The following is a 56,003-nucleotide window of genomic DNA, read 5'->3' on the forward strand; positions in this document are numbered from 1 at the left end:
CCCGCGAAGGCCGACACCACCATGGCGCTCCAGGTTCCCGCCACGGGCAAACGCGGCAAGCCGCTGACCCTGAACGGTACGCTCAGCTCGCCCATCGCCATTCCGGACGGAACTGATGTCAGCGTGACCCGCACGGACTCGGCCTCGCCCGGCGGCGTCACGGTGGGCACGGCCAGCGTCAGCAGCCTGAACACCTTCACGATCACCGACACCCCGCCGGTGGCAGGGGTGGTCACCTACACCGTCACCTACACGGGTGACTACGCCCACAACGGAACAACCGCTACAGCTACGGTCCAGGTATCCAAGTAAGCGCGTACAGCACTCGCTAACTGATCAGGGGCGCGCATCTGGTCGGCGGACCGTCGCCGGCGGGACACTGTGCTCATGGACGGAGCGGGCCAGTCGGGTGGGGCGGACCGGGCAGAGTGGGAGTTGCCGCCTGGCGTGGCGCTGTCGCTGCCCGCGACGCGCGGGGCGTTGCGTCGTTACGCGGTCCGGTCCGCGGGGATGGCTCTCACCGGGCTTGTGCCTGTCGTGGCGGGTGTGCTGGCCATGGCCTTGTCCGGACGAGCGGCGCAGTCGGGTCTGGTCGGCAACGTGCTGATCCTCCTCGTCGGCCTGGGCTTCTTACCGGCTGTCGGCGGACTGGCGGGCCTGGTCAACATCCCGCGCATGCGTCGCCTGGCGGCTCGGCATCCCTGGCGCGTGTGGGACGGTACGTATCAGGTACTGCCGCTGAGTGTCGGTCAGCCGGCTCTCCTGCCCGCCTGGGAAGGCGGGCGGGTGATGTCGGTGGTCGCCTGGCGCTGGAACTGGAGCGTGCTGGGTCCGGAGCGGGGGCCGGTCTGGTACGCCGGCGATCCCCTCCGCGGTCCTGCCCTGGCCGCGCCGCCGGGCGGGGCCGTTCTCCTGTGGGCGCGGCCCGTGCGGATGTTGCGGCGCCGGATGCAGCGCCTGGCCGACGGGCAGCCGCCCTCGGCGCCCTGACCGCACTCTCCACCTCAGAGCGTGTCCAAGATCTTCGGGTCGGCTCAGCCGGGCTCAGGAGCCTTCCGAGGCAGGGGCGTGAGCCGCTGCCGCCTGGACGGCGGGGATCAGCTCCGCCACCCGTTCGAGCTGGTCGCGCTGGGAGCGCAGGTCCAGGGCGCCGAGGCGTACGACCATGTGCCGGACGCCTGCGGCGACGTACCGTCCCAGCTGCTCGGCCACCTCGTCGGCGGAGCCGCCGACGACGGCCTGGATCTTCTCCAACTCCTCCAGCGGCATGCCGTAGTTGGCCCGCGCGTAGTCGTCCAGTGGCCGGCGGCTGCTGTCGGTGCCCTCGTCGATCCGTACCGAGACGAACAGCGCGGGCGTGATGTCCTCGGCCGCGCGTCCGGCGTCGGCCGCCGCTTTGCGGACTTCGCGGAGGCCGGACGCGTAGTCCGCGGGGTCGGGCGGGTAGGGGAGCCATCCATCGTACATCCGGCCGGTGCGGGCCAGCGCCGCGGGGGTCGCGCCGCCGAGCCAGATCGGCGGGCCGCCGGCTCGGTACGGCCTGGTCATGGGCGGGATGCCGGTGAACCGGAGGATCTCGCCGTGGAAGGAGTCGGCGCCGTCCCACAGGGCCCGCCACAGCGCGACCGTCTCGTCCAGGCGGGCGAAGCGCCGTTCCCACGGCAGCTCGGACAGCGTGTAGAGGGGCTTCCCGAAGCGGCCGGGGAAGCCCGCGCCGGCGGTCACGGTGAGCCGGCCGCCGGACAGCAGGTCGATCGACGCGAGCGACTGGGCGGTCTGGATCGGCCGCCGCAGGAACGGCAGCAGCGCTGCCGTACCCAGCGTCACGGTCTCGGTCGCCGGGGCGAGCGCGGCCAGCATCGTGAGCGCCTCGATGCGCGGGCTGAGCAGGGAGTCGTTGACGAACAGCGAGGAGAAACCCGAGCGTTCGGCGTGGCGGCCGAAGGCGACCAGCTCGCGAGGGTCGTCTGCCGGGCCCCACTGGGCGGTTCCGGTCGGAAGCAGTACACCGATGTCCATGTCGCCGATGTTCACGGACAGTTGCGGGGAGCGACAATTCCCTGCGAGGAATGGCCCGCAACCCTCCGCGGCCGTTACAACAGGCCCGTGGACTTCCCTCGTGCGCTCCGTGAACGCCGTAACCGCCGTCATCTCAGCCAGCTCGACCTGGCGCTGCGGGCGGGCACCACCCAGCGGCACCTCAGCTTCATCGAGTCCGGCCGGTCCGTCCCCGGCCGGAACATGGTCGTGCGCCTGGCCGAGTCGCTGGAACTGCCGCTGCGGGAGCGCAACGAGCTGCTGCTGGCCGCCGGGTACGCGCCCGCCTACCCCGAGAGCTCACTCGACGATCCGGCGCTGGCCCCCGTGCGCACGGCGATCGACCACATCCTCCGCGGGCACCTGCCGTATCCGGCGCTGGTGGTGGACCGGGGCGGTGACCTGGTCGCCGCGAACTCCGCGTTCGATCTGATCACCGAGGGTGCGGCGCCCGAGCTGACCGGCCCGGGCACGAACGTCTACCGTCTCGCGCTGCACCCCGACGGCCTGGCTCCCCGCATCGTCAACCTCGCGGAATGGGCGCGCCACATCCTGGTCCGCCTCGGCCCCCTGGAGGAGCTGCGCGCCGAACTCACCGGGTACGTGCCCGAGTTGGAGCCGTCCGCAGGGCTCCTCGGTTTCGCGGTTCCGCTCCGCCTGCGGTCCTCGTACGGCGAGCTGCGCCTGATGACGACGGTGACGACCTTCGCCACCGCCGTCGACGTGACCCTCGCCGAGCTGAAGCTGGAGGCGTTCCTGCCCGCCGACCCGGCGACAGCCGAGGCCCTCTCGGCCGCCGCCAGGCCAATGGCCTGTGCTGCTACGGGTCAGGCCCCCGGGAACATGTAGTCGGCCTTGATCCGGCCGTCGTCGTCAAGCACCAGCATTTCCAAGCCCCCACCCACAACGTCGCCGGTTTCGGTGGACACCGCCTCCCAGCCGAACTTGACCACGCCATGGAGGCGTACCGCGTCGGTGCGTGCCCGGAAGGTGAGTCCCATTTTCTCGACGAACCGCTCATGGCTTCGCGCCACTCGGGTCTCGATGGCGTCGTACCCCTGAGCCTCCAGGGTCGTGTGGCCGAAGCCGAGTTCCGCAGCGATCTCCCGAATCTCCGCGGGCGGCTGCAGGATGTGGGTGGCGTCCTCGGCCCACAGCCGCTCGATGGCCGCGCGGCGTCCGGCGGCGTCCGGCACTGTCCACTGAGCCATGTAGCGGTCGGCCAGGTGCTGCGGGTCGATCTCGATCATGTACATCTCCTTGCCGGGCAGGTCGCTTCGGACCAGATCCTGCGGCGCGCAGCCGAGACCGACAATTCCCTGTAGGGAATGGGCTTTTATTGAGGTTCAGCGTGCCGCCATCTCCCAGATCAGCAGTTCCGCCTCCGTCGTCGCCCCCACCGCCTCCAGCCCCTCGGCGTCGGTGATCCTCGCGGAGTCGCCCGCCCCCAGGGTCTCCCCCGCCAGCCGGACCTCCCCCCGCACCACGTGCACGTATACGTACGCCGCGTCCGGCACCGCCGTCCGCTCCCCCACCCCCAGGCGCCGTACGTGCAGCATCGCCCCCGCCGCCGGCAGGGCGTACGGCGTGGCGTCGGCGATGCCCGGGACGACGGCGTACGACGGGTCGCCGCCCGGCTCCAGTGGTGCCAGCCACATCTGGACGAAGGTCAGGGGGGCCTCACCGTCGTTGCGTTCCACGTGGCGGACGCCCGCCGCCGCGCTCAGGTGCTGGACGTCTCCCGGGCGGACCGTCGACTCGTGGCCCGTGGAGTCGCGGTGGGTCAGTTCGCCCTGGACCACCCACGTGACGATCTCGGTGTGGCTGTGCGGGTGCTCGTCGAAGCCGGCACCGGGGGCGAGGCGCTCCTCGTTGCAGGCGAGCAGCGCGCCGAAGCGCAGGTTGTCGGGGTCGTAGTGCGGGCCGAAGGAGAAGGCGTGGAGGGAGTCGATCCCGGCCTCCGGGTCGCCTCCGCGGTAGCGCTCAGCGGCGCGCCGTACGTCGATCACGGGCACCACCGTAGACCTCACGGGACCTCAGCCGTAGACCTCGCCGGACCTCAGCCGTAGACCTCGCCGGACCTCACCCGTGACCCGGCGACGCACGCTCCCGTCCCGATAAGGCAGTCTTGTCCCGTGCCCGAACCCGAATCCCACCCGACCGGACCCGCAGGCCACCACGTCGTCCATCCGCACTCCGCGACCCTGAAGCGGCTGGAGAAGTCCTCCGGGCGCCTCGCCGCGCAGGCGATCGCGCGCATGGACGAGACGCTGACCTGGTACCGGGCCATGCCCCCGGAGAACCGTTCCTGGATCGGGCTCGTGGCCCAGGCGGGTATCGCTGCCTTCACCGAGTGGTTCCGGCACCCGGACGCGCCGCAGGCGATCTCCACCGATGTCTTCGGGACCGCGCCGCGTGAACTGACCCGGGCCATCACGCTGCGGCAGACCGTGGAGATGGTGCGCACCACCATCGAGGTCATGGAGTCCGCCATCGACGAGGTGGCCGCTCCGGGGGACGAGAACGTGCTGCGCGAGGCGCTGCTCGTGTACGCCCGCGAGATCGCCTTCGCCACCGCCCAGGTGTACGCCCAGGCCGCCGAGGCACGGGGTGCCTGGGACGCGCGGCTGGAGTCGCTGGTCGTCAACGCGGTGCTGAGCGGGGAGGCCGACGAGGGGGCCGTCAGCCGGGCCGCCGCGCTGGGGTGGAACTCGCCCGACAATGTGTGTGTCGTGCTCGGGACCGCGCCCGACGGGGACAGCGAGCTGACCGTCGAGGCCATCCGGCGGGCCGCACGGCATGCCAAGCTCCAGGTGCTCACCGGCGTCCTCGGGGACCGGCTGGTCGTGATCGCCGGCGGGAACCCCAATCCGCTCGCCGTCGCCAAGTCGCTGATCGGGCCCTACGCCGCCGGGCCGGTCGTCGCCGGGCCCGTCGTGCCCGATCTGCTCGCCGCCACGCGGTCCGCGCAGGCCGCCGCCGCGGGGCTGAAGGCGTGCACCGCCTGGCAGGACGCGCCGCGGCCGGTGCTTGCGGACGATCTGCTGCCGGAGCGCGCCATCGCAGGCGATCCGAGCGCCCGCGAGCAGTTGGTGGAGGAGATCTACAGACCGCTGGAGGAAGCCGGCTCGGCGCTGCTGGAGACGCTCAGCGTCTACCTGGAGCAGGCGAGCAGCCTCGAAGGCGCGGCCCGGATGCTCTTCGTTCACCCGAACACCGTGCGCTACCGGCTCCGTCGTGTGACTGACGTCACTGGCTGGTCGCCCTCGGATGTAAGATCCGCGTTCACGCTGCGGATCGCGCTGATCCTGGGGCGTCTGGCCGATGGAGACCCTCAAGCCTAGGTTTTTGTCGGGGGCCCACAAAAGCCCCTCGTGTTCTTCGTCCCTGTCCCCACGGGCGGCCGTGCCCGTCCACAAGAGAGAGTGTGAGAGTGCTCGTACTCGTCGCTCCCGGCCAGGGCGCCCAAACGCCCGGCTTTCTGACTCCCTGGCTCGAACTGCCCGGTGCCCGCGACCGCGTCGCCGCGTGGTCGGACGCCGTCGGCCTGGACCTGGTCCACTACGGCACCGAGGCCGACGCCGACGCCATCCGTGACACCGCCGTGGCCCAGCCGCTGCTGGTCGCCGCCGGGATCCTGTCCGCCGCGGCACTCGGTGACATGTCCGAGCTCGCCCCGGGCGCCGTCGCCGGCCACAGCGTCGGTGAGATCACCGCCGCCACCCTCGCGGGTGTCCTCGACGACACCGCCGCGCTGGGTCTGGTCCGCAAGCGGGGTCTGGCCATGGCCGACGCCGCCGCCATCACCGAGACCGGTATGGCGGCGCTGCTCGGCGGCGACCCCGAGGTCTCCGTCGCGCACCTGGAGAAGCTGGGCCTGACCCCGGCGAACATCAACGGCGCGGGCCAGGTCGTCGCCGCCGGCACGCTGGAGCAGCTCGCCGCGCTGAACGAGGACAAGCCCGAGGGCGTCCGCAAGGTCGTCCCGCTGAAGGTCGCCGGTGCCTTCCACACCCGCCACATGGCGCCCGCCGTCGAGGCGCTGGCCGTGGCCGCGGCGGAGCTGGCGCCCGGCGACCCGAAGGTCGCCTACGTCTCCAACAAGGACGGCCAGACCGTCGCCACCGGCACCGAGGTGCTGGAGCGGCTGGTCGGCCAGGTCGCCAACCCCGTGCGCTGGGACCTGTGCATGGAGACGTTCAAGGCGCTGGGCGTCACCGCGCTCGTCGAGCTGTGCCCGGGCGGCACGCTGACCGGCCTTGCCAAGCGCGCCCTGCCCGGTGTGACGACGCTCGCCCTGAAGACCCCCGACGACCTCGACGCGGCCCGCGAGCTCATCTCCGAGCACGCAGGTGCCTAAGGAGCCGTAGATGGCGAATATCAAGGCCAGCAAGGGTGCCCCGTACGCGCGCATCCTCGGCGTCGGCGGGTACCGGCCGACCCGGGTCGTGCCCAACGAGGTGATCCTGGAGAAGATCGACTCGTCCGACGAGTGGATCCGTTCGCGCTCCGGCATCGAGACCCGGCACTGGGCGGGCCCGGAGGAGACGGTCGCCGCGATGGCGATCGAGGCCTCCGGCAAGGCGATCGCCGATGCGGGCGTCGCCGCCGAGCAGATCGGCGCGGTGGTCGTCTCGACCGTCTCGCACTTCAGCCAGACCCCGGCCGTCGCCACCGAGATCGCCGACAAGCTGGGCACGAACAAGGCCGCCGCCTTCGACATCTCGGCGGGCTGCGCGGGCTTCGGCTACGGCCTCACGCTCGCCAAGGGCATGGTGCTGGAAGGTTCCGCCGAGTACGTGCTCGTCATCGGCGTGGAGCGGCTGAGCGACCTGACCGACCTGGAGGACCGGGCCACGGCCTTCCTGTTCGGTGACGGCGCCGGTGCGGTCGTGGTCGGCCCCTCCAAGGAGCCGGCGATCGGTCCGACCGTGTGGGGCTCGGAGGGCGACAAGTCCGAGACCATCAAGCAGACCGTCCCGTGGGACCGCTTCCACGTTGGCGACGTCTCCACCCTGCCCCTGGACAGCGAGGGCAACGTCAAGTTCCCTGCGATCACGCAGGAGGGCCAGGCGGTCTTCCGCTGGGCCGTGTTCGAGATGGCGAAGGTCGCCCAGCAGGCGCTGGACGCGGCCGGAATCACCGCGGACGATCTGGACGTCTTCATCCCGCACCAGGCCAATGTGCGGATCATCGACTCGATGGTGAAGACGCTGAAACTGCCGGAGCATGTCACGGTCGCCCGTGACATCCGCACCACCGGCAACACCTCGGCCGCCTCGATCCCGCTCGCGATGGAGCGGCTCCTGGCGACCGGGGAGGCGAAGAGCGGTGACACCGCGCTCGTCATCGGATTCGGGGCGGGTCTCGTCTACGCCGCCACGGTCGTTACCCTCCCCTAGGCACTCCGTGCCGGATCTCGTGTCCGGTATGGGTCAAACTGCCATAAACCGTCTGGAATATTAAAGAAGGAGCGCCTGACATGGCCGCCACTCAGGAAGAGATCGTCGCCGGTCTCGCCGAAATCGTGAACGAGATCGCCGGCATCCCGGTTGAGGACGTCCAGCTGGACAAGTCCTTCACCGACGACCTGGACGTCGACTCGCTGTCCATGGTCGAGGTCGTCGTCGCCGCTGAAGAGCGCTTCGACGTGAAGATCCCGGACGAGGACGTCAAGAACCTCAAGACCGTTGGTGACGCCACCAACTACATCCTCACGCACCAGGGCTGAGCCACCCCTTAGGCCGGCTGCAAGGCCCCGCCACCCGGCGGTGGCGCCGTAGATTCCCGCATCCGTTGGAGAAAGAATTCCCGTGAGCCCGACCAATCGCACCGTGGTCGTCACCGGTATCGGCGCAACCACACCGCTGGGTGGCGACGCAGCTTCGTTCTGGGAGGCCCTGGTCGCCGGCAAGTCCGGTGTCAGCCTGCTGGAGCAGGAGTGGGCGGCGGAGATGCCGGTCCGCATCGCCGCGCAGATCGCCGTCGAGCCGGGCGAGATCATCCCCCGGCCGCAGGCCCGCAAGCTGGACCGGTCCGCGCAGTTCGCGCTGATCGCCGCTCAGGAGGCCTGGAAGGACGCCGGTTTCACCGCCAAGGCCGGTGAGGACGCGTCCATCAACCCCGACCGTCTCGGTTCGGTCATCGCCTCCGGCATCGGCGGCGTGACGACGCTCCTGGACCAGTACGACGTGATGAAGGAGAAGGGCGTCCGCCGCGTCTCCCCGCACACCGTGCCGATGCTGATGCCCAACTCCCCGGCGGCCAACGTCGGTATCGAGCTGGGTGCCCGCGCCGGTGTGCACACCCCGGTCTCGGCCTGCGCCTCGGGCGCGGAGGCCATCGGGTACGCCATCGAGATGATCCGCACGGGCCGCGCCGACGTCGTCGTCGCCGGTGGCACCGAGGCGGCCGTCCACCCGCTGCCGATCGCCGCGTTCGGCAACATGATGGCGATGTCCAAGAACAACGACGACCCGCAGGGCGCCTCGCGTCCCTACGACGCCGGCCGTGACGGCTTCGTACTCGGCGAGGGCGCCGGTGTGATCGTCCTGGAGTCCGAGGAGCACGCCAAGGCCCGCGGCGCCCGGATCTATGTGGAGGCGGTCGGCCAGGGCATCTCCGCCGACGCCCACCACATCACGCAGCCCGAGCCCTCCGGCAACGGCATCGCGCACGCGCTGCAGAACCTGCTGGACAACACGGACCTGAAGCCGGCCGAGATCATGCACGTCAACGCGCACGCCACCTCCACCCCGCAGGGTGACGTGGCCGAGATCAAGGCGCTGCGGAAGGTCTTCGGCGACGACGTCGACCACATGGCGATCTCCGCGACCAAGTCGATGACGGGTCATCTGCTCGGTGGTGCCGGTGGCATCGAGACCGTCGCGTCGATTCTCGCGCTCGTGCACCGGACGGCTCCGCCGACCATCAACATCGACAACCTCGACCCCGACGTCAACGCGGACATCGTGTGCGGTGAGGCGCGGGAGCTGCCCGAGGGCCGGATCGCCGTGCTGAACGACTCGTTCGGGTTCGGCGGGCACAACGTGGTGCTGGCGTTCCGCACCGTCTGAGAACGTGAATGAAGGGCCTCCACCAGCCGGTGGGGGCCCTTCTTCGTGCAGCTTCCTACAGGTCCGTACAGGCTCTGCTCAGACCACCTGGTGCAGCCAGCGCACCGGGGCGCCCTCTCCTGCGTAGCGGAAGGGCTCCAGTTCGTCGTCCCACGGCTTGCCCAGGAGCTTGGCGAGTTCCGCTTCCAGGTCCGTCTCGCCCCGCTGAGACCGCGTCAGCGCCGCGCGGAGGCGGTCCTCGGGGATGAGGATGTCGCCGTGGATGCCGGTGACGGCGTGGAAGATGCCCAGGTCGGGGGTGCAGCTGTAGCGTTCGCCCTCGGCGGTGGCGCGGGGCTCCGCGGTGACCTCGAAGCGGAGCAGGTGCCAGCCGCGCAGCGCGGAGGCGAGCTTGGAGGCCGTACCGGCCTCGGCCTGCCAGGAGAACTCCGAGCGCCAGGTGCCGGGGGCCGCGGGCTGCCGGATCCAGTCGAGGCTGACGCGCGTGCCGAGCACCCCGGCGACGGCCCACTCGACGTGCGGGCACAGCGCGCGCGGCGCGGAGTGCACGTACAGAACTCCACGTGTCGTCACCGGAACCTCCGGACAGAGCGGGACATCTTGCGGACTGGCTGGGCGGCAGTGGGGCGACGGCCGCGTTGATGGCGAGGCTACCTTGCGACAGTGCAAGGAGTGTGACGTACCGTCGGTCCCACGGCCAGGAAACCGCTGCCATTCACCCAGGGGGACGCTTGTACGGGGGTGTGCCGTTCCAGTGCGCCCCGCCGGGAACCCTCACGCGTTGTTATGGGAGGGAGCACTCAACCGTCGGGCGAGAGGAACAGCAGGGATGCGGAAGCGAAGCCACAGTGCGCGGGCCGTCCTCGCGGTCGTGACGGCCGCCCTGCTGGGCGCCGCCGGCTGCGATGTCGTGGGCGGCAGTGCCGCGCCCGAGGGGACCAGGGCGGACGCGGCCAGACCGGCCCCCGTGTGGAACCGCAGCCCGCGCTCGATCGCCGCGGTCGGCGACTCCATCACGCGCGGCTTCGACGCGTGCATGGTGCTCTCCGACTGCCCCCAGGTCTCCTGGGCGACGGGCAGCGACGCCAAGGTCGACAGCCTGGCCGTACGGCTGCTGGGCGTGGCGGGGGCGGCGGAGCGCAGCTGGAACTACGCGGTGACCGGCTCCCGGATGTCCGACCTGCCCGAGCAGATGGCCCAGGCGGCGTCCCGCAGCCCGGAGCTGGTGACGGTGATGGCCGGCGCGAACGACGCCTGCCGGTCCTCGGCGCGGGTGATGACCTCGGTGGCCGACTTCCGCACGGACTTCGAGGAGGCTCTCCGCACGCTGCGCGAGGCGCTGCCGAAGACGCAGGTGTACGTGGCGAGCGTGCCGAACCTGAAGCGGCTGTGGTCCGAGGGCCGGTCGAATCCGCTGGGCAAGCAGGTGTGGAAGCTCGGCATCTGCCCGTCGATGCTTCAGGACGCGGACAACCTGACGAGCGCGGCCACCCTGCGCCGGGACCAGGTGCAGCAGCGGGTGGTGGCGTACAACAAGGCGCTCAAGGAGGTCTGCGCCAAGGACCGCCGCTGCCGCTTCGACGGCGGCGCGGTCTACGACTACCGCTTCGGCACCGGCCAGCTCAGCCACTGGGACTGGTTCCACCCCAGCAAGGACGGCCAGGCCCGGCTGGCGGCGATCGCCTACCGGACGATCACCGCGCCCTAGCCCCTGCGGCTAACCGGCCTCGCCGCGCATGCGCTTGGCCGCCTTGCCCAGCAGGGCCATCGCGCCGCCGCAGATCAGCAGGGCCGCGCCGCCGGCCGCGATCGGGCCGAGGGCGCCGCCCTTGATGCCCTCGCCGGTGACCGTGGTCGCCAGCGCGAAGAGGATCGAGTACAGGCTCCGGCCGACCTTCGCGCCGGCCGGGATCACCTGGAGCAGCTGCGGGATGGTGGTCGCGGCGGCCAGGGCCATGCCGAAGGGCAGGGCCGCGCCGAGCATCAGCGCGCCGAAGCCGAGGGAGTTGCCGTACGCGCCCCAGCCTGCGCCCTTGTAGAGCAGGTAGCCGGTCGCGGCGAGGGACAGCAGGACGAGCAGGCCGTTGAGGTAGGCGGCCTGCGTGGCCGCCTTGCGGGCGCCGGGCAGATGGGCAGCGGGCGAGCGCCAGGCGTCCTGGGTGATGAGCCGGAGCTGCCGCTTGAGGGCCTGCATCTGCATCAGCGAGTACACGCCGAAGGCCACCAGGGCCAGTCCGGCGACGGCTGCCGCGAAGCCGAGGGGTGCGCGGGTGATGCCGTAGTGGACGCCGCCGAAGGTGAGCGGGATGCCGAGCACGAGGCCGTAGGCCATGGGCTTGGCCTTCGCCTGGATCTTCAGCACCAACTCGCGCTGGGCGGGCGTGAGATTGGGGTCCAGCCGCATCTCGTGCTCGCCGAGGTGCTGGGCGGGCGCGGGGGGCTGGGGCGCCGCGGGCTGGTACGGCTGGTACGGCTGCTGGTGGCCGCCCGTCTGGTACGGCTGCTGGGGCGGGTAGGGCTGGTGCGGCTGCTGGGGCGGATACGGCTGTTGCTGCGGAGGGTACGGCTGCTGCGGGTACGGCTGTTGGCCGTAGGGGCCGTACGGTCCCGCCGGTGGCTGCTGGCCGTAAGGCCCCGGCTGCTGATGCTGCTGTCCTGGATACATGCTGTCTCTCCCCCGTGCCGTGCCCGGCGTGTCCGGTGTTCGCGGGGCGGGAGTCTGCCACATCCGGACGCCATGATGAGCCCCGGTCCGGAGTCAGGGTACGGACCGGGGCTGATCATGGGGGACTTGTCCCGGATCAGACGTTAATCGGGGCCGTCGGCCGGTGGTTGCCGATCAGACGGTTCGCCGTGATCTCGTACGAACCCTTCACATGCGGACGGGCACGGCCGCAACGACCTCGATCTCCACCTGGCAGTCCGGCGGGACCAGCCGGGGCACTTCGGTGGTCATACTGGTCGGCGGGGTGCCGGTGAAGAACTCACGGCGTATGTCGGCGTATTCGGCGATCTTGGTGACGTCGGTGAGGTAGGTGCGGATGTTGATGACGTCCGCGAGGGTCGCGCCGTGCGCCTTGAGCAGGGCGGTGATGTTCTCCAGGATGCCTCGGGTCTGCTCGGCCAGGGTGGCGCCTTCGGCGGTCTGCCCGGAGAGGAACAACAGGGCGCTGCCGTCGGCGTGTTCGACGCGCGCGACCTGGGAGTAGAAGTCGTTGTGGGGCTGGGGCGCGGAAGCGGGGTTGCCGATGGTGATCTGCATGCGGTCGACGCTAGAACCAGCCGCCGGATGCGGCAAGCGGATGTCTAGCATGTCTGTCATGCGCGTATGGCATCACGAAAGCCCTTACGACATACCGGAGTTGTCCACGGTCTGGCTGCGGGCGTTCCTGGAGGTCGCCCACGCCGGATCGTTCACGGTGGCCGCGCGGGCGCTGGGCTGGACGCAGTCGGCGGTGTCCCGGCAGGTGGCGTCGCTGGAGTCGGCGCTGGGCGGCGGCCCGCTGTTCGACCGGCTGCCGCGCGGGGTGCGGCTGACGGAGGCGGGCCGGGCGCTGGTGCCGCATGCGGAGGCGGTCGCCCAGTCGCTGCGGGGCGCGGGGCGCGAGCTGGCGGTGCTGCGCGAAGTGGCAGGCCGGCGGCTGCGGTTCGGGGCGTTCGCCACGGCGGACGCGGCGCTCGTCCCGCACACCCTGGCCGCCTTCCGGGCCCGGTATCCGGCCGTCCGGATCGAGCGCGAGGAAGGGCTCACGCCCGCGCTGCTGGACCGGCTGACCGCCGGCGGGCTGGACCTGGCGGTCGTCTCCACGACGGGCCGGGCCGCACTCGCCGGCCACGATCTGCACCACCTGCTGGACGAGCCCCTGTACGTCGCCGTCCCGGCCGGTCATCCACTGGCCCGTGCGGGCGGGGTGCGGCTGGCCCAACTCGCCGACGCCGACTGGATCTCCGGCAGCGACCGGCCCGAAGGCACCCTGCTGGACGCGGCCGTGCGGCAGGGCTTCCGGCCGCGGGTGGCGCATGTGGTCGGCGAGTGGACGGCCAAGCAGGGCTACGTCGCGGCCGGGCTCGGGGTGACCCTGGTACCGGGGCTGGCCGCCGCCTCCGTACGCCCGGACGTGGTGCTGCTTCCGGTGCGGGACGAGGAGGCGCCGGCCCGGGCGGTCTACGCGGCGACCGCGCGGGGGCGCTCGGCGTCGCCGGCGGCGCGGGCGTTCCTGGCGGTGCTGCGGGAGGAGGCGGCGCGGTTCGCGCCGAACCGTTTCGCCCAGCGGCTCACGGAGTGACGCTCCCCGCATCGGGCTCCCCGCCGGGAGCGGACTCGTCCTCGGCGCTCTCCTCGCCCAGCAGGTCGCGGGCCAGCAGCGTGGCGCCCGCGACCGCGCCCGGCATCAGGAACACCGCGACGAACGGAACCAGGAAGGCCAGGCCGAGGGGCGTACCGAAGCCCCAGGCCAGGGTCTTGCGGGAGCGGAGCAGGGTGAGGCGGGCGCGGAGTTCGACCCCGCGGCGCTGGAGGGCGACGGAAGCGAGTTCCTCCGTGAGGAAGAAGCCGGTGACGAAGAAGCCGAGCACCGGGACGACGGTCTGCCCGACGAAGGGCAGGAAGCCGAGGGCGAAGAGCAGGACGCCCCAGAGTGCGGCGCGCAGGAGGACGCGGACGCTGTCGCGTGCCGAGATCCACAGCTCGCGCCAGAGCGGGAGGCCGGAGCGGGGTGCCGTGCCGTCGGGCGAGGCGTCCGCGTCGACCTGCTCCGAGAGGCTCTCGTAGAAGGGCTGGCCGACCAGCAGGGTGACGGCGGTGAAGGTGAGGACGGCCAGCAGGAGGCCGAGCGCGAAGAGGACCGCGGTGAGGAAGCCGCGGAACAGGCCCTGCCAGGGGCTGGACCAGTCATCGGCGAACGGCGTCGCCCAGGCGACCGCGTCCTCGCCCCAGACGGCGAGCACGACCAGCGCCGCCGCGTAGAGCACGAGGGTGATCAGGCCGGGCAGCAGACCGAAACCGTACTGCCGCCCGTGCCGGGCCACCCACCGCTGGCCCTTCAGCAGATATCCGAACCCCACCCCGAGATCACGCATGGGGGGACTCTACTTCGACTCAGGCGTCGATCATCCGGCGCAGCAGGTCCCTCAGGGTACGGCGTTCCTCGTCGGAGAGGCCGGCCAGGGGGGCGCGGGCGAAGCGGAGGCCCTCGCGCAGTTCGCGGGCGGTGCGCAGGCCCTCCTCGGTGGCGACGGCCAGCTTCACGCGACGGTCGGCGGGGTCGGGGCGGCGCTCCACCAGACCCCGGGCCTCCAGGCGGTCCACGATGCCGGTCACATTGGACGGCTCGCACTTCAGCTTCTGTGCGAGCTTGCGCATGGGCAGCGGGTCGAGCGAGAGCAGGCTGAGCAGCTTGGCCTGGGCGCCGGTCAGTGCGTGTCCGGCGGCGGCCTCTTCGTAGTCAGCGTGGTAGCGGCCGACCACCTCGGCGATCAGCTCGACGACCTCGACGGTCAGTGCGTCCGGACGGGTGCTGTGCGGAGTGGCCATGTACTCAGGGTACCCCATTTACTTGACAGCTGAAATATTCAGGTGCACCGTTGTTTCAGGTACTGAAGTAACTGGAAAGGTCCTGTCATGATCAACCGCGAGTGGCACCTGCTGAGCCGTCCCGTCGGCTGGCCGAAGTCCGAGGACTTCGCGCTGGTCGAGACCCCCATGCCGACCCCGGGCGAGGGCCAGGTGCTGGTGCGGAACAAGTACCTCTCCGTGGACCCGTACATGCGCGGCAGGATGTCGGCCGCCAAGTCGTACGTCGCCCCGTTCGAGCTGGGCAAGGCCATGCAGGGCGGCGCGGTCGGCGAGGTGATCGAGTCCAACGCCGAGGGCATCTCCGTCGGCGACCACCTCCTGCACTTCTTCGGCTGGCGCGAGTACGCGGCCGTGGACCCGAGGCACGCCGTCAAGGTGGACCCCGAGGCCGCGCCCCTGTCGGCGTACCTCGGCGTCCTCGGCATGACCGGCCTCACCGCCTACGCCGGCCTGCTGCGCACCGCCGCCCTCAAGGAGGGCGACGTCGTGTTCGTGTCCGGTGCCGCGGGCGCCGTGGGCAGCCAGGTGGGCCAGATCGCCAAGCTCAAGGGCGCCTCGCGGGTCATCGGCTCCGCCGGGTCCGACGAGAAGGTCAGGCTGCTGGTGGAGGAGTACGGCTTCGACGCCGCCTTCAACTACAAGAACGGCTCCGTCGACGAGCAGCTGCGCGAGGCCGCGCCCGACGGCATCGACGTCTACTTCGACAACGTCGGCGGGGACCACCTGGAGGCGGCCATCGGGTCGCTGAACGAGGGCGGCCGGATCGTCATCTGCGGCATGATCTCCGTCTACAACAACACCGAGCCCGCCCCCGGCCCGAAGAACCTCGCGCGACTGATCCAGACCCGCGGCCGGATCGAGGGCTTCCTGGTCGGCGACCACTACGACATGCAGCCGCAGTTCGTCCAGGAGGTCGGCCCCTGGGTCGCCTCGGGCACGCTGAAGTACCGCGAGACCGTGGTCGAGGGCATCGAGAACAACCTGGAGGCGTTCCTCGGGGTCCTGCGCGGCGACAACACCGGAAAGATGATCGTCAAGCTCTGACCCTGGCTGAGCTTTCCGGCATGCGGTAACTTCTTTCCGAATTCCGTCGTCGATCGTGGGCGCGAGTCGCGGCGGACCGAGGAGGAAGACAACCGCATGCCCATCACGCAGTCCGAGGTCCTGTACACCGCCGTCGCCACCGCCGAGAACGGCCGCGACGGCCGGGTCGCCACCGACGACGGCAAGCTCGACGTCGTCGTGAACCCGCCCAAGGAGCTAGGCGGCAACGGCGCCGGCACCAACCCGGAGCAGCTGTTCGCCGCCGGGTACAGCGCCTGCTTCCAGGGCGCGCTCGGCGTCGTCGCCCGGCAGGAGGGCGTCGACGTCTCCGGCTCGACCGTCACCGCGAAGGTCGGCATCGGCAAGAACGACGACGGCTTCGGGATCATCGTGGAGCTCTCCGCGGACATCCCGGGCGTCGACACGATCACCGCGCGCGACCTGATCGAGAAGGCGCACCAGGTGTGCCCGTACTCGAAGGCGACGCGCGGGAACATCACCGTGACGCTGGCCTGACCCCGCTCGTTGCGCACGGCGGAGGCCGCACCCTTGGACGTGGGGTGCGGCCTTCCGTACGTGCGGCCCGGGTCAGGCTTTCAGCGCCGCCGTCTGTACCGCCGCCGCGAACCTGTTGTTCTCCGGGGCCGCGCCGCCGGGGAAGGGGAAGCGGCGGCGGAGGTAGGCGTAGGCGACGCCGCTGCGCGGGTCCGCGTAGGACTGGGTGCCGTTCGCGCCGCTGTGGCCGATCGTGCCGGCGCCGAGGAACGGGTGCCAGACGTCGGCGGTGATCTGGAAGCCGAGGCCGTACGCCTTGTGGCCGCGGGCCACCAGGTCGTAGCCCACGGAGTGGAACTGGCCGAACTCCGCGACCGTGTCCTCCTTCAGCAGCGGCGCCTTGCCGTCCCGCTCGCTGATCATCGCCGCGTACATGCCCGCGAGGCCGCGCGCGGAGCCGACCCCGCCGACCGAGGCGGGGCCCTGCGCGCGCACCAGCGGCTCGTTGACCAGGGCCTCCAGGTCGGTCGGCTCCGCTCCGTGCCGGTTGAAGGCGATCGCGGCCAGGGAGTTCGGGGCGGCCGGCATCTCGTCGAGCATCGCCCGCTGCTCGGGGTTCGGCACCGCCCGCTGCGCCGGGCGGAAGCGGGGCTCGTGCGAGGCCGGCAGGCCCAGGTGGAAGTCCAGGCCGTAGGGGGCGCGGACTCTCTCCTCGTACAGCTCCTGGAGCGTGCGGCCCGTCGCCCGGCGGGCGACCTCGCCGGTCAGCGCGCCGATGACCAGCGCGTGGTAGCCGAAGGCCGTGCCCGGCCGCCAGAACGGCCGCTGGTCGGCCAGGCGTTCGGCGATCGCCCGGTCGTCCGCCACCTCCGCCGGCGTGAGCCCGGCGTCGGCGCCGACCAGTCCGGCCCGGTGCGCGAGCAGCTCCCGCAGGGTCAGCTCACCCTTGCCCTCGGCGCCGAACTCCGGCCAGTAGTAGGTGACTTTACGGTCCACGTCCAGCGTGCCGTCCTGCACCAGCAGGGCCACGACCAGGTGCGCCGCTCCCTTGGTGGCCGAGTACACGCCGTAGCGCGAATCCCCGTCCACACCCTCTCCGGCCCACAGGTCGACGACCCGGCGGCCGTGGGCGTAGGCGCACAACTGGCCCTCGTAGTCGTCCCGTTCCTCCGCCACGAAAGCGGCGAACTCCTCGCGCACCACCTCGAAGCCCTCGGCGACCGTGCCGTGGACGGTCATCCCCTGTGTCATCCGCTCTCCTCGACTGTGCAGTTGGTCGGCGGTTTCCCCACGCACAACGCCCGCTCCACCGCCGGACGTTCCCCGGATCGGTACGGCGAGGGGTACCCGTTCGACTCAACAGTCCGACCGCCCGGTTGGTGTCATATATGCCCCGGATGGCCGATGACCCCTACACGAAGGGGAGGCCTCAGGGCCTCAGGTGCACCACCACAGGAAGCGGGTGCAGGTCTGTGTGGGCGACGGGGCCGGCGGCGGGACCGAGGCCGTGGGCTGCACGGTCGGCCCGGTCGTCGGACGGGCCGTCGGCTTGGCGGGCGGCGCCGTCGTGGCCCCGCCGGAGCCCGTGCCGGCCGACTGCCTCGCGCTGTGCGTCGTCTTCGCGGACGGGGACGCGGAGTCCTTGCCCTTCGCGGACTTGTCGGCGGACGGGGAGGCCGACGCGCCCGCGGAGGCCGTGGCGCTCGCGCCGGGCGCGCCGCCGGAGGTGCCGCCGAGCGGGTCGGCGGAGCTCTCCGGGGACGCGGAGGACGTGCCGCCGTCCGCCGAGGTGTCCCCGGACGACGCCGGCTTGTCGCTGGAGAAGGGGGCGTCCGTGCCGAGTTCGGCAAGGCTGAGGCCGCCCGCCGCCAGCACGAAGCCCGCGGCGATCAGCACGGTACGGCGACGGCGGCGCCGGTGCGCGGCGGCCTTGCGGTCACGCCGGCTGGCGTCGGCACCGGCACGCCCGGAATCGGCACCGGCACCGCTCTGCCCCCGGCGCCGGGCGGCCCGGCCCCCGGGCTCGGGGTCGTCGTGCCGATCCCGCTGCTCTGCTTCCTCCGGCTGTTCCGCTTCCTCCGGCGCACCCGGCTCTTCCTGCCAGTCCGGAACGCCGTGTCCGGCCGCTTCGGCAGGGCTCGCCTGGCCGTCGTAGCTGCCGTATCCCGCGTGGCCGCCCTGCGCCGCAGGACCGCCGTGCGCCGGCACCTGGCCCGCGAGCGCGTACGCGCGCACGGCGGCGGCAGGTGCGTCCGCCGCTGGGGCGAGGGCGTGCGCCGGCGTGCCGCACCCTGGGCAGGCCAGGGCGCCGTTGAGGTGCCTGCGGCACGGGGGGCAGTAGTCCATGACGCCGGAAGACTAGATTCCTGATGGGTTACGTTCCTAGGTGCGCTTGTGAATGTTTCGTGCGAGGGCGAAAAAGGTTCTCGAAACCCTTCGCCACCGACCAGCCGGGACTCCGGTTACAGGGGTGCTGAACGCCGCTGCCGCCCCCTCCGTATCCATGGGTGGCCCGTGCCCCCGCACGGGCCATCCAGCCGACGGAGGTTCCCTTGCCTGACAACGTCACCTCGCTGTTCCAGGACAGTGGAGACGCAGCGGGCCCGGTGGACTTCTGCGTCCCGTGCAACCCGTACTTCCCCACCCCGGCCATGCTCGACGAGCTGGCGGCCCGGTTGCCCGAGATCATCACGTGCTACCCGAGCAGAGCCGACACCATCACGGCCGAGCTGTGCGACCTGCTCCAACTGCCCCCACAGTGTGTGGCGATGGGCAACGGCTCGACCGAACTGATCACCTGGCTGGACCACTTGCTGGTCCGCGAGTCCCTGGCCGTCCCCGTGCCCACGTTCGGCCGCTGGACGGACCAGCCGGTGGAGACGGGCAAGCGGGTCGACATGTTCCCGCTCCAGGAGGTGAACGGCTTCGCCCTGGACCTGGCCCGGTACGCCGAGTTCATCCGTGCCCGCGGCAGCCGGGCGGCGGTGATCTGCAACCCCAACAACCCTGACGGCGGCCACCTGCCCAAGCAGTCCGTGATCGCGTTCATGGACGCGCTGGCGGACCTGGACCTGATTGTCGTGGACGAGTCGTTCCTGGAGTTCGCGGACGCGGAGGCGGACCCGAGTGTCGTCCAGGAGGCGATCCTGCGACCCAACGTGGTCGTGCTGCGCAGCCTGGGCCAGAACTTCGGCCTGCACGGCATCCGCTGCGGCTACCTGGTGGCGAACCCGGCCCTGGCGGGCCGCATCCGCGCGATGCTCCCGAAGTGGAACGTCAACTCCTTTGCCGAGCATGTGGTGTTCATGCTGCGCGATCACGGCCCGGAGTACGCCCAGAGCCTCGCGCAGATACGCCGGGACCGCCTGGAGATGGCGAGTGCGCTGTCGGCGCTGCCCGGCCTGACGGTCTACCCCTCCCAGGGGAACTTCCTCTTCGTGCGCCTGCCCGTCGGCGCGGAAGGCACGGCGGTCCGGGACCGGCTGCTCACCGAGCACCGGATCCTGGTCCGCGAGTGCGGCAACAAGATCGGTTCGTCCAGCCGCTTCCTGCGGCTCGTGGTGCGCCCCCAGGCCGACGTGCGTCGCCTGGTGTCCGGCCTGGAGTCGGTGCTCTACGGGTCCAGGAGGGGAGCCGCCGTACCCGAGCTGAGCAACGGGACCAGCTACAGCTCGGGTACGGCGGCGGTGGACCGGCTGATGACCGTGACCAACGGGTCCGGTATGCCCGGTATGGCCGCACAGGCTCGGGCCGTGGCCGCCGCTCCCGCCCCGGCCGCCGCCATGCCGCTCCCCGCCGCCGCGCCGATGGGCGACGGGATGCCGCTGCCGGCGGCAGCCCAGGCGATCCCGGAACAACAGCCGACGCCCCCGGCACCGGCACCCGCCGCCCCCGTATCTGTTCCCGCCCCCACCCCGCCGGGCGTCCCGGCCCGCGGGGGCCTCACGGCCGCCCAGGTGCGCGGTACGACGGCCCAGGGCACCCCGGCCCTCGCCACCGGCCTGGCCCCCGCTCCGGCAACGGGCTGGCCCAACGCCCGGAGCTGGCCGAGCGCGGCCGGGGAGTGATGATCGAACAACACGTACATACGTTCAACCGTACGAGGGATTACGGCACTGTTTGGAGGTGTCTGCGTCATATGCGGGGTTGCTGAACGGCCACTGTGGCTGCCAGGTGCGAAAGGTCGTGCCACGAGCCGATGGGAGAGCCCCGCATGACGGTCGATCAGTCCAGCCCCCAGACCACCGCCGAATTTCCGTTCGGTCCCACGCATGAGACCTGGGAGGAGATCCTGCAGAGCCAGGGACTCCACAACGGCCAGGCCGGGCTGGTCAGCGGACCGCTCACGGACCCCGCCCATGAGTACCCGCAAGAGCCGGGTATCGACGCGCACCTCTTCCAGATCGCGGGTCAGGCCCTCACCGACGCGCAGCGCAACAAGGCCCTGGACGCCATGCAGAAGTACCTGGCCTACAAACGCGACCACATGCTGGGCTACCAGTTCAGCCAGGACACCGACGGCAGCAGACGGGACCTCTCCCGGTTCCTGGACTTCCACGTCAACAACATGGGAGACCCGTTCGACCGCGGCGGCTACAAGCCCAACACCCGGGTCGCGGAGCGGGCCGTACTCGACTACTTCGCGTCCCTGTGGCACGCGAAGTGGCCGCACAACCCCAAAGACGGCGAATCGTACTGGGGTTACATGACCTCGATGGGCTCCACCGAGGCCAACCTCTACGCCCTGTGGAACGCGCGCGACTACCTCTCGGGCAAGGCGCTCCTCAAGACCACCTCCGACGGCAGGGCGACCCTCACCCATGTGGAGCCCGAGATCTCGGCCAAGAACGAGAAGTTCTTCACCCCGGTCGCGTTCTACTCACAGGACACCCACTACTCCTTCGGCAAGGGGATGCGGGTGCTGGGCATGTACAACGTCTACGGCGCGGCGCAGAAGTTCAAGTACATCAAGAACAAGAAGTGCCCCATCGCCGGCGGCTGGGAGAGCGTCAGGGAAGGCGTTCCCTCCAACGCCGACGGCGAGGTCGACATCGACAAGCTCATCAAGCTCGTCGACTTCTTCGTGAAGGAGGGTCACCCGATCCTGGTGAGCCTCAACTACGGCAGCACCTTCAAGGGCGCTCACGACCACGTCGAGGAGATCTGCGGCAAACTGCTGCCGCTCTTCGAGCCGAAGCACCTTGAGCACGAACTGAACTACGGCGCCAAGAAGAAGGTGAAACGCCGCCGTTTCTGGATTCACGTCGACGGAGCCCTCGGCGCGGGGTACGGCCCCTTCATGCGCATGGCCTCGGCGGAGCCGCACGTCTTCCAGTGGACCCCCGAGGTCACGCTGCCCGAGTTCGACTTCGGCCTGAGGGCGAAGACGAAGAAGGGCAAGAGCGTGGACATGGTCTCGTCCATCTCGATGAGCGGCCACAAGTGGCCCGGCGTCCCCTGGCCGTGCAGCCTGTACATGACCAAGGTCAAGTACCAGATGGCGCCGCCCGCCGAGGTGCCGGTGATCGGCTCCAAGGACACCACCTTCGCCGGCTCGCGCAACGGGTTCTCCCCGCTGGTGATGTGGAACGCGCTCGCCCAGCTCTCGTACGGCGACCAGGTCGAGCGCTGCCGCGTCGCGATGGAACTGGCGGAGTACATGGAGCGGCGGCTCAAGGAGATCAAGAACACGCCGCCTCTTGAGGTCGCGCGGACACCCGGATCTTTCAGCGTCCGCTTCCGGCGCCCCAACGCGCGCCTGCTCGCCAAGTGGTCGATGTCCGAGGTCGGCGATCACGTGCACGCGTTCGTGATGCCGTCGACGACGCGGGAGGAGATCGACGAGCTGGTCTACGACCTCCAGACGAGCGACGCCTTCATCGAGCCGACTCCGCCGGTCGGGAGGGAGGAGGCGGAGCTCATGGAGGCCCTGGAGTCCCTGGAGGCCCAGTTGGCCGCCCTTCCCGCGGTGGACCTCGCCGAGGAGTTCATCTCCCTGGGCGGTGTGCCCTTCATCGGACGAGGCATGGAGTAGGCACGAACCGCAGCGGCCGGGTTCTCCCCGAGTTCCGACCGGGGAGAACCCGGCCCCCCTGGGGCGACTTCGTCGGTCAGATGCGGTCGGCCGCGATCAGGAGGTAGTGGAAGCTGCCCTCCTTGTACGCCGTGAGGAACGGGTCCTCGATGCCTGTCGCCACGGACGACTTCGCGCGCAGCTCCCAGTAGGGAATCGTGTCGGGGGTCAGGTCGACCACCTGGATCGGCACCAGATTGTTCGCGGCGAGTGCCTTGAAGTACTCGCTGCGCGGGTGGATGTTGCACGTGTAGTGCTCGTCGATCCGGCTGACGGCCTTGGAGCGCATGCCGGTGACGTCGTTGGAGCAGCCGGTGATGCAGACGTACCGGCCGCCGTACTCCAACAGGCGGGAGAACTCCGCGAAGAGTTCGAAGAGGTCGACGTACATCGTCGTCTCGTCGGTCCAGATCGCCCGGCGCGAGCCGGTGTCGAGACGGGTGTCGAGCATGTTGCGGAAGTGGAAGCGGACCTTGTCGGCCACGCCCCGCTGCCGTGCCTGGTCGTCGGCGAAGGCGACCTGCTGCTCGGAGATGCTGACGCCGTCGACGTGGCAGCCGTAGCGGGCGTTGGCCATGAAGCTGGTGCCGCCGCGGCCGGAGCCGCCGTCGAGGAGGTGGTCGTCGGGGGTGATCTCGCCCAGGTGGTCGAGGAGGACTTCGGCCTGGGCGGTCTCCAGGCGGTGCAGCTCTTCGATGATGCGCCGGTCGCGGGTCTCCGCCGGTCCGGCGAGGACGGAGGGGTCCCATTCGCCGAGGCCGTAGTGATGGTGATAGAGGCCGTCGACCTCGCCGAGCTTGATGTTGACGGGGTCCTTCTCCGCGTTCCAGTACTCGGCGACGGACTTCTGATAATCGGTGCGCAGGACGTCGTGCACGGCAGTGTCGGCCATGGAAGGTGCTTCCTTACGTGCGTGGGGAGGGGTTCGCGTAGCGCGCGCTGCCCGCGTGCCATTCGCGGTTGCCGCCGAGCCAGGCCCAGGTGCCGGCGAAGAAGCGGCGCAGCTCCGGGGAGCCGGTCAGACAGAGGGCGGCGGCCTCTGCCTCGAAGGTGTGCATCAGCTCGTTGTGGACCTGCACGGTGCGGTCGACGGCCTCTTCGAGCGAGCACTCGTCCTCGGCGGCGATCAGCCGGGGCAGGCTGAAGTCCGTCGGGTCCTCCTTGCCCATGGAGTAGAGGTCGTTGACGAGCACGCTGGCGGTGCCGGCCATGGTGAAGGCGCGCCGTACTCGGGGGTCGGCGAACTCGCCGTAGGGGAGCTCGTAACCGGCGACCGCGTCGACGAGCACCATGCAGGGGATGAAGCTGTTCTCGTGGCGGTGCATGAGGAACTCCCACACCGGCGGGCGGTGGCCGGAGGTGTGCCAGTAGCCCTCCTGGTTGTAGGCGACGAACATGATGCCCAGCTCGTGGCGGAGCCGGCGCACCTGTGAGGTCGTCGCGTACGCGTGGAGATTGCGCAGGCTGTCCCTGAGGGCCCGCATGACCGGGTCCGCGCGTACGACCTCTTCGAGCTGGGGGGCGTAGGCGAGCGGGAGGTTGGCCTGGTCGATCACCGAGTGGGCGATGGCGAGCTTCTGCCCGAGCTGCTCGTGCCGGGCCTCCTCCACCTCGCCGTCCACGTAGTGGTCGTCGACGGCCCACTCGGACAGCGCGCACTTGGCCGCCGCGAGCAGGCGGTCGGGGTCGTCCGACTCGGGGTGGGCCAGCATGATCAGCCGCCCGAAGTCGGCCTGGCGGATCTTGTCCAGCTGACCCGGGTAGATCCCGACCTCCTCGGCCCACGAGACCAGGCGCTCGGTGACGGTCTCGCCGAGGGCGGGGTCGTCGCGCACGGCGGGCGGGCAGTGGAGGCCGGGGGCGGGGTCGGAGGCGGACGCCGCCTTGCGGCTGGGCTCGGGGGTGCTGCGTACGGTTGCTGCCGAGGTGCCGAGTCCGGTGGGGCCGGTGGGCAGGGTGGGCGCGGGCGGTCGTACGGGCGCAGGTGCCACCAGTGGCGGGAGCGCAGGCGCGGGGATCCGCGCCGCCGACGTGCCGGGTCCTGTCGGACCGGGGGGCAGTACGGGCCCACGTGACGACGGGCCGGCGGACGGCTGCCGTACCGGCGCCGGTGGGCCCGTCGACAGCAGGGCCCGTACCAGCCCCGCCACGTCGTGGGTAGCGGCGGGTGCCGTGACCCGGGAGATCAACGACACCGTCGTCAGCTCCCGTTCGTACGGGCGATCTCGACGTTCTCCAGCACGCCGAGGGCGTCGGGCACCAGGACGGCGGCCGAGTAGTAGGTGCTGACCAGGTAGGAGATGACCGCCTGCTCGTTGATGCCCATGAAGCGGACGTTCAGGCCCGGTTCGACCTCGTCCGGGATGCCGGTCTGGTAGAGACCGATGACACCCTGGTCGTCCTCGCCGGTGCGCATGGCGATGATCGACGTCGTGCCGTGCTCGCTGATCGGGATCTTCCCGCACGGCAGGAGGGGCACCCCGCGCCAGGCGGGCAGGTGGTTGCCGTTCAGTTCGATGCCGCCGAAGTAGAGACCCCGCTTGTTGCACTGGCGGCCGAACGCGGCGATGGCCTTGGGGTGGGCGAGGAAGCAGCGGGTCTTACGTCGCATGCTCAGCAGCTCGTCCATGTCGTCCGGGGTCGGGGGGCCGGAGTAGGTGGAGATGCGCTGGTCGTAGTCGGCGTTGCTGAGCAGGCCGAACTCCTCGTTGTTGATCAGCTCGGACTCCTGGCGCTCGCGCAGCGCCTCGATGGTCAGCCGCAGCTGCTGCTGCGTCTGGTTCATCGGCTCGTTGTAGAGGTCGGCGACCCGGCTGTGGACCCGGAGTACCGTCTGCGCGACGCTCAACTCGTACTCGCGGGGCGAGGCTTCGTAGTCGGCGAAGGTCTGCGGCAGCGTCTCCTCGCCCGCGTGCCCGGAGGCGAGCACGATCTCGGCCTCGCCCGAACGGTTCGTTCTGCGGTGCCCGTCGGAGCTGATGTGCCGCACGTGGCTGCGCAGCGCCTCGTGCCGGTCGGCGACCGCCTTGTACGCGGTCAGCGGCAGCGCGAGCACGGTCGTGGCGGTGGCCGCGCGGGCCGTGAACTCCCACTTTTGGGCCTGCCCGGCCAGCACCTGGCCGCCGAAGGTGTCGCCGTCGGCCATCAGCCCGAGCACGGACTCGTCGCCGTACGGGCCCTCGCCGATCTTCTCGACCTTGCCGTGCGCGATCAGGTAGACGTGGTCCGCCTTACGGCCCTCGGTCACGATGACCTGGCCCGGCGTGAATTCCTTCTGCACGAACTTGTCGGCCAGCGCGCCGAGTACGTCGGCGTCCGTGAAGCCGCGCAGCAGCGGCAGTTCACCCAGCTCGCCGGGGATGACCTGGACCTTCGAGCCGGTCTTCACGAAGGTCACGCGGCCGTCGCCCACGGTGTACGACAGGCGGCGGTTGACCCGGTAGGTCGCGCCGGGCACGTTCACCCAGGGGAGCATGCGGGTCGCCCAGCGGGAGCTGATGGCCTGCATCTGGGGTTCGGACTTGGTGGTGGTGGCGAGATTGCGCGCCGCCCCGGTGCTGAGGCTCTGCTGTTCCCGCCGCTGAGCCGACTCCGCGTCCGCCGCCGGTGCTGTCGCTGTGTCGAGTGGCATGGCTCTCCCTCGTCCTCTATGGGCACTTGAGGGCGCGACGACCTGACTGCCGTCACGCTGCGTGCACAGGACTAGCAGAGCCATGCTTACGTTGAGTAATGGAAACGGGCGGCGCGCGAGGGTGAGATACGGGGAGGCATACGCCCCCGCGCGCCGGTGTGCGTGAGAATTCCTGATCAGAGCGACAGTTGGTCAACCATCACAGTCGGATCCACTCGCAAGGATCACGAATACTCACAGTAACCGCCTCGGCGGTCGCATGGTTATGTGCTCGGGCACTCCTTCCACGCCAGGTGGTACACCGTGCTGATGTCCCCGTCGGTCGAGTCCATCGTCATGAAGCTGACCTTGCCCGGAGCCTGCGTCCCCGCGTTCACCCTCAACTCGGTGTTGATGTTGAAGTTGCGGAGGACTCCGCAGGGGGCCCAGACCAGTTGGGCCCAGTCGGTGCTGTCGGTGGCCTGCCAGTCATCGTTGTAGGGGCCGCTGAACGGGTGGGTTCGCGCCGCGGTGTTCGGGGAGCCCTGGAAGTAGTACGAGGCCTTCTGCGTGCCGGTCGCGCCGTGCTGGAGCGAGAGAAAGCCCCGGTAGTCGACGCTGGCGATGGCGTAGGTGAAGCCCTGCGGGACGTGCACGACCAGGTTGAGCTGGCAGTTCTTGCGGAAGGCCGTGGGATCGGAGGTGCCGCCGGCCTGGGCGAGGTAGTCGCTGTAGGTCACCGTGAAGGCGGTGTTGTCCGGGGAGACGGCTACGGCGGCCGTGCCCGCGGGGCAGCCCGAGCCGTTCACCGTGGCGACGTCGATGACGATCTTGTCCGGGGGCGGGTCGTCCACGACGGGAGAGGCGGTCTGGGCGGGTAACGCGGCGGTGAGCAGAGCGGCTATGGCGCCGCTCAGCAGAACTCCACCAGCCATGGTTTCTCCAGGTTGTCGAGTGGGGGGTGAGACCTCCGACCCATCCGTTCAACTTTGAAGAAACTGTGTGGAACCTGTGAAGGAAGGGGGAGGCGTTGAGCATCGTAGGTAGCCCCGCTCCGCCCCGGGAGTGCGAACTCAGGCCATTCACAGCGGGCTGTTCACAGTGAGGGACACCGAGCCCAGTCGGCCGAAGGAGGCCTTCACCAGGGTGCCGGGCAGCAGGTCGACGGCACCGGCCCAGGAGCCCGCGAGCACGACCTGGCCGGAGCTGATGCCGGTGCCGTACGCGGCCATGATGCGTACGAGGCAGGCCACGGCCTCCGCCGGGTGGCCCAGCACCGCGGAGCCGTACGCCGTCTGCACCTGCTCGCCCGCCTGGAAGACCATCTGTTCCGCCGCGACATCCGTACCGTCCAGCGGGACGGGCGGACCGAGCACCGCCATACCCGACGACGCGTTGTCGGCCACGGTGTCCACCAGGCCGATGTCCCAGTGCTCGATCCGGCTGTCACAGATCTCCAGCGCCGGCATGACTTCGGACGTGGCGTCCAGTACGTCCTGCGCCGTCACGGAGTCACCGCCTAGGTTCTCGCCCAGCCGGAAGGCGAGTTCTCCCTCGATCTTCGGCGCGATGAACCGCTCCGCGTCCACCGAGGAGCCGTCGGGCAGCATCATCCGGTCCGTGAGGTAGCCGAAGTCGGGCTGATCGATCCCGAACATCCGCTGGATGGCCTCACTGGTGGCGCCGATCTTGTACCCGACCACCACCGCTCCGTCCGCCGACTCCAGCGCGCGCAGCTCGGCCTGGACGGCGTAGGCGTCCCGCAGGGTGAGTTCCGGGTGGCGTGTGGAGATCCTCGGCACCGGGCGGCGCTTTCTCCTTGCCGTCAGGAGTTCGTCCGCGAGCTGCCGGTGAAGACGGGCGTTCACTTCGTCGCCACGAAGAGCCGGCCGCCCGGGAACACCTGTGGCGCGCACTCCACCTTCGAGAAGCCGGCCGCCCGGAACTTGTCCTCCCACTCCAGCTCGCTCGGCAGATGTACGCCCATGAAGTCCGCGTGCAGGTAGGTGAAGAGCGCGCTGAACCTGCGTTCCCGGGGGTGCGGCGCGTAGGAGACCGCGTCGACCACGGCCATGAACCCGTTGTCCGCGAGCGCTTCCCGGCAACGGCCCAGTACGGCGTCGAGGACTGCCGGGTCCTGGTTGACGTCGTGCATGACGAAGCAGGCCTGGATGACGTCGGCGCCCTCGATCGGGGCGGGGTCGTCCACCAGGGACTCGACCGAGCGCTCGACGACCTGGAGCCGGTCGCCCACCCCGGCCTCCTCGGCGGCCTCCCGCGCCGCCGCGCAGGCAGCCGCGCTGATGTCGACCGCCACGCCCGTGCGGGTGGCGTCCCGTTGAAGCTGCTCGATCAGCAGCCGGCCGGCGCCCGCGCCGAGGTCCACCACCCGCTGCGCACCGGCCGTCTCCACCCGGTCAAGTACCGGGGGGTAGAAGGCCTGTTCGCCGATCCAGCGCGAACTGACCGCGACCCGGCGGCCGTCCCGGCGGTGGTGCCGCGCGGCGGTCTCTCCGTCGGTGAAGAACCCCCGCGCGTTCATGATGAACGGGCCGTTCGCGCTCATCGCCCAGGACACATAGCCCGCTTGGTATCTGAGCGCCAGGTAGTCGTCCGAGACCCGGTGACGGCCGCCGGTTCCAGTGTCGACGAGCAGTCCGGCGGCGGCCAGGGCACGCAGGTAGCCGGCGGCCCTGTCCTGTGGCACGCCCGCGTACCGGGCCAGTTCGGCGGCAGTGAAGTCATCGCCCGAGTCCAGCAGTTGGTCCACCCCGAGTTCGGCGCCGATCTGCAGGAGGGCTGCGACCGCGGCGAGGTCGGCCGCGTACTCGAGCGAGGATTCCGCCGCCCTGGGCGTGACGGTGCTCATGACGTGTCTCCTTCGTGGGTGGGACCCGGCACAGCAGCCGTTCCACGCGTGGCACCGTCCGTCACACTCCGAACCCGAATGGCTGCCGCGCGACCCACCGCTCAGCGCAACGCCGGATCCACCAGGCCGTCCACCAGTTCCCGCAGCCCTCGCAGCAGCGCCGTGGCCTCGGCCCGGTCCGCCCCGATGCACACGGCGCCGAACTTCCCGTGGTACGTGGCGGCGCTCAGCGTGTGCAGCACCACGCCCGTCGCGCGCTCGGGGTCGTAACCGAGGGGGGACTCGGTGACCGCGCGGATCAGGCGGGCCGGCCGCAGCCCCGCGTAGCGCGGGTCGATGATGGAGTCCGAGCACTCGTAGACGCGCTCGGAGCCCTCGGGCCCGCCGACAAGCAGCCGGCCGTCGGGCGTGGCGCGCGTACCCAGCACCGCGAAGGCGATGCCGAAGGCATGTCTGGTCCCCGTGGACCGCAGATTGATCTCGCAGCCCAGGAGTTGCCAGCCGTCGGCGGTGCGCCGGGCCAGGAAGTCCACCCCGTAGTCGCCGCCGTCCACCCCTCGCTCCCGCAACGCCCGGCCGATGCGCAGCCCGTAGTCGATGAGCGTCTGCCGGTACTCGGCGCTCGCCGGGAACCGGCAGCCGGTGTAGCTCTGGTCGTGGCCGCCGAGCACCTGGTCATGGGTGGAGACCGCCTCCACCGTGCCGGCGTCGGTGATCCTGCCCTGGAAGCTGGGGCTGCACAGGGTGTCGTCCCTGATCCACTCCTCCACTACGGCACCGGTCTTCTCGACCATCCGGACGTAGTCGTCCCAGGTGATCGTGGGGTCCACGAGGGTGGCCCGGGGCAGGACGGTGAGAACGCGTTCGGTCAGCGCCTCGTCGCCGCTCGTCCCATGGGCCCCGTTCTTCTCTGGCGGCAGTCCCAGGTCGTCGAGGTCCAGCAGCGCGTTGCCGAGGCCGGCTCCGTTGGCGGCGTCGTCCAGCTTGATCATCACAGCGCGGTGCCCCGACCGCGCCAACCGCGCCACCTCCACGGCGATGTCGGCCAGGGTGTGGCGCAGCTCGTCGGAGCCCACGGGGACCGGGATGCCCGCCTCGGCGAAGAGGCGGCGGCCGGACTGCTTGGTGCCCAGCGGGATGCAGGACGAGTGCGGCTGGTTGCCCGGCACCCCCAGCTCCCGGGCGAAGCGCTCCAGCGGCGCGGACGGTTCGAAGTAGTTCAGCCGGACGTCGCCGCCGTCGCGCCGATGGCCGTCCAGGAACTCCCGGATGGCCTCGCGGACCTCGGCGGCCTGCGGGTTGTCCGGATCGAGGACCTTCTCGCTCAGCCAGCGGGGACTGAGGTCGTCCACGCCCACCAGGCGAACCCGGGCGCGTGCGTCGCCGTGGCCGGGGCCCAGCAGCCCGAGGTAGTAGTCGACCTGCTCGTCGGCGTCCAGCACCGGCGGCGCGGTGACGTACAGGAGAGTGCCGTCGCCCCGGCACACCGTGTCGATGATCGCCCAGCCGAGCAGCCGTTCCGGGAAGAAGGACGCGCCGGTGAAGCGCCCCAGGATCTGCGGATCGCACTCCCGGCTCTGGATGTGGACCTGGGCCGGGCCGCGGCGAAGCTGGGTTTCCACGGTTACCTCCTCAAGCGCGTTTCGACCGTAGCCGCTGCCGCCCGGCCCGGCCACCGACACGCTTGGAAGGGCGAGGCCAGCGACGGCGTGCTACGTTGTGGAAGCAATGCGTGAGCGCCCCTGTGCGCCTCATGACTGGCCTACCGGCAAGTGCGGTCCCTGATGACCGCCGGAGCGGGCGGTGCGGGCTCGGACCCGCCTCACATGAGCCCGCCGTATCGGGCCGGACGGTGAGACCTTCAATCCCCCTTCTCTCCCCTCTCCCCCCTTTTCTCTCCCTTCTCCCCCTCCCCCCTTGCCCCTTTTTCGCAGGCCGTGCGAGGCGTGCGAAGCCCTTTGCCTGCCCTGACTTGCCCAGGGAAGGACGGTACAGACATGGAACGGAACGGACGGCTGTCCGCCGCGGTGCTCGGTGCGGGCCTCATCGGGGTCGACCTGATGACGAAGGTCATGCGGTCGGACGTCCTCGACCTCCGGCTCGTCGTCGGACGCGACGGCGACACCCCGGGCCTGCGGCAGGCGGACCGACTCGGCCTGCCGACGGCCACGGACGGCATCCGGTCCCTGACCGACGCCGATGACGTGTTCGACGTGGCGTTCGACGCGACCAACGCGCTGTCGCACGCCGAGCACGCCGAACGGCTGGCGCCGCTCGGCACCATGCTCATCGACCTGACGCCCAGCAAGGTCGGCCGGATGGTGGTGCCGACGGTCAACGGGCCGGACGCCCTCGCCCACCGCGACGTGAACATGGTCAGCTGCGGCGGCCAGGCGTCGATACCGATCCTGCACGCCATCACCCGGCAGCGCCGTGTCGCGTACATCGAGGTGGTCACCACGGCCGCCAGCCTGAGCGTCGGCCCCTCCACGCGGCTGAACCTCGACGAGTACATAGGGACCACCCAGGACGCCGTCCGGGCCCTCACCGGGGTCGACCGGGTCAAGGCGATCCTCAACCTGAGCCCCGCGAAGCCCCCGGCGACGTTCCGGGTCGCCATGTCCCTGCTCGGCGAGGACCTCACCGAGGCGTCCGTGCGCCCGCTGGTCGAGGAGGCCGCCCGCGGCATCCGGGACTTCGCCGGCGGTTACGAGGTCACGGCCTGCACGGCCGACGGGGAGAAGGCCTTCGTCGCCGTCGAGGTCACCGCCTGCGGCGAGCGCATTCCGGAGTACGCCGGAAACATCGACATCATCAACGCCGCCGCGCTCCACGTCGCGGAGCAGTACGCGGCCGACCACCTTGCGACCGCCGGGGCGGTGACGTCATGAGTCAGCACACAGGCACGCGCGGCACCACCGCACAGCACGTCCAGATCCACGACCCGACTCTGCGCGACGGTCACCACGCCGTCCGCCACCAGCTCAGCCGTGAGCAGCTCCGCGCGTACGCGGCGGCGGCCGACGCCGCGGCCATCCCCGTGGTCGAGGTGGGGCACGGCAACGGCCTGGGCGCCTCCTCCCTCCAGGTGGGACAGGCCCGGTGCAGCGACGACGACATGCTGTCCGTGGTCAGGGAGGCCCTGCAGCACAGCAGGATGGGCGTGTTCATGCTGCCCGGCTGGGGCACCGTGGAGGACCTCAGGAAGGCCATCGCCCACCAGGTCGACCGTGTGCGCATCGGCACCCACTGCACCGAGGGGAACCTCGCCGAGCGGCACCTCGGGTTCCTGCGCGAGGCGGGCGTGGACGCGCACGCCGTCCTGCTGATGAGCCACATGGCGAGTGCCGAGCGGCTGGCCGAGGAGTGCGCCCTCCTCGTCGGCTACGGCGCGACCGGCGTGGGCATCCTCGACTCCTCGGGCCACTACCTGCCGGCCGACGTCACCGAGCGCATCGGCGCCATCCGTGCGGCCGTCTCGGTGCCCGTGCTGTTCCACGGCCACAACAACCTGGGCATGGCCGTGGCGAACTCGGTCGCCGCGGTCGAGGCCGGGGCCGACATCGTGGACGCCTGTGCCCGCGGCTTCGGCGCCGGGGCGGGCAACACCCAACTGGAGGTCGTGGTACCGGTCCTGGAACGGCTGGGCTACTCGACCGGCATCGATCTGTACCGGCTCCTCGACGCGGCGGACATCGCCGAACAGGAGCTGATGGACTCCCCGCCGACCATCGACTCCGTCGGCATCGTCAGCGGCCTGTCCGGGGTGTTCTCCGGGTTCAAGACCCGGGTGCTCGACATCGCGCAGCGCGAAGGGGTCGATCCGCGCGACGTCTTCTTCGAACTGGGCCGGCTCCAGGCGGTGGCCGGCCAGGAGGACCTCATCGTGGACGTGGCGCTCAACCTGCGCGACGCGAAGCACCAGGAGACGGACGAAAGGACGGCGAGCCATGTTTGAGGTTCTGCGCGGCATCCTGGTCGACGAGCTCCAGATGAGAGCGGACGACATCGTGCCGACGGCCACCCGGACCGAGGTGGGGCTGGACTCCGTCGCCCTGGTGGAGCTGGCGGAGCTGCTGAGGACCAGGCTCGGCGTCGAGATCCAGGACTACGAACTGGCGGAAGCCCCCACCCTCGCGGATCTCGCCCGGCTCGTGGCGGAGCGCCGCCGGGCTCCGGCGACAGGCCACTGACGGAGGCGAAGCCATGCTGTCGAGCAGCACGATCGTAAGCGAGCGGACGAGCGGGCAGACAAGCGAACGGACAAGCGAACGGACGGGGCGGACAGCGGACCACGCGTCCCTGTCGCGCCGGGTGACCGTGTCCCCGGGAATGTGCAGCGGCGGATCGCTGATCTTCGGGCGCATCGGGGACTGGACCTGGGAGGCCGTGGCCGCGGCGTCCGGGACGAACGTGCACGCGGCCCGCACCGCCGAAGGGCAGCCCGTCTACCTGTCCTTCTACTACTACCGGGTGCGCGGCGGACGCACCGTCCACCCGCACGGCCTCGCCTTCGGCGACGAACTCCAGGTGGACTCCCGGGTCTTCCAGTTCGGCAGCCAGTCCGCGCTCACCCTCCATCGGCTCGCTCCCACCGAACTCGGTCTGGCCGACGGCCCGTTGCAGCCGAGCGAGGTGTACGACGAGCCGCACCCGGACTGTCTGTACGTCGAGAACGTCAACCGCTGGGTGGCCCGCAGCCGCCCCGGCAGCAACCAGGGCCTCGCCGAGGTGGCACCCCCGGACTTCGCCTACGCCGACCTGCCGCGGCTGCCCAGTGACTACTCGCCCCGCACCTTCGTGGGCCGCGCCCGTGAGGCCGGCAGTTTCCACTCCGAGGACCCACGGGGACTCGTGCCGGCCGGCCCGGTCCACACCTTCGAGTACGCGCTCGACGTCACCCGGGACCTCAACGGTGCGGGCCTGGTGTACTTCGCGGCGTACTTCTCCATCTTCGACACGGCCCTGCTGAGCCTGTGGCGCTCGCTCGGGCGCAGCGACCAGGGGTTCCTTCGGCGCAGGGTGGTCGACCAGAAGCTCGGCTACTTCGGCAACGCGGACCCCGGTGCCGTGTTCACCATCTCCGTGCGCAGGTGGCACAGCGAAGCCGACCCGCGCACCGAGATCGCCGACATGGCGATGCGCGACGCGGCCACCGGCCGCCTGCTCGCCGTCACGAGCATCGAACTCGAACTCACCTGAGCAGCCGAGGAGGAAGGCCATGGAGAGGGAAGCACGCATACGCCACTGCCACGAGCTGTACGAGCTGGTGGACGCGGGCGACGTGTCCGGGCTCGTCGCGCTCTTCGACCCGGAGGCGGTCTACCGGCGGCCCGGCTACGACCCGCTCGTCGGCCGGAAGGCCCTGGAGCACTTCTACCGGGAGCAGCGGGTCATCAAGGACGGCCGTCACACCCTCGCCACCGTGCTGATGGAGAAGGACAGTGCGGCGGTACAGGGTTCGTTCGCCGGAACGCTGCACGACGGGAGCAAGGTGTCGCTGCGCTTCGCGGACTTCTTCACCTTCACCGCGAGCGGTGCCTTCCGCACCCGCGACTCCTTCTTCTTCACCCCCCTCGTCTGACGCCCGCCGACTACGGGTTCCCCCAGGCCGCGGATGACGTCCGCCACACCGAGATCCTCATGGGTCCATTGCGGGGCGTTCCGCCATGGAGAATGGCCGGACCCGCGCCCCGTAAGATCGCCCGGGAGGATCCACCTTGGCGCTCAGCAGACGTACCTTCAGTTCCCTCGCCGGCTCGGCCGCGCTCGGTCTCGCCCTGGGCGGCAGCAACGGCTCCGGGGCCACTTCGGCGTACGCGGCACACAGCGTGCCGACCGGTCCGGCGCCCGCCCCGCCGAGCGCCGACGGCGAGCGGCACACCATCGGCTACGACCGCTACTCCCTGCTGGTCGACGGCAAGCGGCTGGTGGTGTGGTCCGGCGAGCTGCATCCCTTCCGGCTGCCCAGCCCCTCCCTGTGGCGGGACGTCCTGCAGAAGATGCGCGCGCACGGCTACAACGCCGTCAGCATCTACGTGGCCTGGAACTACCACTCCCCCGCGCCTGGCCGGTACGACTTCACGGGCGTCCGCGACCTGGACCTGTTCCTGCGCATGGCCGCCGAGACCGGGCTGTACGTCATCCTGCGGCCCGGCCCGTACATCAACGCCGAGGTCGACGGCGGCGGCTTCCCCGGCTGGCTGACGGCGACGAAGGGCTCGGCACGCACCGCCGACCCGACCTATCTGTCGTACGCCGACGAGTGGCTCACGCAGGTGAACCGGATCGTTCGCAGGCACCTGTACACGCGGGGCACCGGCACGGTCCTGCTGTACCAGACCGAGAACGAGTACGACGCCCACGTCACCGAGGCGACCGGCCGCGAGTACATGTCCCACCTGTACCGCAAGGTGCGGGCGGACGGCATCGACGTACCCCTCTTCCACAACGACAAGGGCAGGAACGGGTACTGGACCCCCGGGTCCTTCGACACCGGCAGGGACCAGGGCAGTTGGCTGTACGGGTTCGACGGGTATCCCTCGCCCACCCAAGTGCCGCCGGACTGGGGACACTTCGGGACCGGAGGGGCCACCGGCGGGGCCACGGCCTCGCCGCGCACACCCGGGTTCGTGCCGGAGTTCGGGGGCGGCTGGTTCGACCCGTGGGGCGGGGCCTGGTTCGACGGCAAGGGGTACGCCGAGTCACGGCGCACCCGGGACGCGGCCTACGAGCGCCGCTTCTATCTGACCAACCTCGCCAACGGCATCACCCTGCACAACGTCTACATGACCTTCGGCGGGACGTCCTGGGGCTGGCTGCCCGCGCCGGTCGTCTACACCTCGTACGACTACGGCGCCGCGATCGACGAGGCACGGAACGTCACCGAGAAGATCGCGCCGATGCACCAGCTCGGCCATCTGCTGCAGCGCGTCCCCGACTTCGCCAAGCTGGACCGGGCGGCGGACGTGAAGGCCGACGGGCTGAAGGTCTACCACCTGACCAACCCGGACACCGGCGCCCATGTGTACGTCGCCCGCAACGACGGCGCCGAGCCCGTCACCGCCGGGCTGCCGACCGAGGCCGGCGACCTGCGGGTCACCGTGCCCGCCAAGGACGCCAAGCTGCTCACCACCGGGCTGGCCCTCGGCGACCGGAAGCTGAAGTGGTCCACCGCGCAGCCCATGCTGTGCCTGACCGCCGGACGGCAGAACATCGCGGTGTTCACCGGCCGCCGGGACGAGATGGTCCAACTGGTGCTGGACTGCCCCACCGAACCGAACGTCATGCGGCTGGACCCGGAGGCCGCCTGGGTCTACGACCGCGGGGAACTGCACATCAGCGTGCCCCTCGGGCAGGGCGGCCTGACCCGGGTGCTGGTGCAGCAGGGCGACAGCGACACCCCCCTGCTGCTGCTCTTCGCCGACGACGCGACGGCCGCGCTGATGTTCCCGTACGACACCCCGTCCGGCACCCTGCTGGTGTACGGCCCGGCACTGCTGCGCCATGTCGAACTGCGCGGCCCGGAGGTCCACTTGACGGGTGACATCACCGTCGAGACGACCGTGGAGGTGTGGGGGCCGCGCGGCATCGGGAGCGTGGTGTGGAACGGGCGGACCCTGCCCACCCGGGTCACCGGCTCCAGCAGCCTGATGACCACCGGCATGGTGCCCGCCGTGCCCGAGGTGCGGCTGCCCGCGCTGGACGGCTGGCGGATGCGCACGGAGAACCCGGAGGCGGGCCCGGGCTTCGACGACTCGGGCTGGAAGCGCGCCGACAAGACCTCGTCCTTCAGTACCACGCCCGTCCCCGACGGGCAGCCGGTGCTGTTCGCCGACGACTACGGCTTCCACTACGGGGACGTCTGGTACCGGGGCACCTTCGACGACTCCTCCGGCATCGAGGAGGTCTCGCTCGCCTACAGCAGCGGCACCCAGGGCCTGTTGATGGCCTGGCTGGACGGGGAGCCGCTGGGCACGCACCGGTTGCCCGTGCCGGACAAGAACACCACGATCCGCAAGGGCAGTTGGACCGACACGGCGGTTTTCCCGGTGCGCGGGGCGCTCCGCTCCCCCGGCCGGCACGTGCTGTCGGTGCTGGTGCGGCGGATGCAGCACGACCAGGACGGCAAGGCGCTCGACACCCACAAGGTGGCCCGCGGGCTGACCGCCGCCACCTTCAAGGGGGCCTCGCCCGACGTGAGGTGGCGGATCCAGGGCGAGGCGGCCCCGGACCCGGTGCGCGGCCCGCTGAACAACGGCGGCCTGTACGGGGAACGGGAGGGCTGGTACCTGCCCGGCTTCAAGGACCACGGCTGGGAGGCGGTGACCTTCCCGCGGGCCGAGCGCCGGCAGGGCGTGACCTGGTACCGCACGACGTTCCGGCTGTCGGTCCCGGCCGACATCGACGCGTCCGTGGGCCTGACCCTGGAGGACGATCCCTACCGCGCCTACCGGGCGCAGATCTTCCTCAACGGCTGGAACCTGGGCCAGTACATCAACAACGTGGGCCCGCAGCACACCTTCGTCCTGCCGAACGGCATCCTGCGCACCCGGGGTACCAACACCCTTGCGCTGGCGGTCCTTTCGGAGTTCACCACGCTATCGGGTCCCGGGTCGGCACGTCTGACCCTGCTCGGCAGCGCGAGCGGCGGGGTGCCGGTCAAGCCCGTCTGACCGCGTTCCAGGACAGTTCGGCGTCGCGGTTCCCTGTTGAACAAGCGCTCGCCGGATCGCATGACGCGGGCACATCACGGCGCGTAGGCTCGGACGAGCCGCACCTCGGCGGCGCGAAGGGGGACCGATGGGCTTCGGGGGAGCGCGCGAGCGGGCGGTACGGCTGACCGCGCGGATGCTGTGCCCCCAGCGCCGGGCCATGCGCGCGCTGGCCGCCGACCTCGCCGCCGCGATCCGCGCCCGTCCCGACGCGCCGGACGGTGTACGGGAGTTGTGCCGGGCGCTGTGCGAGGAGATGAGCGCGGTGCGGGCGGGTCGGCCGGTGGAGCTGCGGTTCGAGAGCTTCCCGGACGAGATCGAGGTCACCGGGCTGTGGGTCGAGTTCGCCGACTTCGACCTGGTCATCGTGGAGGAGCGGGCGGAGGCCGTGCAGCAACTGGTCATCCTCGGGCACGAGTTGTGGCATCTGCACGCCCGGCACCAGCACCAGCACCTGGCCGGGGAGACCGCGGCCCGCGCCCTCGCCGACGCGCCCGGCTGGCGGGACATGGCGCTGACGGTGGCCGCCCGCGACGGCTCCCGCGAGAGCGACGAGGCCGAGGCCGACGACTTCGGCCACCGCCTGGCCACGCTGTTCCGATCGCACCTCGCCGGCGCCGCCGGCACCCCTCTGAACCCCATCCAGCGCTCCCTCGGCTACCGAGGCCGGCGGGGAGCCGTACGGTGACCCAGCTGGCACTCGACGTCCCGAAGCTCCTCAACCACTGCTACATCTCCTTCTGGATCCCCACGACGGTCCTCACCACCGCCCTGCTGATCAAGCTGCCCACGATCATCCGGCTGTGGCGGGACCCGCTGCTGCGCGCCGTCGGCGGTCTGCTGGTGCTCGCCTGCGCGGTCTTCGTGTTCTGCACGCCGTCCACGATCGCCGCGGTCAACCGGCTGACCGGGGTGCCCAACATCTCCGCGCCCTGGTGCTATTCGCTCGTCACCGCGATGTCCGGCTCCTGCCTGTGGCTGATCATCGCCTGGCGCAACGGCCTGACCGACGGCTCGGCGGCCACGCGGCGGGCGATGCGCCGGGTCGTCATGGCGTACGCCGGGGTGATCGCCGCCCTGTGGCTGCTGTTCCTGCTCGCCGACGTGCCCGTGGAGCGGTTGCGGGACCTGGACACCTACTACGCCACCACGCCGGGCATGCGCGAGGAGATCCTGCTCTACCTCGTCGCGCACACCCTGGCCTGCGTGACCAGCTCCCGTCTCGTCTGGAACTGGGTACGCACCGAGGGCCTGGACGCCTGGCTGCGGTGGGGGCTGAAGCTACTGGGTGCCGGGTTCGTGCTGAACCTGATCTTCGACGCGGCCAAGCTGACCGCCGTCTTCGCGCGCTGGTGCGGGCGGGACCTGGACTGGCTGAGCACGGATCTCGCGCCGCCGGTCGCCGCGCTGTGCGCCATCCTGGTCGCGGTCGGCTTCATCCTGCCGCACATGGGCCAGTACCTGCACGACCGCTGGCGGGTCCGCCTCGCGTACTGCGAACTGCGGCCCCTGTACCGGCTGGTGCGGACCGTGAGCGGAGAGGGCGTGCCCTTCGTGCTGCGCTCCACTCCCGAACTCCGGCTGACCCGGCGCGAGACGTACATCCGTGACGTGCTGCTGCAAATGGCCCGGCACATCGACGCCGACCTCGGCCTCCGCTCGTACGAGGCCGCGCTCGGGCTCGGGTATCCGCGGAAGCGGGCGCGGGAGCTGTCCACCGCGGTGACCGTCGTGGACGCCATCCGGACGAGGGCCCTGGACCCGGACGCGCCCGAGCCGGCGGCCGGGACCGACACGCGGAGCCTGCTCCAGGCGATCGGAGCGATCTCCCGGGCTCTGCGCAGCCCTGAGGACATGGAGAGGATCCGCGCTCACATGGCGACCCTGCCGGAGCCGGTGGCGGTACCCGAGTAACTACGGCTGGGGCTATGCCCTGTCGGCGGAGTACATCAGGCGGCCGTCCGGGCCCGCCCAGAGGGAGCCGTCGGGGGCCACGGCGGCGTCGTTGCCGCGGCGGCCCGGCGCGTACGCCGTCACCCCGCGCTCCGGTGGCCCAGCCGCTCCGACAGCTCGGCCGCGCCCTTGGCCGCGAGCTGCTCCAGCTCGCCCCGACGTTCGTCGCTCCAGCGGATCATGGGCACCGAGATGGACAGCGCGGCGACCACCTGGCCGCTGCGGTCGCGCACCGGGGCGGCCACGCAGGACACGTCCGGGTTGGACTCGCGGCTCTCCACCGCGATGCCCCGCTGCCGGATCTCCGCCAGGGCCTCGCGCAGCGCGGCCGGATCGGTGATGCTGTTCGGGGTCATCGCGGTCAGCTCGGCGCCGTCCGGGATCCGCGCGGCCAGCTCCTGCTCCGGCAGCGCGGCCAGCAGCATCTTGCCGACCGAGGTGCAGTGGGCGGGCAGCCGGCGTCCGGCGGCGGACACCATGCGCACCGCGTGCGTGGAGTCGACCTTGGCGATGTAGATGACGTCGGTGCCCTCCAGGATGGCCACGTGCACCGTCTCGTCGCAGGTCTCGGCGACCGAGCCGGCCACCTGCCGGCCCTCGGCGGCGAGGTCGAGCTGCTCGGCGTAGCGGCTGCCGAGCTGGTACGGGCGTACGCCGAGCCGGTAGCGTCCGGGCTGTCCGGGCACCTGCACGATGTACGAGCGTGCGGCGAGCGTGGTGACCAGCTCGTGCACGGTGGTGCGCGGCAGCTGCAGCTTGCGCACGATGTCGGGGGCGGAGAGCGTCCCGTCCCCATCGAGGAACAGCTCCAGAATGTCGAGAGCCCGGGTCACGGCAGGTACGAGGCGTCCCACGTCCGGCCCCCTCCCTGTGGTCTAAGCGTCTGTGTTCGAAATTTCAACAGACGATCGACATGACGAACACAGGCTAATCAGCCAGAGTTGTGCGGGCAATGGGCAGGAGCGGGGACGGCGCTCACGGGACCATGGGTCTCATGCAACTCGACTTCCAGCTGGTGCTGCTGCGCCGCATGGCCGACCACAATCCCGGCCTGGTCGAGGACGCGCGCCGGAGGCTGGGCGCGTCCATCGCCGACATGCGGGAGGCCAACAAGCGTTGGCAGGCGATGGTCCGCTCCCCCAGGTCCCGGTCCGTCGCCGCCCGGTACCGCTCCGTCCTCGGCGAGCCGGAGTCCGTCGTCCCGCGCCGCCTCGGCGACGTCGACTGCGAGGCCCGGCGCTGGGCCCTGCCCCTCTGGCCCGACCTGCGCTTCGAGGTGCTCTTCTCCCCCGACGGCGCGGTCTGGAACGAGTGGCTGGTACGCGCCCCCGGCGCCCCGGCACCCCGGCTGGAGACCCTGGACGACCTGACCCCCTGGTCCTGCACGATCGACGAGGCCGCCCGCGCCTTCGCCCCCGCCCGCCCGCTGGAGGGCACCGCCCCCACCCGGTGGGGGCTGGCGTTCACCGCCCCCGACCGGGAGGGCGTACGGCACGAGGTGGCCGCGGAGTTCACATGGGGACTGCTCCAGCGGACGGCCGTCAAGGCCTAGGCGTCGAAGGACGTCGCCCGGCTCTGCTTCTCCCACGCGGTGACGTCCTCGCGGACCTGGTCGAGGTGGGTCAGGACCGCGCTCACCCCGTCGTCGCCGAGCGGCAGCCGCAGCGGGGTGTGCTCCGCCTCCAGCGCGGCCAGGATGACAGCCGCCGCCTTGGCCGGGTCGCCGGGCTGGGTGCCGTCGCCGCCGGCCACGAAGCCGCGCGTCTGGCCGACCTTCGCGTACACCCCGCTGTCCGCGCTGACCCCGGCTCGGGCGGGGTCCATCAGCGAGGTCCGGAACCCGCCCGGCTCCACGATCAGCACCTTGATGCCGTGCTCCGCGACCTCGTCCGCGAGCGCCTCGGACAGGCCTTCCAGCGCGAACTTGGTCCCGCTGTAGGCCCCGAAGCCCGCGAAGGACATCTGCCCGCCCATGCTGCTCATCTGCACGATCGCGCCCGAGCGTCGCTCCCGCATGTGCGGCAGCACCGCCCGCACCAGCGCCGCCGGACCGAAGAAGTGCAGCTCGAACAGGTCGCGCAGCTCCTGGTCGCTGGTCTCCTCGACGGCGCCGACGTGCGTGCGGCCCGCGTTGTTGACCAGTACGTCGATCCGCCCGTGCCGGGCCACGACGTCCCGCACGGCCGTGTCGATCCCGGCCAGGTCGGTGACGTCCAGTTGCAGTGCCTCCACCTGGTCGGGGTGCGCGGCCACCAGCTCGTCCAGCGCCTCGGGGCGCCGGGCCGCGCCGATCACCACGTCACCGGCGGCCACCGCGGCCTCCGTGATCGCCCGCCCGAAACCACTGCTCGCACCGGTCACCAGCCATACCTTGTTCACGACAACTCCCCGTAAGTTCCTGGCTTCTTGTCTGCATCTTCGTCTGCGACTTCCTGACATGAACCAGCCTGCTGCCGAATGCCGTTGCCCGTCCAAGACCTGCGGTGATAACCAACAGCTATGACCACCGACGTCCATGCCCGGGACCTGCGCTACTTCGTCGCAGTAGCGGAGGAGCTGCACTTCACGCGCGCCGCCGAGCGGCTGTACGTGTCACAGCCCGCGCTGAGCAAGCAGATCCGGGCGCTGGAGCGGCAGTTGGGGGCGGAGCTGTTCCGCAGGGACCGGCACGAGGTGGCGCTCACGGCCGCGGGCGAGGCGCTGCTGCCGCACGCCCGGCAGGTGCTCGACGCATGGGAGGCCGGGGCGGCGGCGGTGGAGGCGGCCAAGGCGGCCCAGCGCAGCACGCTCATGGTGGGCATGAGCACCAGTCCGGGCCGGGGCGGGCTGCTGCCCGCGATCCGCTCCCGCTTCACCGCCGCACACCCGGAGACGACGGTCCGGCTGCGCCAGGTGAGCTGGGAGGATCCGACGGCCGGCCTGGCGGACGGCGGCGCGGACGTCGCCTTCGTCTGGCTGCCGCTGCCCGAGGAGGAGCGCTACGACTGGACGGTGGTCGTCGCGGAACCGCGTCTGGTGGCTCTCCCCGACACGCATCCGCTCGCCGCCCGCGCCGAGATCGACTTCGCCGACCTGCTCGACGAGCCGTTCCTCGCGCTGCCGAAGAGCGCGGGCCCGCTGCGCGACCACTGGCTCGCCCTGGACGCCCGCGCGGGCCGCCCGCCGCGCATCGGCGCGGAGATCGCCGGGGCGGAGGAGACGTACGAGGCGCTGGTCGCGGGCCTCGGGGTGTGCCTGGTGGCCGAGGGCAACGCCCCGCTGATCACCCTGGGCGGGGTCACCACCCGCCCGGTCCGGGGCCTCGGCCCCGGCCGGTACGCGCTGGCGTGGCGCCGCGAGGACGGAGGGCGCCCGCTGGTCCGGGCGTACGCGCAGGCGTGCCGGGAGACGGTCAGCCGTTGACGTCCTCGGCCGCCGCGAGAATCGCCTCGGTGACGCGGGACAGCGAGCCCGGATGCAGCCACAGAAACAGGTTCGGCTCCACCAGCTCCAGCTCCATCAGCCGGGGCTCGCCGTCCTCGCCGTCCACCAGGTCGACGCGTGCGTACAGCAGGCCGGGCGCGCCGGGTACGGCAGCCAACGCCTTCTCTGCGACGGCGAGTTCGGCGTCCGTGGGCTGCCAGGGCGCCAGGTCCGGGTGGGCCACCTTGTCGGCGTCGTACGGGGTGCCCGGCGCGAGGACGGCGCCCTTGCGGCTGGCGTGCAGCAGCCGCCCGCCGAAGAACTGCAGCGCCCGCTCCCCGCTGACGTCTATGCCGCGTACGTACGGCTGCACCATCGCGGTGAAACCCTCCGCGTGCATCCGCGCGAGCTGCCGTACGGCCGTGTCGTGCTCGGCGGGCGCGTAGCGGGCGGCGAACCGGGCGCCGGCCCCGGAGGTCGGCTTGACCACGTACTCGTGGTCGTCGGGCAGGTCGGCGGGCTCGCCCGGGGCTATGTACCGCGTGGGCACGGTGGGCACACCGGCCGCCGCCAGCTCCCCGAGGTACCGCTTGTCGGTGTTCCAGCGCACCACGGCAGGGGGGTTGGCCAGCCGGGTCACACCCCCGACCCGCTCCACCCAGCCCGCGAACTCCGCGGCCCGCCAGCTGTAGTCCCAGGTCGACCGGATGACGACGAGGTCGTAACCACCCCAGTCCACCGCCGGGTCGTCCCAGTACCGCACCTCGGCCTCGGCACCCGCATCCGTCAGCGCCCGCACCAGCACGGGCAGGTCGGCGTCCGCGTGCGGCTCGGTTCCGGGGTCGTAGGTGGCGAGGGCGATGCGGGGCACGGCGGGCTCCCTGTCGTACGGCGGTTCGATCACCGGCGAGGTTAACAACCGCCTCCGGAACCGGAGCAGGGCCGTTGACCTTCCCCTTCGGTGAAGCCCCAGCATCGGTGGCGGACGACGAGGAAGGCGAGGTGGGCGTGGAGCTGCTGACGATCGGGGCCTTCGCCAAGGCGAGCCGGCTGTCGCCGAAGGCACTGCGGCTCTACGACGAGCTGGAGCTGCTGCGGCCCACCCGGGTCGATCCGGACACGGGCTGCCGAGATCCGGGCGTACTGGGCGCGCGTCGAGGCGGAGACGGCCGTACGGCGGGATCTCGCCGCGTTCCTCGTGGAAGCGAGCAGCGCGGCCGTGGAGGCGCTGAGGTTCCTGGACGAGGGAGCGGAGCCGGGCGCCGGAGACGTGCTCAACCTGCTGGAGGACGCCGTGCGCTGTTCCGGATCACGCACGATCACAGTGTCGTGCAATCGCTGCTCGACGAGGGGCGGCTGAGCGCGGACGAGGCCGGGAGTCATCCGCAGCGGGCCCTGCTGCTCAAGGCCCTGACCGGTGGTACGGCGCCGGTTCCGGATCTGCGGTTGCACAATGCGGCCGGCGGCCCTGACAACGTGAGCTGTGTCATCGCCGACGTGGTTTCGCCCACACACCCACCCGCCTCCGTCGGATAGAGAATGGAACGGTGCTGTCGTCCCCGACCGCATACCCCGACAGGCAAGGAGTGCGCCCCGTGTCCTCCCTCTTTCCCGCTCTTACGGACAGGCCCGGTGACCGGGTCGCCCTGCGGTTCGGTGAGCGGTCGTTGACCTACGGCGGGTTCGCCGGGGCGGCGGGTGCCGTCGCCGCGCGGGTGCGGGGCGCGGGCCGGGTCGCCGTGTGGGCCACCCCGGAGCTGGAGACCGCCGTCGCCGTGACGGGCGTGCTGCTCGCCGGGGTGGCCGCGGTGCCGCTGAACCCGAAGTCGGGCGAGAAGGAGCTGGCGCACATCGTCGGCGACAGCGCTCCGGAGCTGATCCTCACCGCGCCCGGCACGGAACTCCCGTCCGTCCTGGGCGACTTGCCCCGGCTCGACGTGGACGCGTCCGCCACCGGTGCCGTTCCGGACGAGCACGCCTCCGACGGCGACCCCGCGCTGATCGTCTACACCTCCGGCACCACCGGCCCGCCCAAGGGTGCCGTCATCCCGCGCCGGGCCCTAGCCTCGACCCTGGACGCGCTCGCCGACGCCTGGCAGTGGACGGCGCAGGACGTGCTGGTGCACGGGCTGCCGCTGTTCCATGTGCACGGGCTCGTGCTGGGCATTCTCGGTCCGCTGCGGCGGGGAGGTTCCGTACGGCATCTGGGGCGGTTCGGCACCGAGGGTGTCGCGCGCGAGCTGAACGACGGCGCGACCATGCTGTTCGGGGTTCCGACCATGTACCACCGCATCGCCGAGGCCCTGCCCGGCGACCCGGAGCTGGCCAAGGCCCTGGCCGGGGCCCGGCTGCTGGTCTCCGGCTCGGCCGCGCTGCCCGTGCACGACCACGAGCGGATCGCGGCGGCGACCGGACGCCGGGTGATCGAGCGGTACGGCATGACCGAGACCCTGATGAACACCAGCGTGCGGGCCGACGGGGAGGCCCGCGCGGGAACCGTGGGTGTGCCGCTGCCCGGTGTCGAGCTGCGGCTCGTGGAGGAGGACGGGACCGGGATCACCGGGTACGACGGGGAGACCGTCGGCGAGATCCAGGTGCGCGGGCCGAACCTGTTCACCGAGTATCTGAACCGGCCCGACGCCACCGCCGCCGCGTTCACCGCCGACGGGTACTTCCGCACCGGAGACATGGCCGTGCGCGAGCCCGACGGGTACGTCCGGATCGTCGGGCGCAAGGCCACCGATCTCATCAAGAGCGGCGGTTACAAGATCGGGGCCGGTGAGATCGAGAACGCCCTGCTGGAGCATCCGGGGGTGCGGGAGGCCGCGGTCACCGGGGAGCCGGACGCCGACCTGGGCGAGCGGATCGTGGCCTGGATCGTGCCCGCCGATCCGCAGTCTCCGCCCTCCGACGACGAGTTGGCCGATCATGTCGCCCGGCGGCTCGCCCCGCACAAGCGTCCCCGCGTCGTCCGTCACCTCGACGCCCTCCCCCGCAACGACATGGGGAAGATCATGAAGCGGGCGCTGGTGGCCGATGCCTGAGCGGCTGTCCGCGCGGGAGTTCCTGGGCCTCGTCGCCGATCCCGGCTCCTTCGGCGAACTCCCGGTCGCGGAAAGGGTGTCGGCGCCCGACGGGCCGCTGGGCTGGCAGGGGTACGACGCCTCGCGCGCCCGTGCCACCCGACGCACCGGCGAGGAGGAGTCCGTCGTCTGCGGCACCGCACGCGTCGAGGGCACCCCGGCCGTGCTGATCGCGTTCGAGTTCGGCTTCCTCGGCGGCTCCCTGGGCGAGCGCACCGGCGACCGGCTGGAGGCGGCGTACACGCACGCCCGTGAACACCGGCTGCCCGTGGTGCCGTTGGTCGCCACGGGCGGCAGCAGGATGCAGGAGGGGATGCTCGCGCTGACCCAGCTCCAGTGTGTGGCCCGCCAGTCGGTGCTCACCCGGGAGGCGGGGCTGGCGCAGGTCGCGGTCCTGCGGGATCCCACGACGGGCGGCGGCTGGGCCACCCTGGGCGCGGGCGCGGACGTCGTCCTGGCCCTCCCCGGCGTCCAGGTGGGCTTCGCCGGCTCCCGCGTCCGGCCGCCGGACGCCGACCCGGCGGCGTACACGGCGGAGGCGCAGCTCGCGGCGGGCTCGGTGGACGCGGTCGTGCCGGCGGAGGACCTGAAGCGGACCCTGGGCCTGTGGCTGCGGCTGCTCACCACGCCCGCAAGCGAGGCACCCCCGCCTCTCGCGCTGGGCGACAGCGGGCTCCCCGCCACCGGCTGGGACGCCGTGCTGCGCGCCCGCTCCCCCGAACGACCGCGCGCCCACACCTATTTGGACACATACTTCACCGACCGCCTGGCCCTCTCCGGCGACCGCTGCGGCGGGACCGACACCGACGGGATGCTGTGCGGGTTCGGGCTGCGTGACGGCCGTACCGTGGCGTTCGCGGCGCAGACCGGGACGGCGACGTGTCCCGCCGGGTACCGCACCGCGGCCCGGCTGATCCGGCTCGCGGACCGGCTCGGGATCCCGGTGCTGACCCTGGTGGACACCCCGGGCGCGGCCAATGACGCGGAGGCCGAGCGGCAGGGGGCCGGGGCGGCGATCGCGGAGGTGTTCGCCGCGGTGGCCGGTGCCCGCACCCCCGTCACCACGCTCGTCATCGGCGAGGGCGGATCGGGCGGGGCGCTCGCGCTGGCCGCGCCCGGCAACACCTGGGCCACGCCGGACAGTTACTTCTCGGTGATCGCCCCCGAGCTGGCGGCGGTCATCCTCAAGCGCCCGCCGGAAGAGGTCGAGGCGACCGCGGGGCAGTTGCGCATCCGGCCGCAGGACCTGGTGGAGCTGGGGGTGGTGCGCGGGGTCGTCGACACCGTGCACCACCCCCGCTCCTGAGCGGTGTCCTGGCGTGATTCCGTCAATCGTGAGGAAAAAGCCCACAGTTGCAGCAGACGTGATCAAGTGCCGTCCGTGACAATGGAGTCATGAGCAGGCTGGTGGAGTTCGAGACCGAGGACGGCGCGTTCGTCGTCGTGGAGACGGCGGAGCCCGCGACCGGAACCCGGCTCGTCGCGCGCGGCGAGGGCGGCGAGGGCCCGGCCGCGCAGACCGCCCGCACCTTCGAGGGCGCCCTCGCCGGGGTGCGCTCCGCCGCCCAGTCCGCGCTGCGGGTCTTCCGGGACGGCACCCTGCGCCCGGACTCCGTGGAGCTGGAGTTCGGCGTGAAGCTGACCGCGGAGGCGGGCGCGATCATCGCCAAGGGCGCGGCGGAGGGGCAGCTGGTGGTCCGGCTCGGCTGGTCCGCGCAGCGGGCGGCGGAGCAGCAGCAGCGGACCGCGGAACAGCCGCCGACGGCAGGGCGGCAGCCGACGGTTCCGGAACCGGTCACGGCCCCGGAGTCCACCACCGAGGCGTGAGCCGCGCCGGAAACCGCCCGTTCAGCCGCACCCCGCCCGGCCCCCTCCAGAAGGCGCCCGCCCCTCGGCGCCGCGCAGGATGCCAGTGAGCCCGCCGAAAGGGCGGTCGCTCAAGGCCTGCGCACTCGGGAGGATCTGCCGTGACCGTCAGCCTGGAGCAGTTGCGCCGCTGCCACTTCGCCGTCGACCTGGGCGCGGCCCGTACCCGGGTGTATGTGAAGGGCGCCGGTCTCGTCGTCGACCAGCCCTCGGCCGCGGCGGTGAACACGCGCACCGGCGCGCTCATCGCGGTGGGCGAGTTCGCGGAGAGGATGACGGGGCGGACGCCGAGCTACATCCGGGTCGTACGGCCCGTGTCCGGCGGCACGGTGGTCGACATCGAGATGGCCCAGCGGATGCTGCGGCATCTGCTCGGCGACAAGATACGCCGAACGCTGCGCCGCAAGCCCCGGCTGCGCGCGGCGGCCTGCACCCCGCACGACGCCGATCCGCTGGCACAGCGGGCGACGATCGAGACGCTGGTGGGGCTGGGGGCACGCCGGGTGGAGCTGGTGGATACGCTGATCGCCGCCGCCGTGGGCTGCGGACTGCCCGTCGAGCTGCCCGAGGGCACCATGATCATGGTGTGCGGGGCGGCGGCCACGCAGGTCGCGGTGCTGTCCCTGGGGTCGATCGTCACCGCCGAGCGGATCCCGGTGGGCGGTGAGGCCGTCGACCACGCGATCGTGCAGCACCTGCGGCACGAGCACGAGCTGATGCTGCCGAGCCAGTCCGTACGGCCGCTGCAGCTCGCCCTGTCCGGGAACGGGCTCACCCCGCAGGGGCCCGCCTCGACCGAGATCCACGGGCGCGACGTGGCCACCGGGCTCGCCCGCAGCGTGCGGGTCGACACGGCCGCCGTGCGCGACGCCATCCAGACCCCGCTGACGGCCGTCCTCGACGGCATCGGCAAGGTGCTGCGCGTCTGCCCGCCCGACCTGGTGGCCGACCTCACGGACCGCGGGATCACGATGGTCGGCGGCTCCGCGCTGTTGCCCGGCTTCGACCAGATGCTCCGGCAGGCCACCGGGATGCCGGTGCACATCGCCGAGCGGCCCGACATCTGCGCCGCGCAGGGCATCGGCGCCATGCTGGAGGGCAAGATCGAACCCCTGGTGCTGGACCCGCTGGCCGCCTGAGACTACCGGACCCGGCACACTGGGAGACCGTGCCGGCAGGCGGGCCGCGCCCACGTGCGCGGCCCGCCTCTTTTGCTGCCCAGGCCCTGTCGTCAAATTCCCGCCTGCCCCGCGACGCCTGGCACGCACGCTCGCCGCGTTGCCGGAGCACCCACGTGACTCCGCCACGCGGACGCTCCGGCGCCTTGCGATCGCACGCACCAGACGCCGCGGGGCCCGCCCTACGGGCGGACGACGGGAGTTTGACGACAGGACCTAGTCCCTACCCGCGGCCACGGGGCCCAGGCGGACCGGGAGTTCCTGGTGGCCGTTGCTGATGAGGGACGGCACCGGGCGCAGTTCACCGGCCGGTACCGCGAGGGACAGGTCGGGGAAGCGGGCGAAGAGCTGGCGGAGGGCTTCCACGACCTCCAGGCGGGCCAGGGGGGCGCCGAGGCAGAAGTGCACCCCGTGGCCGAAGGCCAGGTGGTCCTTGACGGTGCGGGTGACGTCGAAGGTGTCGGCGTCGTCGCCGTGCCACTGCGGGTGGCGGTTGGCGGCGGCGTAGGAGGCGAGGATGGCCTCGCCCGCCGTGATGGTCTGCCCGTCGGGCAGCTCGATGTCGGTGACGGCGTAGCGCAGCGGCAGGTGCTTGACGGCGGGCTCGTGCCGCAGGGTCTCCTCCACGACGTCGTCCCAGCCGGCCTTGCCGGTGCGGACGAGGTCGAGCTGGCCGGGGAGGGTCAGCATGGCGACGACGGCCTGGTCGATGAGGTTGACCGTGGTCTCGTACCCGGCGCTGATCATCAGCAGGAGCGTGTCGCGGAGCTCCTGGGTGGTGAAGCCGGTGCCGTCCGACTCCTCGTCGCGGGCTGCGATGAGCAGGGAGGTCATGTCGTCACCGGGAGCGCTGCTCTTCGCGGCGATCAGCTCGTCGAGGATGCCGTACAGGCGGACGGTGTTGGCCTGCGACTCCTCCTGGGTGAGCGTGGTGTCGAAGACGTTGTCCACGACCTGCCGGAAGTCGGGCCGCTGGTCCTCCGGTACGCCCATCAGGTGGCCGATCACGGTGATGGGCAGCGGGAAGGCCAGCCGCTCGCGCAGGTCCACGACCTCCCCCTCGGGCAGCGCGGCGAGGCCGTCCATCAGCTCGGTGACCATGGCCTCGACGGCCGGGCGCAGCTCGGCGATGCGGCGGGCGCTGAAGGCGGGGGCGACCATGCGCCGCAGCTTGCGGTGGTCGGCGCCGTAGGCGGTGAACATGTTCTTCACCGCGATCCACAGGGCGAGCGGCCAGGTCGCGACCGTCTCCTCGAAGGCGGGCCAGTGCGCGCGAGCGTCCTTGGACACGCCGGGGCTGGTCAGCAGTTGCTTGAGCAGGGCGGGGTCGGTGACCGCCCAGGCCTGGACGCCGAGGACGTCCACACGCGTGGCGGGGCCCTGGGCGCGCAGGGTCTGGTGCTCCTGGTGCCGGGCGGACCCGGCGGGGTCGAGGACGAGCGGAGTGTGCTGGGACAAGGCCGGTTCTCCTTCGGACAGCTGCGGGGGGAAGCTACGGACGAGGGTTCGGACCGTTGCGGAAGGCCAAGGGCGACGGAGGGATGCGGACGACGCCGCGGAAACGGACGACGCCGCGGAGACGGACGACGTCGCGGAGACGGACGACCTCCGGCAGTCAGACGACCGCGGGGAAGCGCACGGGCAGGGCTTCCAGGGCGCGGTGGAACGGGCCGGGCCGCCACACCAGGTCGGACTCGGGACAGGCGAGGTCGAGCTCGGGAAGCGCGTCGAGCAGGCAGGCGACGGCCGTCTCGGCGATGAGGTACGCGTGGGTGCGGGCCGGGCAGGTGTGCGGGCCGATGCTCCAGGACAGGTGCGCACGGTTGCCGGCGAGCGCACCGGCGCCGAGGCCGCCGGTGATGGCCGGGTCGTTGTTGCAGGCGGCCATGGAGATGACGACGGGCTGGTGGGCGGGGAGCAGCACGCCCTCGACGTCGATCGGGTACGGCGGGTAGCTGATGCAGTAGTTGGCCAGCGGCGGGTCGGTGTACAGGACCGTGTCGAGGGCGTCCCGGACGGGCAGCCCGGCGTGCAGGCCGGCCGAGAACTGCTCGTCGGTGAGGACCTTGAGCACGGTGTTGCTGATCAGGTTGGTCAGCGGCTCGATGCCCGCGCCGTACAGCGTGACGAGCTGGTGGAGCATCTCCATGTCGTCCAGGCGGGCGCTGTGCGCGATCAGCCGGGAGGTGATGTCGTCCCCGGGGTACTGCCGCCGCAGCGCGACGAGTTCGGCCAGGGACTGGCCGAGGATCTGGTTGCCGAGGGCGGCCGTCTCCGCCTCGGACTCGAAGATCTTGGCCATGCCGTCGGCGATGCGCACGCCGATGTCGTCCGGGCAGCCGAGCAGCGCGCTCAGGACGTGGAAGGCGATGGGGAACGAGTACTGGGTGAGCAGGTCGGCCTGGCCGAGGCCACGGAAGCCGCCGATGGCGCCGGAGGCGACCTTCTCCACCAGGGCCCGCAGCTCGTGCTGGTCGACCCGCTGGATGGCCTCGGTGTTCGCCGCCCGGTAGCGGGTGTGCTCGGCGCCGGACGCGCGCAGCGCGTTGGGGCGCCACTCCATCATCGGCCGGACCGGGCAGGTCTCGGGTACGGCCTGCTCCCAGATCCGCGGGTCGGCGGGGAAGTGCAGCGGGTCGTTGAGGATGCGCCGGGCCTGGTGGAAGCCGATGACCAGGGTCGCCGGGATGCCGGGGGCGAGGTCCACGGGGACCAGCGGGCCGTGGACGCGGCGCATGCGCTCGTACGCGGCATGCGGGTCCTCGGCGAACTCGCTGTCGTAGAGCGCGACCCGCGCCGGTTGGCTCGCGGTGCCGGAGGCGAGGGTGGTCATGGGCGGGGCTCCACAAGAGAGGCGGGAACATGACGGGCGGTCAGGTACTCGACAAGGGTGATGAGCGCGTACACGCAGGAGGTGCGGTCACGCGCGTCGCACTCGGTCAGCGGCGTGTCCGGATCCAGCGCGAGCGCCTGCCGGAGCTCGTCCAGGGGGTAGCGGGGCGCGTCGGGGAAGACGTTGATGACGACGGCGTACGGCGTCTGCTGCTCCTCCAGCAAGGTCAGCACCTCGTGGCAGCCGTCGAGGTTCCGGGTGTCGGCCAGGACGACGGCGCCCAGCGCGCCTTCGGTCAGCCCTTCCCACAGGGGGCGGAAACGGGTCTGGCCCGGAGTGCCGAACAGGTAGAGCACCAGCCGGTCGCCCAGCAGATGGATGCGCCCGAAGTCCATCGCGACCGTCGTGGTCGTCTTGTGCGGGGTGCCGCGCAGATCGTCCACGCCGACGCTCGCCTCGGTGATCGGCTCCTCCATGCGCAGCGGTGTCACCTCGGAGACACTGCCGACGAAGGTGGTCTTGCCGACGCCGAACGCCCCGGCGACGACGATCTTCGCCGACCGGGCCACGGCGGGGGCCACGTAGTGGACGGCAGGCTGGTGGGACGACTGGTCAGACCAGTTCGCGTAGTCCACGCAGCACCTCCTGTAGCAGGTCGAGTCCGGGCCGGCCCTCGGCAGGGGCCGGGCTGGCCAGATGGCCGCTGTCCATCAGCTCGGAGACGAGGATCCGCACGGTGGACGGCGGCAGTTCCAGCGCGGCGGCGATGTCCGCCACGGCCAGGCCGCCCCGCCCGCCGGCGAACAGGCGCAGCACCCTGCGGGTGTCCGGCCCGAGCATGTCGGTCGGGCCGGACGCGGCGATGACCACCGTCTCCAGGCGCACATCCGGCCTGGACCGGTTCCGCCCGCCGGTGCGGACATAGGGCCTGATCAGGTCCGGGTCGTGCCGCGGACCGCTCACGTCGCTGTGCCGTCGTCCGAGACGTGACGCCGGTCCCCGACCTCCAGCTCGTGGCCGAGCCGCGTCGCCAGCCGCACCATGTGATGGGTGATCAGGCCGACATCGGCCTCCGGCCCCGTCGTGACCACCGAGACCATCGAGTTCCTCGCCGCCGCGGTGGTCAGCCCGATACGGCCCTGCGACTCGATGAGCAGCTGGCACATCCCCTTGCCGCCGACGTGCTCGTCCCACGCCTTACCGGCGGCGCGCAGCGAGGCGGTGACGGCGGCGAGTTTCTCCGCGTCCTCCTGGCCGATCGTCTGCGTGCGGGCCTGCAGGAGTCCGTCGCTGCTCATCAGCACGGCGTATTCGACGCCCTCGACGGAGCCGAGCTCCTGGTCGAGCAGCCATCCCAGGCTGTTGCTGTGCGTGTCACGCATGGTCAGTTTCCTTCGGTGGGTCCGGTGTTTTCCTCGGGCTGGCGTCCCCGGCGGGTGCCCTCCGCCCAGGCGGCGGCGACACTCGGCCGCCCCGGCACGACCGGCGCCTCGGGCGTCGCGGGGGCGGAGCTGCGCACGCTGGACGGGCGTTGACGGACGGTCAGTCCGCTCGCGGTGGTCGCGGTGGGCGCCGGCGTCGACGCAGGCGCAGGCTCCGGGGCGACGGAATCCTGTGCGGCCGGCGCGGCGGCCGGCTGGGACTCCTCGGCGGTCCGGGGCGCGATGACGGGCCGGGCCGCGGCGGGCTGGGGCGTGGCGGAGAAGACCAGGAGGTTCTTCGGCAGTACCAGCATGGCCCGCGTGCCCTGGTAGATGTTCGGCGCGGTCAACTCGACCCGGAAGCCGTAGTTCTCGGCGAGCAGTGAGGCGACCCGCAGTCCGGTCTGGGGATGCGCGCCGAGCTGCGTGATCTCGTCGCGCTGCTTGCCGGACATGATGTCCTTGGCCCACATCAGCCGCTCGTCGTCCATCCGCAGACCGGCGTCGTCGACGATCAGGAAGCAGGCGTGATGGCCTTCCTCCACCGAGACGTGCACCCGGGCGGCCGGCGGGGAGTAGCGCAGGGCGTTGTCCAGCACCAGGGCCAGGGTGTGCACGACGGCCTCGACCGCGCGGCTCTCCACGGAGATGGTGTCCGACTCGTGGTGCTCCACCCGCTGGTAGCCCTCGATGCGGCCCATCGCGGCACGGATCACATCGGTCAGGGAGGTCTTCGGCCAGCGCCTGGAGAGCTTGTCGCCGGCCAGCACCGCGTAGCCCTGGGCGGTCAGCAGCATCTGCTGCGCGATGTGGTCGATGTGCACCAGCGTCGCGTACGCCTCGTCGTCCTGGTGGGAGCGGACACCCTTGCTGATCTCCCGGCTCAGCCGGGAGGCCCGGGCCACCACGTTGGACGCGAAGCTGCGCACGGCCGCGCGCGTGGCCTGCTGCGACTCCCGGCGCGCCTTGGCGACCTCTTGTTCCGCGGCGGTCCGGATCTCGGCGATGCGCTGCTCGGCGGACGCGTGGGTGGCCTCCCGCACCCGCGTCACGGTGGCGACCGCCTGACCGGCGACGTCGCGGAGCCGCGCGGCGAGGGGCGTGTGCGCCAGCGCCACGGGCAGGGCGAGGTCGGCACCGCGCTGCTGGCCGGGCAGGGCGGCGGCGCCCGCCGCCGGCAGCACCTCGGCGGCCAGCTGCCCGAGGGCGTACTCCACGGCACGCAGCTCCTGGGTGAGCTGGTCCGTACGGCCCTGGAGCTGGTCGGCCCTGCCGCGCTCGCGCCGGTACGCCCGCTGGAAGCGCCACGTGGTCCCTCCGGCCGCCAGAGCGACCGCGGCGCTCACGGCCGGTATCAGATCGGTCATCAAGTCCTCTCCAGAGTGTCCGAGTCGCGCATCGGCCGGAGACGGTCGTCACCACCGGGCCAACCGTGCGGGGTGGTGCCACCGGTGCTGCACGTCCCGCCCGCCGCGGGGGCATTCCACTGGATGCGGGCATGACAGGCCAAAGCTGGATGGAGAGGCCCCGGGCCTGCGATGAGAGAGGTGCGACCGCAACGGCCCCGATACGACCGAGGCGGACGGGCCGGCCGGCTAAGACTGTGAGAGCGGCGGGCACTGTGTCCTCCGGGTACGCGGTCATGTCGTCCTGCGTCACGCCTGCGACGCCCGGCGGCCTTTTCCGGTCTGCCCAGAGCTTATCCACAAACCAGCAAAGTGTTCGACGGCTCCTGACCGGATGGCTGTGAAGGATCGATGACGGCGCGCCGAGAGGTGCCGCAGGTCACATGCCACAGGGAACTCCCGGGCCGGGCCTACGGGTTCACATCAGCGGCGCGGCGACGGCCCTTCGGTCTTCGAACACGACAGAAGCCCCTCCAACAGGGAGGGGCTTCCTTGTCACCGCAGGTGAAAACGTTCCTGCACGGAGCTGCTGTGGTGGGGCGGGTGGGACTCGAACCCACGGCCGACGGATTATGAGTCCGCTGCTCTAACCGGCTGAGCTACCGCCCCATAGCGGCGTGTCGCGTACAAGTGTGCGCGCCGTCTGCCGCAGCATAGCCGCTCATACGATCTCCTGCTTCGGATGGTCGGCTTCTGTGCTGCTTCATGACCTTGAGGACATCGCCGCAGGCGCGGCGGTTCCCGCGGGCATGAACCGGACATGAAAAAGGACCCCCAAGGGGCCCTCATTCAATGCGCTCCCCCGACTGGACTCGAACCAGTAACCTGCCGGTTAACAGCCGGCTGCTCTGCCAATTGAGCTACGGAGGACCGAAGCTCCCCCGACTGGACTCGAACCAGTAACCTGCCGGTTAACAGCCGGCTGCTCTGCCAATTGAGCTACGGAGGATCGCCTCGTTTGCATCGAACGCACCTACCTGGGTATTCGCCAGGGGGCGTGCGCTCGCTGCGACACATACATTAGCGCAAGCAGGGGGGTGCTCCGCCAATCGGTTCCCCTCGGCTCGACGCCGCACCAGAGACCTACACAAGGGAAGGGTGGCCGCCATGCGCTACCGGCTCACGTTCGTCGCCGGACTCGCCCTCGGTTACGTGCTCGGCACGCGGGCCGGACGCGAGCGCTACGAGCAGCTGAAGAAATGCGCTCGCCAGATCGCGCAGAACCCCGCCGTCCGCAACACCGCCGAGACCGCCGCCCAGCAGGGCCGCGTCTACGCCGGCAAGGCCTTCCACACGGTCAGCCACAAGGTCGGCGACCGCGTCCCCGAATCGGTGACCCAGCGTGTCCGCTCCCTGCGCGAGCGCAAC

Annotated in this window: 55 protein-coding genes, 3 tRNA genes and 1 pseudogene (2 of these 59 cut by a window edge); 30 read left to right on the top strand and 29 right to left on the bottom strand. The window is 71.3% G+C overall.

Features of this window, described 5'->3' with window-relative positions:
• Both ACWD35_RS13270 and ACWD35_RS13275 read left to right on the top strand, forming a co-directional pair.
• Positions 1–312: the final stretch of a hypothetical protein gene (locus ACWD35_RS13270; RefSeq protein ID WP_451351303.1), read on the top strand. It extends 1,029 nt beyond the left edge of the window; 312 of the gene's 1,341 nt are visible here — the last part of the coding sequence; its start codon lies beyond the left edge, outside the window; it ends in the stop codon at positions 310–312.
• Positions 313–447: 135 nt separating this feature from the next.
• On the top strand, positions 448–990 hold the full coding sequence (locus tag ACWD35_RS13275) for a hypothetical protein (protein ID WP_451351304.1): 543 nt from the start codon (positions 448–450) through the stop codon (positions 988–990).
• Positions 991–1,044: 54 nt separating this feature from the next.
• On the opposite strand, the gene ACWD35_RS13280 is transcribed toward ACWD35_RS13275, so the two are convergent.
• A complete protein-coding gene (locus tag ACWD35_RS13280; protein WP_451351305.1) occupies positions 1,045–2,019 on the bottom strand; it encodes an LLM class flavin-dependent oxidoreductase in 975 nt (324 codons plus the stop codon).
• Between the two features lie 87 nt (positions 2,020–2,106).
• Between ACWD35_RS13280 and ACWD35_RS13285 the strand changes: the two genes are divergently transcribed.
• Positions 2,107–2,886, top strand: a complete 780-nt coding sequence (locus ACWD35_RS13285; RefSeq protein WP_451351306.1) for a helix-turn-helix domain-containing protein — start codon at positions 2,107–2,109, stop codon at positions 2,884–2,886.
• On the opposite strand, the gene ACWD35_RS13290 is transcribed toward ACWD35_RS13285, so the two are convergent.
• Positions 2,865–3,287 (bottom strand): hypothetical protein, encoded by a 423-nt coding sequence (locus ACWD35_RS13290; RefSeq protein WP_451351307.1) that lies wholly within the window; start codon positions 3,285–3,287, stop codon positions 2,865–2,867. The genes ACWD35_RS13285 and ACWD35_RS13290 overlap by 22 nt on opposite strands.
• A 96-nt stretch (positions 3,288–3,383) precedes the next feature.
• Positions 3,384–4,043 (bottom strand): pirin family protein, encoded by a 660-nt coding sequence (locus ACWD35_RS13295; protein WP_451351428.1) that lies wholly within the window; start codon positions 4,041–4,043, stop codon positions 3,384–3,386.
• Positions 4,044–4,172: 129 nt separating this feature from the next.
• Here ACWD35_RS13295 and ACWD35_RS13300 point away from each other — a divergent pair, with 129 nt between their 5' ends.
• From ACWD35_RS13300 to fabF, 5 genes are all read left to right on the top strand, one after another.
• On the top strand, positions 4,173–5,381 hold the full coding sequence (locus ACWD35_RS13300) for a PucR family transcriptional regulator (protein ID WP_451351308.1): 1,209 nt from the start codon (positions 4,173–4,175) through the stop codon (positions 5,379–5,381).
• 89 nt (positions 5,382–5,470) lie between these two features.
• Complete coding sequence (locus ACWD35_RS13305) at positions 5,471–6,397, top strand: ACP S-malonyltransferase (RefSeq protein ID WP_451351309.1); 927 nt, start codon at positions 5,471–5,473, stop codon at positions 6,395–6,397.
• Positions 6,398–6,407: 10 nt separating this feature from the next.
• Positions 6,408–7,439 (top strand): beta-ketoacyl-ACP synthase 3, encoded by a 1,032-nt coding sequence (locus ACWD35_RS13310; protein ID WP_451351310.1) that lies wholly within the window; start codon positions 6,408–6,410, stop codon positions 7,437–7,439.
• 80 nt (positions 7,440–7,519) lie between these two features.
• Positions 7,520–7,768 (top strand): acyl carrier protein, encoded by a 249-nt coding sequence (locus tag ACWD35_RS13315; protein ID WP_451351311.1) that lies wholly within the window; start codon positions 7,520–7,522, stop codon positions 7,766–7,768.
• A gap of 82 nt (positions 7,769–7,850) precedes the next feature.
• A complete protein-coding gene (gene fabF, locus ACWD35_RS13320) occupies positions 7,851–9,113 on the top strand; it encodes a beta-ketoacyl-ACP synthase II (RefSeq protein ID WP_451351312.1) in 1,263 nt (420 codons plus the stop codon).
• A 78-nt stretch (positions 9,114–9,191) separates the two neighbouring features.
• On the opposite strand, the gene ACWD35_RS13325 is transcribed toward fabF, so the two are convergent.
• Positions 9,192–9,686, bottom strand: coding sequence for a DUF3145 domain-containing protein (locus ACWD35_RS13325; RefSeq protein WP_451351313.1), 495 nt, complete (start codon positions 9,684–9,686; stop codon positions 9,192–9,194).
• 256 nt (positions 9,687–9,942) lie between these two features.
• Here ACWD35_RS13325 and ACWD35_RS13330 point away from each other — a divergent pair, with 256 nt between their 5' ends.
• Entirely contained in the window at positions 9,943–10,821 is an 879-nt protein-coding gene (locus tag ACWD35_RS13330; RefSeq protein WP_451351314.1) for an SGNH/GDSL hydrolase family protein, read from the top strand.
• 9 nt (positions 10,822–10,830) lie between these two features.
• Here ACWD35_RS13330 and ACWD35_RS13335 read toward each other — a convergent pair whose 3' ends face one another.
• Together ACWD35_RS13335 and ACWD35_RS13340 are read right to left on the bottom strand one after the other, a co-directional pair.
• Positions 10,831–11,778 carry a hypothetical protein gene (locus ACWD35_RS13335; RefSeq protein WP_451351315.1) on the bottom strand — a complete coding sequence of 316 codons (948 nt, stop codon included), beginning with the start codon at positions 11,776–11,778 and terminating at the stop codon, positions 10,831–10,833.
• A 207-nt stretch (positions 11,779–11,985) separates the two neighbouring features.
• Entirely contained in the window at positions 11,986–12,375 is a 390-nt protein-coding gene (locus tag ACWD35_RS13340) for a RidA family protein (protein WP_451351316.1), read from the bottom strand.
• 58 nt (positions 12,376–12,433) lie between these two features.
• Here ACWD35_RS13340 and ACWD35_RS13345 point away from each other — a divergent pair, with 58 nt between their 5' ends.
• Entirely contained in the window at positions 12,434–13,399 is a 966-nt protein-coding gene (locus tag ACWD35_RS13345) for a LysR family transcriptional regulator (RefSeq protein ID WP_451351317.1), read from the top strand.
• Here ACWD35_RS13345 and ACWD35_RS13350 read toward each other — a convergent pair.
• Positions 13,389–14,192 carry an EI24 domain-containing protein gene (locus ACWD35_RS13350; RefSeq protein ID WP_451351318.1) on the bottom strand — a complete coding sequence of 268 codons (804 nt, stop codon included), beginning with the start codon at positions 14,190–14,192 and terminating at the stop codon, positions 13,389–13,391. The genes ACWD35_RS13345 and ACWD35_RS13350 overlap by 11 nt on opposite strands.
• 19 nt (positions 14,193–14,211) lie before the next feature.
• The gene (locus tag ACWD35_RS13355; RefSeq protein WP_451351319.1) at positions 14,212–14,646 is read right to left on the bottom strand and encodes a MarR family winged helix-turn-helix transcriptional regulator; all 435 of its coding nucleotides are present in this window, start codon (positions 14,644–14,646) and stop codon (positions 14,212–14,214) included.
• An 87-nt stretch (positions 14,647–14,733) separates the two neighbouring features.
• On the opposite strand from ACWD35_RS13355, the gene ACWD35_RS13360 reads away from it, so the two are divergent.
• Positions 14,734–15,732, top strand: coding sequence for an NADP-dependent oxidoreductase (locus tag ACWD35_RS13360; protein ID WP_451351320.1), 999 nt, complete (start codon positions 14,734–14,736; stop codon positions 15,730–15,732).
• A 96-nt stretch (positions 15,733–15,828) separates the two neighbouring features.
• Positions 15,829–16,248, top strand: coding sequence for an organic hydroperoxide resistance protein (locus ACWD35_RS13365; protein ID WP_451351321.1), 420 nt, complete (start codon positions 15,829–15,831; stop codon positions 16,246–16,248).
• A gap of 72 nt (positions 16,249–16,320) precedes the next feature.
• On the opposite strand, the gene ACWD35_RS13370 is transcribed toward ACWD35_RS13365, so the two are convergent.
• Together ACWD35_RS13370 and ACWD35_RS13375 are read right to left on the bottom strand one after the other, a co-directional pair.
• Positions 16,321–17,478: a serine hydrolase domain-containing protein gene (locus ACWD35_RS13370; protein ID WP_451351322.1), complete on the bottom strand. Its 1,158-nt coding sequence runs from the start codon at positions 17,476–17,478 to the stop codon at positions 16,321–16,323.
• Positions 17,479–17,664: 186 nt separating this feature from the next.
• The gene (locus ACWD35_RS13375; RefSeq protein ID WP_451351323.1) at positions 17,665–18,573 is read right to left on the bottom strand and encodes an SCO2400 family protein; all 909 of its coding nucleotides are present in this window, start codon (positions 18,571–18,573) and stop codon (positions 17,665–17,667) included.
• 206 nt (positions 18,574–18,779) lie between these two features.
• Between ACWD35_RS13375 and ACWD35_RS13380 the strand changes: the two genes are divergently transcribed.
• The gene (locus tag ACWD35_RS13380; RefSeq protein ID WP_451351324.1) at positions 18,780–20,294 is read left to right on the top strand and encodes a pyridoxal phosphate-dependent aminotransferase; all 1,515 of its coding nucleotides are present in this window, start codon (positions 18,780–18,782) and stop codon (positions 20,292–20,294) included.
• Positions 20,295–20,440: 146 nt separating this feature from the next.
• On the top strand, positions 20,441–22,261 hold the full coding sequence (locus tag ACWD35_RS13385; RefSeq protein WP_451351325.1) for a pyridoxal-dependent decarboxylase: 1,821 nt from the start codon (positions 20,441–20,443) through the stop codon (positions 22,259–22,261).
• 76 nt (positions 22,262–22,337) lie between these two features.
• Here the strand turns inward: ACWD35_RS13385 and ACWD35_RS13390 are convergent, their stop codons facing one another.
• From ACWD35_RS13390 to ACWD35_RS13420, 7 genes are all read right to left on the bottom strand, one after another.
• Positions 22,338–23,192: a geranyl diphosphate 2-C-methyltransferase gene (locus ACWD35_RS13390; RefSeq protein ID WP_451351326.1), complete on the bottom strand. Its 855-nt coding sequence runs from the start codon at positions 23,190–23,192 to the stop codon at positions 22,338–22,340.
• A 13-nt stretch (positions 23,193–23,205) separates the two neighbouring features.
• Positions 23,206–24,291 carry a family 2 encapsulin nanocompartment cargo protein terpene cyclase gene (locus ACWD35_RS13395; protein ID WP_451351327.1) on the bottom strand — a complete coding sequence of 362 codons (1,086 nt, stop codon included), beginning with the start codon at positions 24,289–24,291 and terminating at the stop codon, positions 23,206–23,208.
• 209 nt (positions 24,292–24,500) lie between these two features.
• Complete coding sequence (locus tag ACWD35_RS13400) at positions 24,501–25,931, bottom strand: family 2B encapsulin nanocompartment shell protein (RefSeq protein WP_451351328.1); 1,431 nt, start codon at positions 25,929–25,931, stop codon at positions 24,501–24,503.
• Between the two features lie 263 nt (positions 25,932–26,194).
• Entirely contained in the window at positions 26,195–26,845 is a 651-nt protein-coding gene (locus ACWD35_RS13405; RefSeq protein WP_451351329.1) for a DUF4360 domain-containing protein, read from the bottom strand.
• A gap of 147 nt (positions 26,846–26,992) precedes the next feature.
• Positions 26,993–27,778, bottom strand: coding sequence for a 2-keto-4-pentenoate hydratase (locus ACWD35_RS13410; RefSeq protein ID WP_451351330.1), 786 nt, complete (start codon positions 27,776–27,778; stop codon positions 26,993–26,995).
• Positions 27,775–28,779 (bottom strand): class I SAM-dependent methyltransferase, encoded by a 1,005-nt coding sequence (locus tag ACWD35_RS13415; RefSeq protein ID WP_451351331.1) that lies wholly within the window; start codon positions 28,777–28,779, stop codon positions 27,775–27,777. The genes ACWD35_RS13410 and ACWD35_RS13415 overlap by 4 nt, the downstream gene beginning before the upstream one ends.
• Before the next feature lie 101 nt (positions 28,780–28,880).
• Positions 28,881–30,401, bottom strand: a complete 1,521-nt coding sequence (locus ACWD35_RS13420; RefSeq protein ID WP_451351332.1) for a peptide ligase PGM1-related protein — start codon at positions 30,399–30,401, stop codon at positions 28,881–28,883.
• 375 nt (positions 30,402–30,776) lie between these two features.
• On the opposite strand from ACWD35_RS13420, the gene ACWD35_RS13425 reads away from it, so the two are divergent.
• From ACWD35_RS13425 to ACWD35_RS13460, 8 genes are all read left to right on the top strand, one after another.
• Complete coding sequence (locus ACWD35_RS13425) at positions 30,777–31,670, top strand: acetaldehyde dehydrogenase (acetylating) (protein WP_451351333.1); 894 nt, start codon at positions 30,777–30,779, stop codon at positions 31,668–31,670.
• Positions 31,667–32,737, top strand: a complete 1,071-nt coding sequence (gene dmpG / locus ACWD35_RS13430) for a 4-hydroxy-2-oxovalerate aldolase (protein WP_451351334.1) — start codon at positions 31,667–31,669, stop codon at positions 32,735–32,737. The genes ACWD35_RS13425 and dmpG overlap by 4 nt, the downstream gene beginning before the upstream one ends.
• Positions 32,730–32,972 (top strand): acyl carrier protein, encoded by a 243-nt coding sequence (locus ACWD35_RS13435; protein ID WP_451351335.1) that lies wholly within the window; start codon positions 32,730–32,732, stop codon positions 32,970–32,972. The genes dmpG and ACWD35_RS13435 overlap by 8 nt, the downstream gene beginning before the upstream one ends.
• A 109-nt stretch (positions 32,973–33,081) precedes the next feature.
• On the top strand, positions 33,082–33,981 hold the full coding sequence (locus ACWD35_RS13440; protein ID WP_451351429.1) for an LnmK family bifunctional acyltransferase/decarboxylase: 900 nt from the start codon (positions 33,082–33,084) through the stop codon (positions 33,979–33,981).
• A gap of 19 nt (positions 33,982–34,000) precedes the next feature.
• On the top strand, positions 34,001–34,363 hold the full coding sequence (locus tag ACWD35_RS13445) for a nuclear transport factor 2 family protein (protein WP_451351336.1): 363 nt from the start codon (positions 34,001–34,003) through the stop codon (positions 34,361–34,363).
• A gap of 136 nt (positions 34,364–34,499) precedes the next feature.
• Positions 34,500–37,454 carry a beta-galactosidase gene (locus ACWD35_RS13450; RefSeq protein ID WP_451351337.1) on the top strand — a complete coding sequence of 985 codons (2,955 nt, stop codon included), beginning with the start codon at positions 34,500–34,502 and terminating at the stop codon, positions 37,452–37,454.
• A 127-nt stretch (positions 37,455–37,581) separates the two neighbouring features.
• Entirely contained in the window at positions 37,582–38,181 is a 600-nt protein-coding gene (locus tag ACWD35_RS13455; protein ID WP_451351338.1) for a toxin-antitoxin system, toxin component family protein, read from the top strand.
• A complete protein-coding gene (locus ACWD35_RS13460; RefSeq protein ID WP_451351339.1) occupies positions 38,178–39,407 on the top strand; it encodes an MAB_1171c family putative transporter in 1,230 nt (409 codons plus the stop codon). Before ACWD35_RS13455 ends, ACWD35_RS13460 begins: the two co-directional genes overlap by 4 nt.
• A 119-nt stretch (positions 39,408–39,526) precedes the next feature.
• On the opposite strand, the gene ACWD35_RS13465 is transcribed toward ACWD35_RS13460, so the two are convergent.
• Complete coding sequence (locus tag ACWD35_RS13465) at positions 39,527–40,300, bottom strand: IclR family transcriptional regulator (RefSeq protein WP_451351340.1); 774 nt, start codon at positions 40,298–40,300, stop codon at positions 39,527–39,529.
• A 140-nt stretch (positions 40,301–40,440) separates the two neighbouring features.
• Here ACWD35_RS13465 and ACWD35_RS13470 point away from each other — a divergent pair, with 140 nt between their 5' ends.
• On the top strand, positions 40,441–40,998 hold the full coding sequence (locus ACWD35_RS13470) for a hypothetical protein (protein WP_451351341.1): 558 nt from the start codon (positions 40,441–40,443) through the stop codon (positions 40,996–40,998).
• Here the strand turns inward: ACWD35_RS13470 and ACWD35_RS13475 are convergent.
• Complete coding sequence (locus ACWD35_RS13475; RefSeq protein ID WP_451351342.1) at positions 40,995–41,825, bottom strand: oxidoreductase; 831 nt, start codon at positions 41,823–41,825, stop codon at positions 40,995–40,997. The two genes, ACWD35_RS13470 and ACWD35_RS13475, sit on opposite strands and share 4 nt — an antisense overlap.
• A 120-nt stretch (positions 41,826–41,945) precedes the next feature.
• Here ACWD35_RS13475 and ACWD35_RS13480 point away from each other — a divergent pair, with 120 nt between their 5' ends.
• A complete protein-coding gene (locus tag ACWD35_RS13480; RefSeq protein WP_451351343.1) occupies positions 41,946–42,848 on the top strand; it encodes a LysR family transcriptional regulator in 903 nt (300 codons plus the stop codon).
• Here the strand turns inward: ACWD35_RS13480 and ACWD35_RS13485 are convergent.
• The gene (locus tag ACWD35_RS13485) at positions 42,838–43,719 is read right to left on the bottom strand and encodes an ATP-grasp domain-containing protein (RefSeq protein WP_451351344.1); all 882 of its coding nucleotides are present in this window, start codon (positions 43,717–43,719) and stop codon (positions 42,838–42,840) included. The two genes, ACWD35_RS13480 and ACWD35_RS13485, sit on opposite strands and share 11 nt — an antisense overlap.
• Before the next feature lie 137 nt (positions 43,720–43,856).
• Here ACWD35_RS13485 and ACWD35_RS13490 point away from each other — a divergent pair.
• From ACWD35_RS13490 to ACWD35_RS13510, 5 genes and pseudogenes are all read left to right on the top strand, one after another.
• Positions 43,857–44,384, top strand: a pseudogene (locus ACWD35_RS13490) (MerR family transcriptional regulator).
• Between the two features lie 59 nt (positions 44,385–44,443).
• Complete coding sequence (locus ACWD35_RS13495; protein ID WP_451351345.1) at positions 44,444–45,892, top strand: acyl-CoA synthetase; 1,449 nt, start codon at positions 44,444–44,446, stop codon at positions 45,890–45,892.
• Entirely contained in the window at positions 45,885–47,237 is a 1,353-nt protein-coding gene (locus tag ACWD35_RS13500; protein WP_451351346.1) for a carboxyl transferase domain-containing protein, read from the top strand. Before ACWD35_RS13495 ends, ACWD35_RS13500 begins: the two co-directional genes overlap by 8 nt.
• 89 nt (positions 47,238–47,326) lie before the next feature.
• Complete coding sequence (locus tag ACWD35_RS13505; protein WP_451351347.1) at positions 47,327–47,758, top strand: CU044_2847 family protein; 432 nt, start codon at positions 47,327–47,329, stop codon at positions 47,756–47,758.
• A 140-nt stretch (positions 47,759–47,898) separates the two neighbouring features.
• A complete protein-coding gene (locus tag ACWD35_RS13510; RefSeq protein WP_451351348.1) occupies positions 47,899–48,936 on the top strand; it encodes a rod shape-determining protein in 1,038 nt (345 codons plus the stop codon).
• Between the two features lie 255 nt (positions 48,937–49,191).
• On the opposite strand, the gene ACWD35_RS13515 is transcribed toward ACWD35_RS13510, so the two are convergent.
• The 9 genes from ACWD35_RS13515 to ACWD35_RS13555 all read right to left on the bottom strand — a co-directional run bounded on the left by ACWD35_RS13515 (position 49,192) and on the right by ACWD35_RS13555 (position 55,584).
• Positions 49,192–50,433 carry a cytochrome P450 family protein gene (locus ACWD35_RS13515; RefSeq protein ID WP_451351349.1) on the bottom strand — a complete coding sequence of 414 codons (1,242 nt, stop codon included), beginning with the start codon at positions 50,431–50,433 and terminating at the stop codon, positions 49,192–49,194.
• Positions 50,434–50,590: 157 nt separating this feature from the next.
• Positions 50,591–51,808 carry a cytochrome P450 gene (locus tag ACWD35_RS13520; protein WP_451351350.1) on the bottom strand — a complete coding sequence of 406 codons (1,218 nt, stop codon included), beginning with the start codon at positions 51,806–51,808 and terminating at the stop codon, positions 50,591–50,593.
• The gene (locus ACWD35_RS13525; protein ID WP_451351351.1) at positions 51,805–52,443 is read right to left on the bottom strand and encodes a GTP-binding protein; all 639 of its coding nucleotides are present in this window, start codon (positions 52,441–52,443) and stop codon (positions 51,805–51,807) included. Before ACWD35_RS13525 ends, ACWD35_RS13520 begins: the two co-directional genes overlap by 4 nt.
• On the bottom strand, positions 52,421–52,771 hold the full coding sequence (locus ACWD35_RS13530) for a DUF742 domain-containing protein (RefSeq protein WP_451351352.1): 351 nt from the start codon (positions 52,769–52,771) through the stop codon (positions 52,421–52,423). The genes ACWD35_RS13525 and ACWD35_RS13530 overlap by 23 nt, the downstream gene beginning before the upstream one ends.
• A complete protein-coding gene (locus ACWD35_RS13535) occupies positions 52,768–53,190 on the bottom strand; it encodes a roadblock/LC7 domain-containing protein (protein ID WP_451351353.1) in 423 nt (140 codons plus the stop codon). Before ACWD35_RS13535 ends, ACWD35_RS13530 begins: the two co-directional genes overlap by 4 nt.
• 2 nt (positions 53,191–53,192) lie before the next feature.
• Entirely contained in the window at positions 53,193–54,596 is a 1,404-nt protein-coding gene (locus tag ACWD35_RS13540; RefSeq protein ID WP_451351354.1) for an ATP-binding protein, read from the bottom strand.
• Between the two features lie 571 nt (positions 54,597–55,167).
• A tRNA-Ile gene (locus ACWD35_RS13545) sits at positions 55,168–55,244 on the bottom strand.
• 188 nt (positions 55,245–55,432) lie between these two features.
• Positions 55,433–55,505 (bottom strand) — tRNA-Asn (locus ACWD35_RS13550).
• A 6-nt stretch (positions 55,506–55,511) separates the two neighbouring features.
• Positions 55,512–55,584 (bottom strand) — tRNA-Asn (locus tag ACWD35_RS13555).
• Between the two features lie 158 nt (positions 55,585–55,742).
• Here ACWD35_RS13555 and ACWD35_RS13560 point away from each other — a divergent pair.
• A protein-coding gene (locus ACWD35_RS13560; RefSeq protein ID WP_451351355.1) for a YtxH domain-containing protein crosses the window boundary here: on the top strand, positions 55,743–56,003 show its 5' portion. 45 nt of this gene lie beyond the right edge of the window; the window shows 261 of its 306 coding nt (coding positions 1–261); the start codon lies at positions 55,743–55,745; the stop codon falls past the right edge of the window.

Source organism: Streptomyces sp. NPDC002671, assembly GCF_053592475.1.

What these genes read in the sequence shown, in the direction of transcription:
- dmpG (WP_451351334.1), top strand. Translation starts at nt 31,667, where the DNA reads ATGAGTCAGCACACAGGCACGCGCGGCACCACCGCACAGCACGTCCAG.
- ACWD35_RS13500 (WP_451351346.1), top strand. Translation starts at nt 45,885, where the DNA reads ATGCCTGAGCGGCTGTCCGCGCGGGAGTTCCTGGGCCTCGTCGCCGAT.
- ACWD35_RS13415 (WP_451351331.1), bottom strand. Translation starts at nt 28,779, where the DNA reads ATGAGCACCGTCACGCCCAGGGCGGCGGAATCCTCGCTCGAGTACGCG.
- ACWD35_RS13360 (WP_451351320.1), top strand. Translation starts at nt 14,734, where the DNA reads ATGATCAACCGCGAGTGGCACCTGCTGAGCCGTCCCGTCGGCTGGCCG.
- ACWD35_RS13350 (WP_451351318.1), bottom strand. Translation starts at nt 14,192, where the DNA reads ATGCGTGATCTCGGGGTGGGGTTCGGATATCTGCTGAAGGGCCAGCGG.
- ACWD35_RS13455 (WP_451351338.1), top strand. Translation starts at nt 37,582, where the DNA reads ATGGGCTTCGGGGGAGCGCGCGAGCGGGCGGTACGGCTGACCGCGCGG.
- ACWD35_RS13425 (WP_451351333.1), top strand. Translation starts at nt 30,777, where the DNA reads ATGGAACGGAACGGACGGCTGTCCGCCGCGGTGCTCGGTGCGGGCCTC.
- ACWD35_RS13445 (WP_451351336.1), top strand. Translation starts at nt 34,001, where the DNA reads ATGGAGAGGGAAGCACGCATACGCCACTGCCACGAGCTGTACGAGCTG.
- ACWD35_RS13520 (WP_451351350.1), bottom strand. Translation starts at nt 51,808, where the DNA reads ATGACCACCCTCGCCTCCGGCACCGCGAGCCAACCGGCGCGGGTCGCG.
- ACWD35_RS13315 (WP_451351311.1), top strand. Translation starts at nt 7,520, where the DNA reads ATGGCCGCCACTCAGGAAGAGATCGTCGCCGGTCTCGCCGAAATCGTG.
- ACWD35_RS13385 (WP_451351325.1), top strand. Translation starts at nt 20,441, where the DNA reads ATGACGGTCGATCAGTCCAGCCCCCAGACCACCGCCGAATTTCCGTTC.
- ACWD35_RS13400 (WP_451351328.1), bottom strand. Translation starts at nt 25,931, where the DNA reads ATGCCACTCGACACAGCGACAGCACCGGCGGCGGACGCGGAGTCGGCT.
- ACWD35_RS13390 (WP_451351326.1), bottom strand. Translation starts at nt 23,192, where the DNA reads ATGGCCGACACTGCCGTGCACGACGTCCTGCGCACCGATTATCAGAAG.
- ACWD35_RS13470 (WP_451351341.1), top strand. Translation starts at nt 40,441, where the DNA reads ATGCAACTCGACTTCCAGCTGGTGCTGCTGCGCCGCATGGCCGACCAC.
- ACWD35_RS13335 (WP_451351315.1), bottom strand. Translation starts at nt 11,778, where the DNA reads ATGTATCCAGGACAGCAGCATCAGCAGCCGGGGCCTTACGGCCAGCAG.
- ACWD35_RS13290 (WP_451351307.1), bottom strand. Translation starts at nt 3,287, where the DNA reads ATGATCGAGATCGACCCGCAGCACCTGGCCGACCGCTACATGGCTCAG.
- ACWD35_RS13435 (WP_451351335.1), top strand. Translation starts at nt 32,730, where the DNA reads ATGTTTGAGGTTCTGCGCGGCATCCTGGTCGACGAGCTCCAGATGAGA.
- ACWD35_RS13345 (WP_451351317.1), top strand. Translation starts at nt 12,434, where the DNA reads ATGCGCGTATGGCATCACGAAAGCCCTTACGACATACCGGAGTTGTCC.
- ACWD35_RS13540 (WP_451351354.1), bottom strand. Translation starts at nt 54,596, where the DNA reads ATGACCGATCTGATACCGGCCGTGAGCGCCGCGGTCGCTCTGGCGGCC.
- ACWD35_RS13370 (WP_451351322.1), bottom strand. Translation starts at nt 17,478, where the DNA reads ATGACACAGGGGATGACCGTCCACGGCACGGTCGCCGAGGGCTTCGAG.
- ACWD35_RS13355 (WP_451351319.1), bottom strand. Translation starts at nt 14,646, where the DNA reads ATGGCCACTCCGCACAGCACCCGTCCGGACGCACTGACCGTCGAGGTC.
- ACWD35_RS13280 (WP_451351305.1), bottom strand. Translation starts at nt 2,019, where the DNA reads ATGGACATCGGTGTACTGCTTCCGACCGGAACCGCCCAGTGGGGCCCG.
- ACWD35_RS13535 (WP_451351353.1), bottom strand. Translation starts at nt 53,190, where the DNA reads ATGCGTGACACGCACAGCAACAGCCTGGGATGGCTGCTCGACCAGGAG.
- ACWD35_RS13340 (WP_451351316.1), bottom strand. Translation starts at nt 12,375, where the DNA reads ATGCAGATCACCATCGGCAACCCCGCTTCCGCGCCCCAGCCCCACAAC.
- ACWD35_RS13310 (WP_451351310.1), top strand. Translation starts at nt 6,408, where the DNA reads ATGGCGAATATCAAGGCCAGCAAGGGTGCCCCGTACGCGCGCATCCTC.
- ACWD35_RS13375 (WP_451351323.1), bottom strand. Translation starts at nt 18,573, where the DNA reads ATGGACTACTGCCCCCCGTGCCGCAGGCACCTCAACGGCGCCCTGGCC.
- ACWD35_RS13480 (WP_451351343.1), top strand. Translation starts at nt 41,946, where the DNA reads ATGACCACCGACGTCCATGCCCGGGACCTGCGCTACTTCGTCGCAGTA.
- ACWD35_RS13405 (WP_451351329.1), bottom strand. Translation starts at nt 26,845, where the DNA reads ATGGCTGGTGGAGTTCTGCTGAGCGGCGCCATAGCCGCTCTGCTCACC.
- ACWD35_RS13365 (WP_451351321.1), top strand. Translation starts at nt 15,829, where the DNA reads ATGCCCATCACGCAGTCCGAGGTCCTGTACACCGCCGTCGCCACCGCC.
- ACWD35_RS13505 (WP_451351347.1), top strand. Translation starts at nt 47,327, where the DNA reads ATGAGCAGGCTGGTGGAGTTCGAGACCGAGGACGGCGCGTTCGTCGTC.
- ACWD35_RS13330 (WP_451351314.1), top strand. Translation starts at nt 9,943, where the DNA reads ATGCGGAAGCGAAGCCACAGTGCGCGGGCCGTCCTCGCGGTCGTGACG.